57 protein-coding genes (2 of these 57 only partly in view) are annotated in these 56,291 nt (G+C 59.5%); 47 read left to right on the forward strand and 10 right to left on the reverse strand.

Features of this window, described 5'->3' with window-relative positions:
* The 3 genes in view from nagZ to C2846_RS02755 are tightly spaced (at most 8 nt apart) and all read left to right on the forward strand, a layout consistent with a single transcriptional unit that may run on beyond the window.
* Positions 1-655, forward strand: the 3' portion of a protein-coding gene (gene nagZ, locus C2846_RS02745; RefSeq protein ID WP_119700614.1) for a beta-N-acetylhexosaminidase. Its footprint begins 332 nt before the window's first position; only the last 655 of its 987 coding nucleotides appear in the window; the start codon falls outside the window, past its left edge; the stop codon is at positions 653-655.
* Between the two features lie 8 nt (positions 656-663).
* A complete protein-coding gene (locus C2846_RS02750; protein ID WP_080050468.1) occupies positions 664-1,806 on the forward strand; it encodes a mechanosensitive ion channel family protein in 1,143 nt (380 codons plus the stop codon).
* Positions 1,806-2,546, forward strand: a complete 741-nt coding sequence (locus tag C2846_RS02755; RefSeq protein ID WP_119700615.1) for an S-methyl-5'-thioinosine phosphorylase — start codon at positions 1,806-1,808, stop codon at positions 2,544-2,546. The genes C2846_RS02750 and C2846_RS02755 overlap by 1 nt, the downstream gene beginning before the upstream one ends.
* A 67-nt stretch (positions 2,547-2,613) precedes the next feature.
* Here C2846_RS02755 and C2846_RS02760 read toward each other — a convergent pair whose 3' ends face one another.
* Positions 2,614-3,171, reverse strand: coding sequence for a CsiV family protein (locus tag C2846_RS02760; protein ID WP_119700616.1), 558 nt, complete (start codon positions 3,169-3,171; stop codon positions 2,614-2,616).
* Positions 3,168-6,644, reverse strand: coding sequence for a transcription-repair coupling factor (mfd, locus tag C2846_RS02765; protein ID WP_119700689.1), 3,477 nt, complete (start codon positions 6,642-6,644; stop codon positions 3,168-3,170). Before mfd ends, C2846_RS02760 begins: the two co-directional genes overlap by 4 nt.
* Before the next feature lie 160 nt (positions 6,645-6,804).
* On the opposite strand from mfd, the gene C2846_RS02770 reads away from it, so the two are divergent.
* The 10 genes from C2846_RS02770 (at position 6,805) to sthA (ending at position 17,143) form a co-directional block, all read left to right on the forward strand.
* Positions 6,805-8,244 (forward strand): glyceraldehyde-3-phosphate dehydrogenase, encoded by a 1,440-nt coding sequence (locus tag C2846_RS02770; RefSeq protein WP_080050471.1) that lies wholly within the window; start codon positions 6,805-6,807, stop codon positions 8,242-8,244.
* Positions 8,245-8,563: 319 nt separating this feature from the next.
* Positions 8,564-9,901, forward strand: coding sequence for a Na(+)-translocating NADH-quinone reductase subunit A (locus C2846_RS02775; RefSeq protein ID WP_119700617.1), 1,338 nt, complete (start codon positions 8,564-8,566; stop codon positions 9,899-9,901).
* A 3-nt stretch (positions 9,902-9,904) separates the two neighbouring features.
* A complete protein-coding gene (locus tag C2846_RS02780) occupies positions 9,905-11,119 on the forward strand; it encodes an NADH:ubiquinone reductase (Na(+)-transporting) subunit B (protein WP_080050473.1) in 1,215 nt (404 codons plus the stop codon).
* Positions 11,109-11,885 carry a Na(+)-translocating NADH-quinone reductase subunit C gene (locus C2846_RS02785; protein ID WP_080050474.1) on the forward strand — a complete coding sequence of 259 codons (777 nt, stop codon included), beginning with the start codon at positions 11,109-11,111 and terminating at the stop codon, positions 11,883-11,885. The genes C2846_RS02780 and C2846_RS02785 overlap by 11 nt, the downstream gene beginning before the upstream one ends.
* A gap of 2 nt (positions 11,886-11,887) precedes the next feature.
* A complete protein-coding gene (locus C2846_RS02790) occupies positions 11,888-12,559 on the forward strand; it encodes an NADH:ubiquinone reductase (Na(+)-transporting) subunit D (RefSeq protein ID WP_080050475.1) in 672 nt (223 codons plus the stop codon).
* A gap of 6 nt (positions 12,560-12,565) precedes the next feature.
* A complete protein-coding gene (nqrE, locus tag C2846_RS02795; protein WP_080051730.1) occupies positions 12,566-13,174 on the forward strand; it encodes an NADH:ubiquinone reductase (Na(+)-transporting) subunit E in 609 nt (202 codons plus the stop codon).
* An 18-nt stretch (positions 13,175-13,192) separates the two neighbouring features.
* A complete protein-coding gene (gene nqrF, locus C2846_RS02800; protein WP_080050476.1) occupies positions 13,193-14,416 on the forward strand; it encodes an NADH:ubiquinone reductase (Na(+)-transporting) subunit F in 1,224 nt (407 codons plus the stop codon).
* Positions 14,417-14,418: 2 nt separating this feature from the next.
* A complete protein-coding gene (locus C2846_RS02805; protein ID WP_080050477.1) occupies positions 14,419-15,441 on the forward strand; it encodes an FAD:protein FMN transferase in 1,023 nt (340 codons plus the stop codon).
* A 3-nt stretch (positions 15,442-15,444) separates the two neighbouring features.
* Positions 15,445-15,690 (forward strand): (Na+)-NQR maturation NqrM, encoded by a 246-nt coding sequence (gene nqrM, locus C2846_RS02810; RefSeq protein ID WP_080050478.1) that lies wholly within the window; start codon positions 15,445-15,447, stop codon positions 15,688-15,690.
* A gap of 55 nt (positions 15,691-15,745) precedes the next feature.
* Complete coding sequence (gene sthA / locus C2846_RS02815; RefSeq protein ID WP_080050479.1) at positions 15,746-17,143, forward strand: Si-specific NAD(P)(+) transhydrogenase; 1,398 nt, start codon at positions 15,746-15,748, stop codon at positions 17,141-17,143.
* Between the two features lie 33 nt (positions 17,144-17,176).
* Here the strand turns inward: sthA and C2846_RS02820 are convergent, their stop codons facing one another.
* Genes C2846_RS02820 through C2846_RS02830 form a run of 3 tightly spaced genes read right to left on the reverse strand, consistent with a single transcriptional unit; the run spans position 17,177 to position 18,791 of the window.
* Positions 17,177-17,905, reverse strand: a complete 729-nt coding sequence (locus C2846_RS02820) for a glycerophosphodiester phosphodiesterase (RefSeq protein ID WP_080050480.1) — start codon at positions 17,903-17,905, stop codon at positions 17,177-17,179.
* Between the two features lie 5 nt (positions 17,906-17,910).
* Entirely contained in the window at positions 17,911-18,207 is a 297-nt protein-coding gene (locus tag C2846_RS02825) for a phosphodiesterase (RefSeq protein WP_231705518.1), read from the reverse strand.
* Positions 18,204-18,791: a PilZ domain-containing protein gene (locus C2846_RS02830; protein ID WP_080050481.1), complete on the reverse strand. Its 588-nt coding sequence runs from the start codon at positions 18,789-18,791 to the stop codon at positions 18,204-18,206. The genes C2846_RS02825 and C2846_RS02830 overlap by 4 nt, the downstream gene beginning before the upstream one ends.
* A gap of 92 nt (positions 18,792-18,883) precedes the next feature.
* On the opposite strand from C2846_RS02830, the gene C2846_RS02835 reads away from it, so the two are divergent.
* Positions 18,884-20,128, forward strand: coding sequence for a lipoprotein-releasing ABC transporter permease subunit (locus C2846_RS02835; RefSeq protein WP_119700618.1), 1,245 nt, complete (start codon positions 18,884-18,886; stop codon positions 20,126-20,128).
* Positions 20,121-20,807: a lipoprotein-releasing ABC transporter ATP-binding protein LolD gene (lolD, locus tag C2846_RS02840; protein ID WP_119700619.1), complete on the forward strand. Its 687-nt coding sequence runs from the start codon at positions 20,121-20,123 to the stop codon at positions 20,805-20,807. Before C2846_RS02835 ends, lolD begins: the two co-directional genes overlap by 8 nt.
* A gap of 32 nt (positions 20,808-20,839) precedes the next feature.
* On the opposite strand, the gene C2846_RS02845 is transcribed toward lolD, so the two are convergent.
* Positions 20,840-21,364 (reverse strand): DUF2062 domain-containing protein, encoded by a 525-nt coding sequence (locus C2846_RS02845; protein WP_080050484.1) that lies wholly within the window; start codon positions 21,362-21,364, stop codon positions 20,840-20,842.
* 96 nt (positions 21,365-21,460) lie between these two features.
* On the opposite strand from C2846_RS02845, the gene C2846_RS02850 reads away from it, so the two are divergent.
* From C2846_RS02850 to murB, 8 genes are read left to right on the forward strand one after another with little or no spacing between them, the layout of a single operon-like run.
* A complete protein-coding gene (locus C2846_RS02850) occupies positions 21,461-23,710 on the forward strand; it encodes a DNA internalization-related competence protein ComEC/Rec2 (protein ID WP_080050485.1) in 2,250 nt (749 codons plus the stop codon).
* 57 nt (positions 23,711-23,767) lie between these two features.
* Entirely contained in the window at positions 23,768-24,439 is a 672-nt protein-coding gene (locus C2846_RS02855; protein ID WP_080050486.1) for a MotA/TolQ/ExbB proton channel family protein, read from the forward strand.
* 3 nt (positions 24,440-24,442) lie between these two features.
* Positions 24,443-24,874, forward strand: coding sequence for an ExbD/TolR family protein (locus tag C2846_RS02860; RefSeq protein WP_080050487.1), 432 nt, complete (start codon positions 24,443-24,445; stop codon positions 24,872-24,874).
* A gap of 23 nt (positions 24,875-24,897) precedes the next feature.
* On the forward strand, positions 24,898-25,887 hold the full coding sequence (lpxK, locus tag C2846_RS02865; RefSeq protein WP_119700620.1) for a tetraacyldisaccharide 4'-kinase: 990 nt from the start codon (positions 24,898-24,900) through the stop codon (positions 25,885-25,887).
* A gap of 29 nt (positions 25,888-25,916) precedes the next feature.
* Positions 25,917-26,102, forward strand: a complete 186-nt coding sequence (locus C2846_RS02870; RefSeq protein WP_080050489.1) for a Trm112 family protein — start codon at positions 25,917-25,919, stop codon at positions 26,100-26,102.
* 3 nt (positions 26,103-26,105) lie between these two features.
* A complete protein-coding gene (kdsB, locus tag C2846_RS02875; RefSeq protein ID WP_080050490.1) occupies positions 26,106-26,864 on the forward strand; it encodes a 3-deoxy-manno-octulosonate cytidylyltransferase in 759 nt (252 codons plus the stop codon).
* Complete coding sequence (locus C2846_RS02880; protein WP_119700621.1) at positions 26,861-27,328, forward strand: low molecular weight protein-tyrosine-phosphatase; 468 nt, start codon at positions 26,861-26,863, stop codon at positions 27,326-27,328. Before kdsB ends, C2846_RS02880 begins: the two co-directional genes overlap by 4 nt.
* Positions 27,325-28,347, forward strand: a complete 1,023-nt coding sequence (murB, locus tag C2846_RS02885) for a UDP-N-acetylmuramate dehydrogenase (RefSeq protein WP_080050492.1) — start codon at positions 27,325-27,327, stop codon at positions 28,345-28,347. The genes C2846_RS02880 and murB overlap by 4 nt, the downstream gene beginning before the upstream one ends.
* Positions 28,348-28,440: 93 nt before the next feature.
* On the opposite strand, the gene rne is transcribed toward murB, so the two are convergent.
* A complete protein-coding gene (gene rne, locus C2846_RS02890) occupies positions 28,441-31,563 on the reverse strand; it encodes a ribonuclease E (RefSeq protein WP_205890082.1) in 3,123 nt (1,040 codons plus the stop codon).
* A gap of 526 nt (positions 31,564-32,089) precedes the next feature.
* Between rne and rluC the strand changes: the two genes are divergently transcribed.
* Genes rluC through sppA form a run of 3 tightly spaced genes read left to right on the forward strand, consistent with a single transcriptional unit; the run spans position 32,090 to position 34,729 of the window.
* Positions 32,090-33,049, forward strand: coding sequence for a 23S rRNA pseudouridine(955/2504/2580) synthase RluC (gene rluC / locus C2846_RS02895; protein ID WP_080050494.1), 960 nt, complete (start codon positions 32,090-32,092; stop codon positions 33,047-33,049).
* Entirely contained in the window at positions 33,042-33,728 is a 687-nt protein-coding gene (locus C2846_RS02900) for an HAD-IA family hydrolase (RefSeq protein ID WP_119700623.1), read from the forward strand. Before rluC ends, C2846_RS02900 begins: the two co-directional genes overlap by 8 nt.
* A 29-nt stretch (positions 33,729-33,757) precedes the next feature.
* Positions 33,758-34,729: a signal peptide peptidase SppA gene (gene sppA / locus C2846_RS02905; protein WP_080051732.1), complete on the forward strand. Its 972-nt coding sequence runs from the start codon at positions 33,758-33,760 to the stop codon at positions 34,727-34,729.
* Between the two features lie 181 nt (positions 34,730-34,910).
* On the opposite strand, the gene C2846_RS02910 is transcribed toward sppA, so the two are convergent.
* Positions 34,911-35,489 (reverse strand): Maf family protein, encoded by a 579-nt coding sequence (locus C2846_RS02910; RefSeq protein ID WP_119700624.1) that lies wholly within the window; start codon positions 35,487-35,489, stop codon positions 34,911-34,913.
* A gap of 113 nt (positions 35,490-35,602) precedes the next feature.
* Here C2846_RS02910 and C2846_RS02915 point away from each other — a divergent pair, with 113 nt between their 5' ends.
* From C2846_RS02915 to C2846_RS02975, 13 genes are all read left to right on the forward strand, one after another.
* Positions 35,603-36,124 carry a YceD family protein gene (locus C2846_RS02915; protein WP_080050497.1) on the forward strand — a complete coding sequence of 174 codons (522 nt, stop codon included), beginning with the start codon at positions 35,603-35,605 and terminating at the stop codon, positions 36,122-36,124.
* Positions 36,125-36,144: 20 nt separating this feature from the next.
* Complete coding sequence (gene rpmF, locus C2846_RS02920; protein WP_080050498.1) at positions 36,145-36,327, forward strand: 50S ribosomal protein L32; 183 nt, start codon at positions 36,145-36,147, stop codon at positions 36,325-36,327.
* 6 nt (positions 36,328-36,333) lie between these two features.
* Complete coding sequence (gene plsX / locus C2846_RS02925; RefSeq protein WP_276310917.1) at positions 36,334-37,341, forward strand: phosphate acyltransferase PlsX; 1,008 nt, start codon at positions 36,334-36,336, stop codon at positions 37,339-37,341.
* 96 nt (positions 37,342-37,437) lie between these two features.
* A complete protein-coding gene (gene fabD, locus C2846_RS02930) occupies positions 37,438-38,385 on the forward strand; it encodes an ACP S-malonyltransferase (protein ID WP_080050500.1) in 948 nt (315 codons plus the stop codon).
* Positions 38,386-38,387: 2 nt separating this feature from the next.
* A complete protein-coding gene (gene fabG / locus C2846_RS02935; RefSeq protein ID WP_080050501.1) occupies positions 38,388-39,131 on the forward strand; it encodes a 3-oxoacyl-ACP reductase FabG in 744 nt (247 codons plus the stop codon).
* Positions 39,132-39,315: 184 nt separating this feature from the next.
* Positions 39,316-39,552: an acyl carrier protein gene (gene acpP / locus C2846_RS02940; RefSeq protein WP_044499790.1), complete on the forward strand. Its 237-nt coding sequence runs from the start codon at positions 39,316-39,318 to the stop codon at positions 39,550-39,552.
* 195 nt (positions 39,553-39,747) lie between these two features.
* Positions 39,748-40,986, forward strand: a complete 1,239-nt coding sequence (gene fabF / locus C2846_RS02945; protein ID WP_080050502.1) for a beta-ketoacyl-ACP synthase II — start codon at positions 39,748-39,750, stop codon at positions 40,984-40,986.
* Positions 40,987-40,997: 11 nt separating this feature from the next.
* The gene (gene pabC / locus C2846_RS02950) at positions 40,998-41,828 is read left to right on the forward strand and encodes an aminodeoxychorismate lyase (protein ID WP_231705519.1); all 831 of its coding nucleotides are present in this window, start codon (positions 40,998-41,000) and stop codon (positions 41,826-41,828) included.
* Entirely contained in the window at positions 41,825-42,901 is a 1,077-nt protein-coding gene (gene mltG, locus C2846_RS02955; RefSeq protein ID WP_080050503.1) for an endolytic transglycosylase MltG, read from the forward strand. Before pabC ends, mltG begins: the two co-directional genes overlap by 4 nt.
* Positions 42,898-43,530, forward strand: coding sequence for a dTMP kinase (tmk, locus tag C2846_RS02960; protein WP_080050504.1), 633 nt, complete (start codon positions 42,898-42,900; stop codon positions 43,528-43,530). The genes mltG and tmk overlap by 4 nt, the downstream gene beginning before the upstream one ends.
* A complete protein-coding gene (locus C2846_RS02965; protein ID WP_080050505.1) occupies positions 43,523-44,518 on the forward strand; it encodes a DNA polymerase III subunit delta' in 996 nt (331 codons plus the stop codon). The genes tmk and C2846_RS02965 overlap by 8 nt, the downstream gene beginning before the upstream one ends.
* A gap of 45 nt (positions 44,519-44,563) precedes the next feature.
* Positions 44,564-44,920: a PilZ domain-containing protein gene (locus C2846_RS02970; RefSeq protein ID WP_080050506.1), complete on the forward strand. Its 357-nt coding sequence runs from the start codon at positions 44,564-44,566 to the stop codon at positions 44,918-44,920.
* A 179-nt stretch (positions 44,921-45,099) separates the two neighbouring features.
* Complete coding sequence (locus C2846_RS02975; RefSeq protein ID WP_119700626.1) at positions 45,100-45,876, forward strand: TatD family hydrolase; 777 nt, start codon at positions 45,100-45,102, stop codon at positions 45,874-45,876.
* Between the two features lie 259 nt (positions 45,877-46,135).
* Here C2846_RS02975 and C2846_RS02980 read toward each other — a convergent pair whose 3' ends face one another.
* Positions 46,136-47,287, reverse strand: coding sequence for an aminotransferase class V-fold PLP-dependent enzyme (locus tag C2846_RS02980; RefSeq protein ID WP_119700627.1), 1,152 nt, complete (start codon positions 47,285-47,287; stop codon positions 46,136-46,138).
* Positions 47,288-47,381: 94 nt separating this feature from the next.
* Between C2846_RS02980 and C2846_RS02985 the strand changes: the two genes are divergently transcribed.
* The 6 genes from C2846_RS02985 (at position 47,382) to C2846_RS03010 (ending at position 53,300) form a co-directional block, all read left to right on the forward strand.
* Entirely contained in the window at positions 47,382-48,440 is a 1,059-nt protein-coding gene (locus tag C2846_RS02985; RefSeq protein WP_080050509.1) for an extracellular solute-binding protein, read from the forward strand.
* A gap of 68 nt (positions 48,441-48,508) precedes the next feature.
* On the forward strand, positions 48,509-49,624 hold the full coding sequence (locus C2846_RS02990; protein WP_119700628.1) for an ABC transporter ATP-binding protein: 1,116 nt from the start codon (positions 48,509-48,511) through the stop codon (positions 49,622-49,624).
* Between the two features lie 2 nt (positions 49,625-49,626).
* A complete protein-coding gene (locus C2846_RS02995; RefSeq protein WP_119700629.1) occupies positions 49,627-50,484 on the forward strand; it encodes an ABC transporter permease in 858 nt (285 codons plus the stop codon).
* Positions 50,485-50,487: 3 nt separating this feature from the next.
* Positions 50,488-51,336, forward strand: coding sequence for an ABC transporter permease (locus C2846_RS03000; RefSeq protein ID WP_080050512.1), 849 nt, complete (start codon positions 50,488-50,490; stop codon positions 51,334-51,336).
* Between the two features lie 239 nt (positions 51,337-51,575).
* On the forward strand, positions 51,576-52,229 hold the full coding sequence (locus tag C2846_RS03005; protein ID WP_080050513.1) for a TetR/AcrR family transcriptional regulator: 654 nt from the start codon (positions 51,576-51,578) through the stop codon (positions 52,227-52,229).
* Between the two features lie 57 nt (positions 52,230-52,286).
* Positions 52,287-53,300 (forward strand): amidohydrolase family protein, encoded by a 1,014-nt coding sequence (locus tag C2846_RS03010; protein WP_080050514.1) that lies wholly within the window; start codon positions 52,287-52,289, stop codon positions 53,298-53,300.
* 41 nt (positions 53,301-53,341) lie between these two features.
* Here C2846_RS03010 and C2846_RS03015 read toward each other — a convergent pair whose 3' ends face one another.
* Positions 53,342-55,009, reverse strand: a complete 1,668-nt coding sequence (locus C2846_RS03015) for a carboxylesterase/lipase family protein (RefSeq protein ID WP_119700630.1) — start codon at positions 55,007-55,009, stop codon at positions 53,342-53,344.
* A 214-nt stretch (positions 55,010-55,223) separates the two neighbouring features.
* On the opposite strand from C2846_RS03015, the gene C2846_RS03020 reads away from it, so the two are divergent.
* Together C2846_RS03020 and C2846_RS03025 are read left to right on the forward strand one after the other, a co-directional pair.
* Positions 55,224-56,120, forward strand: coding sequence for a radical SAM protein (locus tag C2846_RS03020; protein ID WP_119700631.1), 897 nt, complete (start codon positions 55,224-55,226; stop codon positions 56,118-56,120).
* A gap of 16 nt (positions 56,121-56,136) precedes the next feature.
* Positions 56,137-56,291: the start of a DUF4823 domain-containing protein gene (locus C2846_RS03025; protein WP_080050517.1), read on the forward strand. The gene runs 442 nt beyond the window's last position; the window shows 155 of its 597 coding nt (coding positions 1-155); the start codon lies at positions 56,137-56,139; its stop codon lies off the right edge, out of view.

Consider the following 56,291-nt stretch of genomic DNA (forward strand, 5'->3'; position numbering starts at 1 on the left):
CGCGCCGGTGCTGGATCTGGACTATGGTCGCAGCCAGGTCATTGGTGATAGGGCTCTGGGCCGTGATCCTGATCAGGTCAGCCAGTTGGGTCGGGCCTACATCGAGGGCTTGCAGGCCGCGGGTATGGCTGCTACTGGCAAGCATTTTCCCGGTCACGGCTGGGCTGAGGCCGACTCGCATTTTGCCTTGCCGGTTGATGAGCGTAGCGAAGCCGAGATCCGCACCACGGATCTCAAGCCGTTCGCGGCACTGGCGCCGTTGCTCGACGGCATTATGCCCGCGCATGTGGTGTATCCGGCCGTCGATGAGTTGCCGGCGGGGTTTTCCAGACGCTGGTTGCAGCAGATCCTGCGTGCCGAGCTGGGCTTTGATGGGGTGATCTTCAGCGACGATCTGACCATGGCCGGTGCTCACGCCGTGGGTGGCATGCCGGAGCGGGTCGATGCCGCTCTGCATTCGGGCTGCGACATGCTGCTGGTATGCAATGACCGGGCGGCGGCTGAGCAGGCGCTGGTGCACTGTCAGCAGCGCGGGATCAGCGAGCCGCTACGCCTGGCCAGGATGTTGGCCCGCTCGCGCCCGGGGCTGGATTACAAGGCATTGCCGAACTGGTCGCAGGCAGTGCATGACTTGAAGCAATGGGAGTTGGTGTAACTGTGGATATGGATGAACTGTTGGAAAGCTTGCCGCTCGAGTCTCTGCCGTTGGGCGGAGAACTTTGGATATACAAGGTTTTCGCGATTATTTTCATTTCATTGGTCGCAGCCTATCTGGGCAAGCTGCTGCTGGACCGGGTTGAGCAGCGGGCGCTGAAAACCTCCACGGTTTGGGATGATGCGCTGGTGATAGCTGCGCGTCGGCCGTTATGGGTGATGATCTGGAGTATGGGCCTGTTATGGGCTTCCCAGGTGACCGCCGCACAGATGGATGACGGGTTGGCTGAGGTGCTGGATAAGCTCCAGTCGGTACTATTGATTGTGCTCCTGGCCTGGTTCCTGATTCGCCTGGCGCTGGAAGTGGAAAAACGCCTGGTTGACCCAAATTGCCGGGAAAAGCCGATCGACAAGACCACGGTCAACGCAATCGGCAAGCTGCTTAGAATTTCGGTGGTGATCACCTCGTCACTGGTGATTCTGCAATCTATGGGCTACAGCGTGTCCGGGGTATTGGCCTTTGGTGGTATTGGCGGTCTGGCGGTGGGTTTTGCTGCCAAGGATCTGCTGGCCAACTTCTTCGGCGGCCTGATGGTCTATCTGGATAGGCCTTTTTCGGTGGGGGAGTGGGTTCGTTCGCCGGAGAAGGAAATCGAAGGTACGGTTGAGCATATTGGTTGGCGTCTGACCCGCATCCGTACTTTCGACAAGCGACCAATTTATGTTCCCAATGCGGTGTTTACCAATATTGTGCTGCAGAATCCGTCGCGCATGAGTCATCGGCGAATCTATGAGCATATTGGTATTCGCTACGACGATATCAGTCGAATGGAGCCAATCGTCAAGGCGGTTCGGGAGATGCTCAAAGAACACCCGGAAATCGCCCAGGACCAGACTCAGATGGTCTACTTTGACCGTTGCGCGCCATCGTCGGTGGATTTCTTCATCTACTGCTTCACCACCCCGGTATGGGCCGAGTTCCACCGAATCAAGGAGGATGTGTTGCTGAAGATTCTGGCTATCATCGATGAGCACGAGGCCCAGGTGGCATTCCCGACCTCGACTTTGCATGTGCCGGAAGGTTTGCGGCTGCGCTCGGGTGAGGTGGAACACAGTCCCGAGTCGCGTCCAGTTACGCCGGAACACGCCTGATGGGCTGTCTGGCGATCATCGGTGGCACCGGGCTGACGCGGCTGCCAGAGTTGCAGGTAACGGGCCGAGAATCGCTGGAGACGCCGTTTGGTTCACCTTCGGCGGAGTTTGTGCGGGGCCTGTTGGCCGGGCGTGAGGTGTTGTTTCTGGCCCGTCATGGTGATCCGCACCGGATTCCGCCTCATCGGGTCAACTACCGCGCCAATCTCTGGGCCTTGCGCGAGGCTGGGGCGACGGCGGTGGTGGCGGTCAATGCGGTGGGCGGCATTGATGCAGTGATGCCGCCGGGGCACTTCTGTGTGCCCGATGATGTAATCGATTACACCTGGGGGCGGGCCTCGACCTTTTTCGAGGACGATCTGGAGCAGGTCACTCACATAGACTTTACCCAGCCCTACGACGAGTCGTTGCGCCAGAAGTTGCTGGCAGTCCTGGTGGCACAGGGTTATGCCCACAGTTCTAATGGGATCTATGGCGCGGCTCAGGGACCGCGTCTGGAGAGCGCGGCCGAGATTCGACGGATGGAGCGTGATGGCTGTGCGATTGTCGGTATGACCGGGATGCCTGAAGCTGCGCTGGCTCGTGAGCTGGAACTTCCCTACGCCTGCCTGGCCCTGGTGGTCAATCCAGCGGCGGGCAAGGCCCAGGGGCCAATCCGCATGGAGGATATCGAGGCGGTGATGGCTGCGGGGATGGCGCGGGTTGGGGCGGTGTTGGCTGGAGTGATCGGCACGCTTTAAGGTACCTGAACGGGGAGAGCCGCTGCGACACCCTCTGACTCGGGCGTCGAGCGGCCGACTGGCTGGCTTATAGGCGTGACACCCGTATCAGCATGCCCATGCCCTGATGGTCCAGGTAGTGGACTTCGTCCACGCGCAGGCGACGATTCTGGCGCAGGTGCTCACTGACGGCCTGGCCCTGCACATTGTGGTTGAGCCAGAAGCTTACATCGGCCTCCAGGGCCCGTTCCTGACTCAGGCGGACCAGGCCCTGCACTGGATAAATCCCCTGGGCGTTTTCCGTGCCGCTGGTCACGGCCACACGCAAGCTATCGTCGGCAGGCTGTTCCCAGGCCTTGTGCAGTCTGACCCGGTAACCCTGATCGTTCAGCCGGCGTGCCTCTGTGCCAAGCCGGTAGCGGGTCTGGTCGATATTGCGTACATCGCTGCGGGCGGTGCTGTCGAGCAGCACTGCGCGCTCAGCCCAGTCCGATCCGGGGCCCTGACCCGCTGCCAGTTGGCCGGAGGCCTGGCTGAATACCACCACTTCAACCTGATAGATCTGCTCGCTTTGGGCCTGGGCCAGGCCGGCCCAGCCGAGGGCCAGGATCAGCAACAGGGTGAAGATGCGCAGGGGGTGATTCATGGGCGTTTTCCTTTGCCGGTTGTTTCTGTGGGTTGTTGCAGGCGATCAATCAGGGCTTCAAGCGTGTTCAGACGCAGCTCGGCATTGCCCATGGGGGCATTGAAGCGGAATATGGTAGCGCCTTCAAGCCGGTAGCGTTGTGGGCTGTCCTGAATCAGTCGTACCAGCGTCAGTGGGTCGACTGCGGTGTTGGTGCCGAATTCCAGGCGACCATGTTCGGGGCCAACATCGACCTTGACCACGCCCAGTGGTTCGCAGCGCAGTTTCAGCGAGGTTACCCGGAACAGAGTCTTGACTGGTTCGGGCAGCAGGCCGAAGCGGTCGATCATTTCCACCTGCAGGTCTTTGAGTTGCTCATCGTCGCCGGCGTTGGCGATGCGCTTGTAGAGAATTAGTCGCGCATGTACGTCGGGCAGGTAGTCGTCAGGAATCAACGCAGGTAGACGCAGGTTGATGTCAGGTCCGCCGGACAACGGCTGTTCCAGCTCTGGCTGCTTGCCCTGCTGGATGGCTTTGACCGCGCGCTCGAGCATTTCCATGTACAAGGTGAAGCCAACGGCTTGAATCTGGCCGCTCTGGCCATCGCCCAGCAGTTCGCCAGCGCCGCGGATTTCCAGATCGTGGGTGGCCAGGGTGAAACCCGCGCCCAAGTCCTGGGCAGCGGCAATGGCCTCCAGGCGTTTTTCCGCATCGCTGGTGACTTTTTTGCCATGTGGGGTCAGCAGGTAGGCGTAGGCCTGGTGGTGACTGCGCCCGACCCGGCCGCGTAGCTGATGCAACTGGGCCAGGCCGAATTTGTCGGCGCGTTCGATAATGATGGTGTTGGCGCTGGGTACGTCGATCCCTGTTTCAATGATGGTCGAGGTCACCAGAACGTTGAAGCGGCGATGATAGAAGTCGCGCATGACCTGTTCCAGCGCGCGTTCGGGCATCTGGCCATGACTGATGCCGATCCTGGCTTCGGGTACCAGTTCGGCCAGATCGGCAGCACACTTCTCGATGGTTTCCACCTCGTTGTGCAGGAAGTACACCTGGCCGCCGCGCAGCAGTTCGCGCAGAATCGCCTCCTTGACCACTGCCGGCTGTTGCTGCATGACGAAGGTCTTTACCGACAGCCGGCGGGCCGGCGGGGTGGCGATGATCGACAGGTCGCGCATGCCGGACATTGCCATGTTCAGGGTTCGCGGAATTGGCGTGGCGGTCAGGGTAAGTACGTCGACCTCGCTTCGCAGCGCCTTGAGGCGTTCCTTCTGGCGCACGCCAAAGCGGTGTTCTTCATCGATGATTACCAGGCCAAGATCCTTGAACTGAATGTCGTCCTGCAGCAGCTTGTGGGTGCCGATGATGATGTCGACTTTGCCTTCGCCCAGCTCGCTGATGGCGCTCTTGACCTCTTTGCCCGATTTGAACCGGGACATGACTTCGACCTTGACCGGCCAGTCGGCAAAGCGGTCACGGAAGCTGTTGTAGTGCTGCTGAGCCAGCAGGGTAGTGGGTACCAGTACCGCTACCTGCTTGCCGCTGTGGACGGCGATGAACGCGGCGCGCATGGCGACTTCGGTCTTGCCGAAGCCGACATCGCCGCAGACCAGGCGATCCATGGGTTTGTTGCTAAGCATGTCGTTGATGACCGCCTCGATCGCAGCCTGCTGGTCGGCGGTCTCCTCGAACGGAAAGGCTTCGGCGAAGGCCTGATAATCACGCTCGGGATGGGCGAAGCTGAAGCCCTTGCGTGCGGCACGGCGGGCGTAGACGTCGAGCAGTTCGGCGGCTACGTCGCGGACCTGCTCGGCAGCCTTGCGCTTGGCTTTCTGCCACTGTTCGGAGCCAAGCCGGTGCAGTGGCGCGCTGTCGTCCTCGGCACCGCTGTAGCGGGCGATCAGGTGCAGGTTGGAGACCGGAACGTAGAGCTTGGCCTCGTCGGCGTATTCGAGCATCAGGAACTCGGCCTGCTGATCGTCGATTTCCAGGTTGGTCAGTCCGCGATAGCGTCCAACGCCATGGTCGATATGCACCACCGGGGCGCCTTCGCGCAGTTCGGTGAGGTTGCGGATGACTGCATCGCCCAGGTCGGTCGCCTTGCCGCGCCGACGGCGCTGCATGACCCGCTGGCCAAACAGCTGGCTTTCAGCGATCAGCGCTACTGGCGGGTGTTCGCAGATCAGGCCCTGGTCAATCGGCGCGATCAGCAGGCCAAGGCGGCTGTCACTGGCAAGAAAGGCTGGCCAGTCTTCGAACGCCTCCGGGCTCAGTTCGGCCGGCTTGAACAGGTCGAGCAACGCCTCCCGGCGCCCAGCGGTTTCGGCGATGAAGGCGATCCGTCCGGGAAACCGGTCGATGAAACCGAGCAGCGCCTCGAGCGGCTGTTCACGCTTGTTATCGACCGTCAGCTCGGGGGGCTGGGGGCAGGCAAAGATACTGTGACCGACGGCGGCCGGTTGCTGGCTCTGATGGCAGATGACCCGAGGGTACTGCTTGATCTTGGCGAAGCACTCTTCAACGGCGAGAAACAGGGCGTTGGGCGGCAACAGGGGCCGGGTCGGGTCGATGCGCTGGTCTTCATAGCGGCTGCGCACGTCCTGCCAGAAATGCTCAGCGGCTGCTTCGATCTCCGGCAGGCTGAAAAGCTGGGTGTTGGCCGGAAGGTAGTCGAACAGGGTGCCCAGCTCGTCAAAGAACAGCGGCAGGTAATACTCAATGCCTGGTGGTACCAGACCTTCGCTCAGGTCCTGATAAATCGGACAGCGCCGGTAGTCGACATCGAAGCGCTCGCGGAAACGGGCGCGAAAGCCGGTCAGGGCTGACTTGTCGAGCGGGAATTCCTTGGCCGGCAACAGGTGAATACGTTCGACCTTGTCGATCGAGCGTTGGGTTTCCGGGTCGAAGGTGCGCAGGGTTTCGATATCGTCATCGAACAGGTCGATCCGGTAGGGTAGTCGACTACCCATCGGGTAGAGATCGAGCAGGGCGCCGCGGACGGCGTAGTCGCCATGTTCATAAACAGTGTCGACGCAGCGGTAGCCGGCGGCGTCCAGATCCAGGCGCATGGCTTCCATGTCCAGCCGCTGACCAACTTCGAGCATCAGTACCGAGCCGGCCAGAAAGCCGCGCGGGGCAATGCGCTGTAGCAGAGTGGTCATGGGGACGACCAGAATGCCCTGTTTGACCTGGGGTAACTGGTGCAAGGCCCTCAGGCGCTGGGAGATGATGTCCTGGTGTGGTGAGAAACGGTCGTAGGCCAGGGTTTCCCAGTCCGGAAAACTGAGTACTGGCAGTGCCGGGGCAAAGAATCTCAGTTCTCGCTCCAGCCGGTCAGCTTCGGCGCTGTCCTTGGTGATGACCAGGCTCAGGCCCGAGTGGGTGCTGGCGGCTTCGGCGATAGCCAACGCCTGGGCGGCGCCCTGGAGCCCGCTCCAAAGGCTGCGGGTCTGGCTGAGCTCGGGAAGAGTGAGGATCGTCGGTGTGGACGGCATGCCGGTCAGGTCCATTGCGAAAAGCCGCTAGTTTAACTCCGTGTGCCGCTGTTGTGTTCAATCGCGTTTACGCACTTGCCGGGCTTGGTGATTGCCTCCTTGGGCGGTAAAACGCATAATATCGCCCCCTCAGTTTCTTAACGACTTGGAAGGTACAGCCGTGACTCAAGCCCAATTCGAGCAGTGTCTGGACAAATGGACAGAGCGTGAAGCCACCGCCGAGGCGATGATTCCCCTGATCGGGCGTCTCTACCGTGAACACAATGTGGTCACTTCCATCTACGGTCGCGGCCTGGTTAACCGTTCGGTGATCAGTATCCTCAAGTCGCACCGTTTCGCCCGTCAGATCGACGATGCCGAGCTGTCGGTGCGGGACAGCTACAAGATCATCCAGAAGTTGCTGGAACTGGATCTGGGCCCAGCCTCCATCGATCTGGCCCGCCTGATCGACAAGTTCAACAAGTCCGGTAGCGGTGATCTGGATGCCTTCCTGCGTCAGGAACTGGCCAGCGTCATTGGCCACAAGGGCGAGAAGCGTCAAGGCCGTGACGTGGTGCTGTATGGCTTCGGTCGCATCGGCCGCTTGCTGGCCCGGATTCTGGTCGAAAAGACCGGTGCTGGTGATGGCCTGCGCCTGCGCGCCATCGTCGTGCGCAAGGGTGCCGAGAACGATCTGGCCAAGCGCGCCAGCCTGCTGCGTCGTGATTCGGTGCATGGTTCGTTCCAGGGCACTATCACCATCGATGAAGAAAACAACACCATTACTGCCAACGGTGTGCAGATCCAGGTGATTTACGCCAAGGATCCGTCGGCAGTCGACTACAGCCAGTACGGCATTGAAGACGCTATCGTCGTCGATAATACCGGTGTCTGGCGCGACGAGGCCGGTCTGTCCCAGCACCTGGAGTGCAAGGGTGCCAGTCAGGTGGTGCTGACTGCGCCGGGCAAGGGCAACATCAAGAACATCGTGCACGGCATCAACCATGCTGCGGTAACCCCGGATGACAAGATCATTTCTGCCGCTTCCTGTACAACCAACGCCATTGTGCCGGTGCTCAAGGCCATCAATGACAAGTTCGGTATCGTCAATGGCCACGTTGAGACTGTTCACTCGTACACCAACGACCAAAACCTGATCGACAACTTCCACAAGGGCAATCGCCGTGGTCGTAGTGCTGCGTTGAACATGGTGATCACCGAGACCGGTGCCGCCAAGGCCGTGGCCAAGGCGCTGCCGGAGTTGACTGGAAAGCTGTCTGGTAACGCCATTCGGGTACCAACCCCGAACGTGTCGATGGCGATCCTGAATCTGAATCTGGAAAAGTCGACCAATCGCGACGAAGTCAACGAGTACCTGCGCCACATGGCTCTGCACTCGGACCTGCACAAGCAGATTGACTTCACCAACTCGCAGGAAGTGGTCTCGACTGACTTTGTAGGTTCGCGTCACGCGGGTGTGGTGGACGCCGAAGCGACCATCTGCAACGACAACCGGGTAATTCTCTACGTCTGGTACGACAACGAGTTTGGTTACAGCTGTCAGGTGGTGCGTATCCTGGAAGATATGGCCCATGTCAACCCGCCGGCTTTTCCGGCCTGAGGTTGATGTGTAATGCAAGAAAGGCGCTTCGGCGCCTTTTTTGTTGCTCGTCAGGGCGTATGCGGGCGTAGGGCGGTGTCGAGGACCTGCGGCTATTTGTCAAATTGATTTCGTAAACTAAAAAACCTGAAAAAACCAATGGCTTGAGTAGCCATTGAGGGGCATGGTCTTTATACTTAGCGGGATTTTTTCCGGGGGTTTGTGGTCGCCTAGCCCTGATTCCGCCTCTGATGCCCTGTTCCGCATGTCGGAGGCCTGAGGATTTGTCTGGCTGGCTGCCCGCCCCTTAAAGATTCCAACCAGTGATTAGGCTATTCGTATGATAAAAATCAAACGGGGCTTGGATCTGCCAATCACCGGCTCACCCGAGCAGCGTATCGAGGATGCCCGTCCCGTACGCAGCGTAGCCGTTGTCGGTTTTGATTACCACGGTATGAAACCGACCATGGAAGTGCGCGAAGGTGACCGGGTCAAATTGGGTCAGATTCTGTTCAGCGACAAGAAAACGCCCGGCGTGATCTATACCGCGCCTGCCAGTGGTGTTGTCAGTGCCATCAATCGAGGCGAGAAGCGCGTCCTGCAGTCGGTAGTCATCGATATCGATGGCGACGAGCAGGTGACCTTCGATGCCCATGACGCTGGCAAGCTGGACACCCTGGATCCGCAGCAGGTGCGTGATCAACTGATCAACTCCGGTCTGTGGACTGCTCTGCGCACGCGGCCCTATAGTAAGGTGCCGGCTGTTGACAGCAAGCCCAGCTCAATCTTCGTAACCGCAATCGATACCCATCCGCTGGCGGCTGATCCGGCTGTGGTCATCAAAGCCCATGCGGCCGACTTTGAAAACGGTCTCAAGGTTCTGGCCCGTCTCGGCAAGATCTGGCTGTGCAAGGCCGAAGGCGTCAGCCTGCCGGGCGAGGGCGTGGCCGGTGTCAGCACTGAGAGCTTTGCTGGTCCGCACCCTGCTGGCCTGTCCGGCACCCATATCCATCACCTGGATCCGGTCAATGACCACAAGCAGGTCTGGCAGGTATTCCCGCAGGACGTGATTGCTATCGGCAAGCTGTTTACCGAAGGCAAGATCTGGACCGAGCGCGTTGTCGCACTGGCCGGCCCGCAAGTCGACAATCCGCGCCTGCTCAAGACTCGTCTGGGCGCCAATCTGGAAGAGCTGACCGCTGGTGAACTCAAACCAGGCAACAACCGGATTATCTCCGGTTCGGTGTTCGGTGGTCGCAATGCCCGTGGTCCGGTCGGCTATCTGGGTCGTTACCATCAACTGGTGTCGGTACTGCGTGAAGGCAGTGAGCGGGAAATGATGCATTACCTGCGCGCTGGGGTTAACAAGCACTCGGTGCTGAACATCTTCGTTTCCAAACTGAATCCGGCCAAGCTGTTCGACTTCAGCACTTCGACCAACGGTAGCCCGCGGGCCATGGTGCCGGTCGGGAACTATGAAGAAGTGATGCCGCTGGACATCCTGCCGACCCAATTGCTGCGCTATCTGATCGTCGGTGATACCGACATGGCGCAAAAACTGGGCTGCCTGGAGCTGGACGAGGAAGATCTGGCTCTGTGCACCTACGTGTGCGCCGGCAAGTATGAATACGGCCCGATCCTGCGGGACAACTTGACCCGCATCGAGAAGGAGGGTTAAACCATGGGTCTGCGTTCATTTCTGGACAAGATCGAACACAACTTCGAAAAGGGCGGCAAGCACGAGAAGTGGTATGCCCTGTACGAAGCCATTGATACCTTCTTTTACCGCCCCGGCAGTGTGACCAAAACCACCGCCCACGTGCGTGATGGTATCGACCTCAAGCGGATGATGATCACCGTTTGGCTATGCACTTTCCCGGTGATGTTCTACGGCATGTACAACATCGGTTATCAGGCCAACAGCATTCTTGCTGCCAGCCCGGAACTGATGGCTGCCCAGGACAACTGGCGGATCGCCCTGATCTCGCTGTTTGCCGGTTTCAATCCAGCCAGCCTCTGGGACAACTTCGTTCACGGCGCTGCCTACTTCCTGCCCATTTACCTGGTGACCTTCCTGGTCGGTGGTTTCTGGGAAGTGCTGTTCGCCTCGATCCGCAAGCATGAAGTCAATGAAGGTTTCTTCGTGACCTCAGTGCTGTTCGCCCTGATCATGCCGCCAGATATCCCGCTGTGGCAGGTTGCGCTGGGCATCAGCTTCGGTGTGGTGATCGGCAAGGAAGTGTTCGGTGGTACTGGCAAGAACTTCCTTAACCCGGCACTGACCGGCCGAGCCTTCCTGTTCTTCGCCTATCCGGCGGAAATCTCCGGTGACGCGGTTTGGACCACGGTTGACGGCTACTCCGGCGCTACCGCGCTGAGCCTGGGCGCCGAAGGTGGCGTACAGGGCATCCTGGCCCAGGGCATCACCTGGTGGGACGCCTTCTTTGGCAATATGCAGGGTTCGATCGGTGAAGTGTCGACGCTGGCTATCTTCCTCGGCGGCGCGATTCTGCTGCTGACCAAGATCGCCAGCTGGCGCATCGTAGCTGGTGTGATGATCGGCATGATCGGTATGAGCTTGCTGTTCAACACCATTGGTTCAACCAGCAACCCGATGTTCGCCATGCCCTGGTACTGGCACCTGGTGATCGGTGGCTTCGCTTTCGGCATGATCTTCATGGCGACCGACCCGGTGTCCGCCTCAATGACCAATACCGGCAAGTGGATCTTCGGTGCCTTGATTGGTGTCATGGTTATCCTGATCCGGGTGGTGAACCCGGCGTTCCCTGAGGGCATGATGCTGGCGATTCTGTTTGCCAACCTGTTCGCGCCCCTGATCGACCACTTCGTGGTTCAGGCCAATATCAAGCGGAGGCTCGCACGTCATGTCAGCTAAGAAAGAAACCGTAGGGCGGACGATTACTGTCGCTCTGTTGGTCTGTCTGGTGTGTTCGGTGGTGGTGTCCACCGCAGCGGTATCGCTGAAACCGATCCAGATCACCAACCAGTTGCTCGACAAGCAACGTAACATCCTGTCGATCGCTGGTCTGCTGGAGCCGGGTGTGCCGGTTCAGGAGCAGTTCCAGAAGATCACCCCGCGTCTGGTCGACCTGCGTACCGGCAAGTTCAGCGATGAGCTGGACCCGTTGAGCTACGATCAGGCTCGTGCTGCCAAGGAGCCGGCATTGTCCAGCCGTCTGGACAGTTCGGACGATATTGCAGCTATCCGTCGCCGTGAGCACTTCGCTACCGTTTATATGGTGGAGAACGAAGACGGGATCGAAACTCTGATCCTGCCGATTCACGGCGCTGGTCTGTGGTCGACCCTGTATGGCTTCGTGGCCCTGGAAGGCGACCTCAACACTGTTGTGGGTCTGGGTTTTTATCAACACGCCGAGACCCCTGGTCTGGGTGGTGAGGTTGATAACCCGAACTGGAAGCAGCAGTGGACCGGTAAGCTGATCTACAACGATGACGGCAGCGTGGCTGTACAGGTGCTTAAAGGCAGCGTCGACAGCAACAGTCCGCGTATCCAGCACCAGGTCGATGGTCTGGCCGGTGCGACTCTGACCAGTCGTGGTGTGGAAAACCTGGTCCGTTTCTGGATGGGCGAAAATGGTTTCCGTCCGTTCCTGGATAACCTGCGCGCAGGGGAGGCTTAATCATGGCTAAGGCAAGCGCCAAGCAGGTGCTCTTCGAGCCCATTTTTAGTAACAACCCGATCGCTCTGCAGGTACTGGGGATTTGTTCGGCCCTGGCAGTGACCACCAGCCTGAGTGTAACTCTGGTCATGTGTGTGGCTCTGACTTCGGTCTGTGCACTGTCCAACCTGTTCATTTCGGTAATTCGTAACCAGATTCCCAGTGCGATTCGTATGATCGTGCAGATGGTGATCATCGCCTCTCTGGTAATTCTGGTTGACCAGACCCTCAAGGCTTTCGCCTATGACGCCAGCAAGCAGTTGTCGGTGTTCGTCGGTCTGATTATCACCAACTGTATCGTGATGGGGCGTGCTGAGGCCTTCGCCATGCAGAACCCGCCGGCCATGAGTTTCCTTGATGGTATCGGTAACGGTCTGGGCTACAGCTTCATCCTGATCGTGGTTGCGGTCATCCGTGAACTGTTCGGTGCCGGCTCGCTGCTGGGCTTCGAGATCCTGCCGCTGGTCAATGCCGGTGGTTGGTATCAGCCCAACGGTATGCTGCTGTTGCCGCCGTCGGCGTTCTTCATCATCGGCCTGATCATCTGGGCCCTGCGTACCTGGGACAAAGGCCAGGTCGAGGCTGTCGAGTTCAAGATGGCCCCTCAGACCCGTGCCGCCAAGGAGGCCATGTAAATCATGATCGAGCATTACATTAGCCTGCTGGTCAGAGCCATTTTCGTTGAGAACATGGCGCTGGCATTCTTCCTCGGGATGTGTACCTTCCTGGCCATTTCCAAGAAGGTGCAAACCGCCCTGGGTCTGGGTATTGCGGTGGTTGTGGTATTGACCATCACCGTACCTGCCAACAACCTGATCTACACCTATCTGCTGCGTGATGGCGCACTGGCCTGGGCCGGTATGCCGAATGTCGACCTGAGTTTCCTCGGTCTGCTGAGCTATATCGGCGTTATCGCCGCCATGGTTCAGATCCTCGAGATGCTGCTCGACAAATATGTTCCGGCGCTCTACAACGCGCTGGGCGTGTTCCTGCCGCTGATTACCGTGAACTGTGCGATTTTGGGTGCTTCGCTGTTCATGGTTGAGCGTGATTACGCACTGGGTGAAAGTGTCGTGTACGGCTTTGGGGCTGGTACTGGCTGGGCGCTGGCAATTGTCGCGCTGGCTGGTATCCGTGAAAAACTCAAGTACAGCGACGTTCCGGACGGTCTGCGCGGACTGGGCATCACCTTCATCATTGTCGGTCTGATGTCTCTGGGCTTCATGTCCTTCTCCGGCGTACAACTGTAATAAGGAGCTGAACCCGTCATGAACATCGAAATCATCCTCGGCGTCGGGATGTTCACCGCGGTCGTTTTGACGCTGGTGGCCGTGATCCTGATCGCCCGTTCGAAACTGGTCAGCAGCGGTGACATCTCTATCGAGATCAACGGCGAGCGGACCATTACCGTGCCGGCTGGCGGCAAGCTGCTCAACACGCTGTCCGACAACGGCATTTTCCTGTCGTCGGCCTGTGGTGGCGGCGGTACCTGCGCCCAGTGCAAGTGCATCGTTGAAGCGGGCGGTGGCGAAATGCTGCCGACCGAAGAGACTCACTTCACCAAGCGTGAAGCGAAGGAAGGCTGGCGCCTGTCCTGTCAGACCCCGGTCAAGCAGGACATGAAGATCGAAGTGCCGGAAGAAGTGTTCGGCGTGAAGAAGTGGGAGTGTACTGTCGAGTCCAACCCCAACGTCGCGACCTTCATCAAGGAACTGACCCTGAAACTGCCGGAAGGCGAGAACGTTGACTTCCGTGCCGGTGGTTACGTACAGCTTGAATGCCCGCCGCACACCGTGCATTACAAGGACTTCGACATTCAGCCTGAATACCGTGGCGACTGGGACAAATTCGATCAATGGAAGTATGTTTCCAAGGTCGACGAAACGGTCATCCGCGCCTATTCGATGGCTAACTACCCGGAAGAGAAGGGCGTGGTCAAGTTCAACATCCGTGTGGCCTCGCCGCCGCCCGGTCGTGATGACTTGCCGCCCGGCAAGATGTCTTCCTGGGTATTTTCTCTCAAGCCCGGTGACAAGGTAACCGTGTATGGCCCGTTTGGTGAGTTCTTCGCCAAGGAAACCGATGCCGAGATGGTCTTTGTCGGTGGTGGTGCCGGTATGGCGCCAATGCGCTCGCACATCTTCGACCAGCTCAAGCGTCTGCACTCCACGCGCAAGATCAGCTTCTGGTACGGCGCGCGTTCGCTGCGCGAGGCTTTCTACGTCGAAGAGTTCGATCAACTGGCTGCTGAGAACGAGAACTTCGAGTGGCATCTGGCACTGTCGGATCCGCTGCCCGAAGATAACTGGGAAGGCCCCACCGGCTTTATCCACAACGTTCTGTTCGAGAACTACCTGAAGGAGCATCCGGCGCCTGAGGACTGCGAGTTCTACATGTGCGGGCCGCCGATGATGAACGCTTCGGTGATCAAGATGCTGCAAGACCTGGGTGTGGAGCCCGAGAATATCCTGCTCGACGACTTCGGCGGATAAACATGCTGCATCGTGTTACCCAGCCCGTTATAGCTGTCGCCCTGGCGGCAGCCGTAACGGGCTGTTTCAATTCTGTAGAGCCGGTTTCTGAAGTTCAGGGCGCTACTATGGGGAGCAGCTACTCGATCAAGTGGGTGGCGCAAGAGGACTCCCTGGGGGCAGTGGCCCTGCATGCCGAGATCGAGGCCATGCTGGCCGAGTTCGACGCTGAGGTGTCGACCTGGCGTCCCGATTCTGATTTGGCGCTTTTCAACGCTGCGGCTGTCGGCAGTTGCCGGGATATGCCTGATTCGGTACTGGATCTAGTGCGGCTGGCTCAGGAGCTCAATCGTGAGAGCGGCGGTGCCTTTGATCTGACTGTTGGTCCCTTGCTGCGGCTGTGGGGGTTCCACGGTGGCGATGGGCGCCAAGTGATTCCTGCCGAGCAGGAAGTTGAACGTACACTACAGCGGGTAGGTCAGCGGCACCTGCGGATTGAGGGTCGTCAGCTGTGCAAGGATGCTGACGTTGAGGTGGATGTCAGCAGCATCGCAGCCGGTTACATGGTTGATCGTGTGGTGGAATACCTGCACAGTCTGGGAATCACCAGCTACATGGTTGAAATCACCGGTGAGCTCAAGGCGGCCGGTCTGAAGCCAGGCAACCGGCCTTGGCGGATCGCGGTCGAGGAGCCGCGTGACGACAACCGGGTAACCCACAAGGTGATCGCTCTGGATGGTCACGGCGTATCCACCTCAGGAGATTATCGCAATTATTTCGAGTACGAGGGGCAGCGCTACTCGCATACCTTCGATCCGGTCAGTGGCCGCCCGGTCATGCATGCCCTGGCCTCGGTCACGGTGCTGGACCCGTCCACGGCACGGGCTGACGGGCTGTCGACCATTCTGTTGGTCAAGGGGCCGGAGGCCGGATGGGTGTATGCTGTAGAGCATGACATAGCAGCTTTGTTCGTAATTCGTTCCGGGAAGGGCTTCGTATCCCGCAGCACTCCCCGATTCAAGGTCCTCAAAAGGGGCAAGGAGTAACTCATGGTTTGGGTTTTGGCTTTTCTGTTGATGTCGCTGATCGTCGCCGGCATGGCTGTCGGGGTGATGATGGGGCGCAAGCCAATTGCCGGTTCCTGTGGTGGTATCGGTGCGACTGGCGTGGATAAGGTCTGTGGCATCTGTGGTGGTGACACGACCAAGTGTGAAGAGGCTAGTGCCAGAGCCGGTGTGCCCCAGGTGCCCAGCAAGGGTGCAGATCTTGCGCGTGACGCGACCAAGGTCGACTAGTCAGGCAATCGGTGAGCTGTCAGCATTTTCCCGTTAGCACAAGGAACACATTTGAATGGCCGTATACAACTATGACGTAGTGGTGTTGGGCTCTGGCCCAGCGGGTGAGGGGGCTGCGATGAATGCAGCCAAACATGGCCGCAAGGTGGCGGTGGTTGAAGAGCGCAATGTGGTGGGCGGCAACTGCACTCACCTCGGCACTATCCCCTCCAAGGCGCTGCGTTATTCGGTCAAGCAGATTATTCAGTTCAACACCAACCCGATGTTCCGCCAGATTGGTGACCCGCGTTGGTTCTCGTTCCCTGACGTATTGCGCAGCGCCGAAAAAGTGATGAGCAAGCAGGTGGCTTCACGTACCAGCTACTATGCGCGCAATCGGGTCGATGTGTTTTTCGGCAAGGGCAGTTTCGCCGATGAGCACACCATCGAGCTGGTCAATAGCTCCGGGGTAGTGGACAAGCTGGTGGCCAAGGAAGTAATCATCGCTACCGGTTCGCGGCCGTACCGTCCGGCGGATGTCAACTTCAGCCACCCGCGCATCTACGACAGTGACACCATTCTCAAGCTCAATCACACGCCGCGCACCCTGATTATCTATGGCGCCGGGGTGATCGGCTGCGAGTATGCATCGATTTTTTGCGGTCTTGGGGTGAAGGTCGATCTGATCGACAATCGCGACCGTTTGCTCAGCTTCCTCGATGATGAAATCTCCGATGCGCTCAGTTATCACCTGCGCAACAACAGTGTGCTGATACGCCACAACGAGGAGTATGACAAGATCGAGGGGCTGGAAAATCGTGGGGTGATTCTGCATCTCAAGTCCGGCAAGAAGCTCAAAGCTGACGCCTTGCTCTGGTGCAATGGCCGTACCGGCAACACCGATGGTCTGGGGCTGGAGAACGTCGGGCTGCATCCCAACGGCCGGGGTCAGCTTGAGGTCGATCAGAACTACCGGACCTCGGTGCCGAACATCTACGCGGTGGGTGATGTGATCGGTTGGCCGAGTCTGGCCAGTGCGGCTTTCGATCAGGGCCGTTCGGCGGCTGGCAATATCGTCAGCAACGATGCCTGGCGGTTTGTCGATGATGTGCCGACCGGTATCTATACCATTCCCGAGATCAGTTCGGTCGGCAAGACCGAGCGTGAACTGACTGAGGCCAAAGTGCCCTATGAGGTCGGTCAGGCGTTCTTCAAGAGTATTGCCAGGGCGCAGATCAGTGGTGAGCCGGTAGGGCTGCTGAAGATCCTGTTTCACCGTGAAACCCTGGAAGTGCTGGGTATTCATTGCTTTGGCGACCAGGCCGCCGAGATCGTACATATCGGTCAGGCGATTATGAACCAGAAGGGTGAGGCCAATACCATTCAGTATTTCGTCAACACCACCTTCAACTACCCGACCATGGCCGAGGCCTACCGGGTTGCTGCGCTGGATGGCCTGAACCGGCTGTTCTGAACCAGCAGGTTGCCCCGGCCGCTTGGCCGGGGCTCAGCCGCTGTTGCCGAGTAGCCGGACAGCCTGGCTGGGTACATCGGTAATGATGCTATCCACCCCCATCTGCGCCAGGCGCTGCATTAAATCCAGATCATTGACTGTCCATACTGAGACGTGCAGGCCGCTGGCCTGAGCTCGAGCCAGCAACGCCGGGCTGCATAGCGTCCAGTTCAATACCAGCATCTGGCAGCCGTAACGTAAAGCACTCTTGACCGGGTCCAGCAGGCCATACTCCTCAACCAGTCCGGTTGGCAATGGGCAGCCGCTGTCATGGGCGTAACGCAGCAGGATGCGGCTGCTGGAGGTGATGGTGACCTTGTTGTGCAGCTCAAAGCGTTCGACCAGCCGCAGGATTGCATCAATCACCAGCCGTGACTGGCTTTGCGAGCCGCTCTTGACCTCAAGCTGATAGTGCTCGAACTCCGGGCAGCTCTCGAACAGTTGTTCCAGACTGGGGATCAGGCAGGGCTCCGGCCAGTCGGGCAGGGCATGACGGGCGTCGAGGCGGGTCAGGTGTGTAGCCGGGTGTTGAGCAACCTTACCACCCAGGCCAGTGGTGCGCCTGAGCGTGGGGTCATGAATGACGATCAGTTGCTGGTCGGCCGACAGGTGCAGGTCTAGTTCAACCCGGGTGACTCCGGCCTCAAGAGCCTTGCGAAAACTTGGCAGGGTGTTCTCTGGAGCCTCGGCACGGGCGCCCCGGTGGCCATAGATGAGCGGCATTGACGTTACTGTATCCGAGGTTGGTGCTGACGCACGCTATGAATGACCTTGTCGTGTTCGAAGTAGACGCTGAAACCGGGATAGTCCCAACGGCTGATCGGTGGCTGGCCGACGGCCGGGTGACGGGTGGTGGGCTGTCCATGGCGCTGAACTACCTGGGCGCTGCTGGTGCCGTTGTTCGGTAGTTGGTTGGCGCTGGTGCCTGCCTGCTGGCCGACCGGTACGGTTAGCGTGTCGGCCAGGCTCCAGGCGGCACCGCACAGCAGGGTGACGGCCAGGCTCAGGCTGGTGAGTTTTTTCATGTTGGCGTCCTTTCTTCGGTTTTTGCAGCTCGTATGTCCTGGGCCTGCTTTTGCAGAATATGCCGGGCCAGTAGCTGGCGCTGAGCATCGGACAATTGCTCGAAGCTTACCCCGATTGTCCATTTGCCGGTAGCAAATGGGTCACAATGCACAACTTTGGCTGGCACGATAAGGCCGAGCGGAGTAGGGAGCAGTACCATACGGATGGCGAGCCAACTGCCGGGTGTAAGGGGCTCGGAGGCGGGGAAGGACATCCCGCCTTCGCTGATAGTGACGTCGACACAGGCGCCCAGATCTTCAGACAATTGGGTAGCAAGGGCTTTGCCGACCAGATCGATGCGCTTGTTGATTATCTTCAGGTAGTTGGCCAGGGCCCGGTCGCGCTCGGCGATCTGACGCAACAGATGCTGGGACTCGTAGTCGAGCATGTGCAGGTCTCCCAGCAGTCCGAACAGGGGGGATTGTCGGGTGAAATCGGACAGGTCCCCCTCGGGGCCATCGATCAGCCGATAGTCCAGCGCCAGATTGTCCTGGATACGGAAATATTCGCGCATGTCGTTGTCAACGTCGTTATGGGTTTGCATGGCTGTTCCCGTTTACCGCAACGCAATTCAGTGTAACATGGCAGCCCAAACCGACACTCAACTGGGTCCATCCTTCAGGTAACTGGTATTCCATGTTCAGACCCCTGCCGTTTTTTATCGGATTGCGCTACACCCGCGCCAAACGTCGTAACCACTTCATTTCGTTCATCTCGCTGATTTCCATGCTCGGCCTGACCCTGGGGGTCATGGTCATGATTCTGGTGTTGTCAGTCATGAACGGTTTTGATCGTGAGTTGCGTACCAGAATTCTCGGCATGGTGCCGCATGCCACCATCAATGGTTACCAGCCGATCGACGATTGGCAAAGTCTGGCTGGAGTGCTGACCGCCCATCCCAGAGTGGAGGCGGCGGCGCCGTTCATTCAGCTCCAGGGGATGTTGACCCATAACGGAAGTGTAGCTCCGGTTCTGGTTAATGGCATTGTGCCCGAGGCCGAGGCTGGCGTCTCGATCATCGATCAGCACCTCGAGGCTGGCAGCCTGGATTCTTTGGTTGATGGCCAGTTCGGTATCATCATCGGTGAACTGACGGCCAAGCGCTTCGGAGTTGAGCCGGGTGACAAGCTGACCTTCGTCTTACCGGAGGCCTCGATGACGCCAGCCGGTGTGTTTCCGCGGCTCAAGCGTTTTGAGGTTGTGGGGGTGTTCAAGGTCGGGGCCGAACTGGACGGCTCGCTGGCGTTGATTCACGCCGCCGATGCTGCGCGTCTGTCACGCTGGCAGCCAGGGCAGGTTCAGGGGCTGCGGATCAAGCTGGATGATCTGTTCCAGGCGCCGCAGGTAGCCTGGGAGCTGGTGACCCGGTTGCCGGGCCAATACTATGCCCAGGACTGGACCCGCAGCCACGGCAACCTGTTCGCGGCTATCCGCATGGAAAAGACCATGGTCGGCTTGCTGCTATTGCTGATCGTGGCGGTGGCAGCCTTCAACATCATTTCCACTCTGGTGATGGTGGTCACCGACAAAAAGGCCGATATCGCGATCTTGCGCACTCTGGGCAGTTCGCCACGCACGATCATGGGCATTTTCATGGTCCAGGGCTCGGTTATCGGTGTGGTCGGGACTCTGGCCGGCTGCGTGCTTGGTGTGCTGGCGGCGCTCAATGTCTCCGATCTGGTGGCCGGACTGGAACGTTTGCTGGGGATTCAATTCCTCAGTTCCGATGTGTATTTCATCAACTACCTGCCATCCGAGTTGCTTTGGGGCGATGTGCTGCTGATCTGCTCGGCGGGTCTGGGTCTGAGCTTCCTGGCCACCCTGTATCCGGCCTGGCGGGCATCACGGACCGAACCGGCGGAGGCTTTGCGTTATGACTGAAGTGGTTCTCGAATGCCGGCGGATCTGCAAGGAGTACGCGGTGGGGCCGCAGAGCCTACAGGTGCTGAAAAACGTCAACCTGCGGCTGGAGGCCGGCGAGCGGGTGGCAATCGTTGGCAGTTCCGGCTCGGGCAAGACCACCTTGCTCAACCTGCTCGGCGGGCTGGATACCCCGAGCGAAGGTGAAGTCTGGTTGGCTGGCAAGCAGATTTCTGCGCTGCGCGAGTCGGAGCGTGGGCGTCTGCGCAACAGTGATCTGGGCTTTGTTTACCAGTTTCACCATCTGTTGCCGGAGTTCACTGCGCTGGAGAATGTCTGTATGCCGCTGCTGATTGGTCGCACACCGATTGCCGAGGCGCGCGAGCGGGCGATGAACATGCTGGAGCGGGTGGGCTTGAAGCCGCGGGCTGGCCACAAGCCAGCGGAATTATCCGGCGGCGAACGTCAGCGGGTGGCAATTGCCCGGGCGCTGATCAATCAGCCGGCTTGTGTGCTGCTCGATGAGCCGACCGGCAATCTCGATCAGCATACTGCCCGAAGTGTTCAGCAACTTATGCTGGAGTTGAGCCAGAGCCTGAAAACCACCTTCCTGGTGGTGACCCACGATTTGCACCTGGCAGCCCAGATGGATCGGGTGCTGACTCTGACCGAAGGTCATCTCGAACAGCATCAGTTCTGAAGCAGATCTGATTCTCACCTATCGCCGTCGGTTCAGGATTGCCGACGGCGTCGCAGTTTGCGCTGCTCCCAGTTGCGCGAGACCCAAAAGCGCCAATACAACATGGTGGCGCTGTAGCCAATCAATGCCAGCACCGCACCCATCAGGACCGAGCCGACCAGTAGCGGTTGCCAGATGTGCTGGATTTCCGCGCTGATCCAGGTCAGTGACAGCTCCATTGGGATAGTGCGCTCCGGGGTGCCGAGCAGCAGGGTGCCAATCTTGTACTGAATGAAGAATAGCGGCGGCATGGTCACCGGGTTGGACAACCAGACCAGACCGACGGAGATTGGCAGGTTGGCGCGGCAGGGAATAGCGATGATTGCCGATACCAGCATCTGCATCGGGATCGGCAGCATGCAAACGAACAGACCAATGGCCATGGCGCGAGCCACACTGTGACGGTTGAGGTGCCACAGGTTTGGATCGTGCAGAATGGTGCCGAGAAAACGCAGGGATTTACTGCGCTTGATCCGCTCCGGACTGGGCATGTAGCGTTTGAGAATCTGGCGCGGCATCAGCGAATGGTCGGCGGGTTGAACGTGGACCAATTATGCATGGAATGCCAGGCATGGACTACTGCCTGGCAGCGACGGTAATGAACAGGATGTTACATGAAACTGGCTTTTCTGCTGCCGGCTTGGTTGACAGGTCTGTTGCTGCCACTATTGCTACCAGGGTTGCCGGAGCTCTTTTGGCTTGTTGTGCTGCTGATCGTGGCTGGGTTGCTGACCTTGAGTGCCAAGGCCCGGCCGCTGGCGGTGCTGTTGCTGGCCATGTGCTGGGCACTTTGGATTCATCATCAGCAATTAGGCGAGCGTCTGGCACCCGACCTGGAAGGGCAAAGGCTATTGGTCGAAGGTCGAGTCCATGGCTTGCCGGAGCCCACGACCAATGGTTGGCGTTTTCAACTGCGTGACGCCCGGCTGGTTGATAGCGGGCAGGGATTGCCCCTGCTGCGTGCCCACTGGTTTGCAGGTCCACCCTTGGCCCATGGTGAGCTTTGGCGTTTTGAGATGACCTTACGGCGTCCTGCCGGCATGTCCAATCCGGGGACCTTCGATTACGAAGCCTGGCTCTATGCCCAGGGCATTGGCGGTCTGGCCAGCGTGCGTAGCGGGGAGTTGCTGGTAGCACCTGATTCGCTGGATCTGCATGGGCTGCGCACGCATTGGCGTGACCGACTGGCACAGCAGCTACAAGCCCGCGATGCCGACACCCGGCTGCTGGCATTGTTGGTTGGGGATCGTAGCGTGCTCAGCAACGCCGATTGGCAGGTGCTGCAGGCTACCGGGACCAGCCACTTGATGGTGATTTCCGGTTTGCATGTCGGCATGCTGGCGGCCGCGGCCTTTGCTCTGATAGGTCTTGTTTTTCGTCCTGGCTGGCTACCTTGGCGCTGGCCCAGTCTATGGCTGGCGGCGCCGCTGGCTATGCTGGTTGCGGCCTTGTACGCGGCCTTGGCTGGTTTTGCCGTGCCAACTCAGCGGGCAATGCTGATGGTTGTGCTAGTGCTGTTGATGCGCCTGGTCTATCGTCAGCCAGGCCCCTGGCAGGTGTGGTGGCTGGCCCTGGCGGCGGTATTGACGTTGGATCCGGCGGCTCCGTTGCGGGCTGGCTTCTGGTTGTCGTTCATGGCGGTGGGGTTGTTGCTGCTGGGGCTGGGTGGGCGTCTGCTGATCAAGGGCTGGTGGTGGCGTTGGGGGCGCTCGCAATGGGTGATCTTCATCGGCTTATGGCCCTGGTTGTTGTTGTGGAGCATGCCGGGGAGTCTGTCCGCACCGCTGGTCAACCTGTGGGCGATTCCCTGGGTCAGCATGCTGGTGGTGCCGCCGGGTATGCTCGGGGCTCTGTTGGTGCTGCTGGGTGGACCTGACTGGTTGCTGGTGCTGGCAGCCTGGAGTCTGGAGGCCCTGTTCTTCTGCCTGGGCTGGGTAGCCCAGTGGCAGAGTCCGGTTAATCTTGGGTTCCCCGGCTGGTTGAACTGGTCCATTGGGCTGCTGGCCTGTCTGTTGTTGGTCAGTCCGCTGGCGCCGTTGTTGCGAATTCCTGCGCTTGTTTGTTTGTCGGCACTGGTCTGGCCGGCGACTCCGAGACCTGCTGAAGGCCAGTTGTGGGTTACGGTGCTGGATGTAGGGCAGGGGTTGTCGGTGCTGCTGCAGACCCGCGAGCATGCGTTGCTCTATGATGCCGGAGCACGCTTGCCCAGTGGTTTTGATCTGGGCGAGGCAGTGGTACATCCAGCGTTGAGCCGGTTCGGGTTGCGCCGGCTGGATACCCTGTTGCTCAGCCATGCCGACAGCGATCATGCTGGTGGGGCGTTGGCTGTAACCCGCCGTATGCAGGTTGATCGGGTTCTGGCTGGCGAGCATGAACGGTTGCCGGCGGAACTGGATGCTTCAGCCTGTCAGCCGGGTGAGCGTTGGGAGTGGAATGGCGTGCCGTTCGAGGTGCTCTATAGCGCGCCGCCGCCAGCACCGCCCAACGAGCGCTCCTGTGTGCTACGCGCCGGGCCGGTTGGTCGGGGCGTGGTGTTGCCGGGCGACCTGGGTATCCGTGGCGAGTACCAGATGCTGGGGCGGCCGTTGGCGGCCGAGTTGTTGTTGGCACCGCATCACGGCAGTCGCAGCTCGTCATCCTATGCACTGATTCGGGCTGTGGCACCGCGTTGGGTGGTGTTCAGTGCCGGGCGCAATAATCGCTACAATCATCCGCATCCTCAGGTTGTGGCACGTTACCAAGAATTGCAGGTCGAACCGGTTTATACTGCCGGCTCCGGCGCTGTACGCTTCGCCATGGACGAGCATGGTACCGAGTTGATCTGGCGTTGGCGTGAGCACGCCCGGCGTTTTTGGCATGAATGACTACAGTCGCCGATAGCGGCAGTTGAGTAATTAAATTGATTGGGGGAGGGAACGCGCGTGTGGGAATTGATCAGTGCGGGTGGCTGGCTGATGCTGCCGATTCTGTTGTGTTCGGTCATCGCTGTGGCCATTGTCATCGAGCGCGCCTGGACTCTGCGTAGCACACGTATCGCTCCTCCCAATCTGCTTGGCCAGGTCTGGCGCTGGATCAAGGACGGCCAACTCGATGCCATGAAGCTCAAGAGTCTGCGCGCCGATTCACCGCTGGGCGAAATTCTCGCCGCTGGTCTGGCGAACTCCCGGCATGGCCGGGAGATCATGAAGGAATGCATTCAGGAAGCGGCCGGCAAGGTCATCCATGAGCTTGAGCGTTATCTCAACACCCTGGGCACCATTGCGGCAATCACCCCGCTGCTGGGATTGCTGGGTACGGTGATCGGCATGATCGATGTATTCAGCGCGATCATGATCCAGGGCACCGGCAATACCGGAGTGCTGGCTGGCGGTATTTCCAAGGCGCTGATCACTACGGCGGCTGGCTTGACCGTGGCGATTCCGGCGTTGTTCTTCCATCGTTTCTTTGTCCGCAAGGTCGACGAACTGGTGGTCGCTATGGAGCAGGAGGCGACCAAGCTGGTTGAGGTGGTGCAGGGTAATCGTGACGTCGAGCTCAATGGCGGTGCCCAGGAGGCAGCAGCGCCTCGGGCCAAAGCCCGCAAGGGAGCATGAGCCGTGCAATTTCGTCGTCAACGCCCAGAAGAGGTTGGGGTCAACCTCACGCCGCTGATCGATGTGGTGTTTTTGCTGCTGATCTTTTTTATGGTTACGACCACCTTCACCCGGGAAACCCAGCTCAAGGTGGATCTGCCACAGGCGGCTTCCGGTGAGCCGGTGGAGCAGGATCTGCAGGTGATTGAGCTGACCATCTCGGCTGCTGGTGAGGTGGCGGTCAATGAGCAGGTGCTGGCCAACCCCAGTCTGGACAATCTCAAGCGGGCATTGCAGCGTGAGTCGGCCGGCAACACCGAGCTGCCGCTGGTAATCACCGCCGATGGTCAGGCGCCGCATCAGGCAGTGGTGACTGCGATGGATGCCGCCGGTCAGCTCGGATTCAGTCGGCTGCGCCTGACAACCAGTGAAATGCAGTCTGACGGCCAGCCGTGAAGCGTCGCTCGCTGGAAGCTGTGATGCTGGGCGCCTGGTATGGCCGGGCGCCCTGGCTGCGACTGCTGCGCCCATTGTCCTGGCTTTACACGCAGGTTGCCCGGCGTCGCCGGCAGCGCTTTCTCGACGAAAGTGGCGCTAGCTGGCAGCCGCCGGTGCCGCTGTTGGTGGTCGGTAACATTACCCTGGGCGGCACCGGCAAAACGCCAATGACCCTATGGCTGATCGAATGGCTGGCCGCGCGTGGGATCCGCGCCGGAGTGGTCAGCCGTGGTTATGGGGCCAAACCGCCGAGTCTGCCCTGGCGAGTCCGCACCGATAGCGACGATGCTTCCATTGCCGGGGACGAGCCGCTGCTGCTGGCCCGACGCAGCGGAGTGCCGGTGGTGATCGATCCGGATCGGGTCAGGGCTGTTCAGCACCTGCTGGAGCACGAGCCGGTGGACCTGATCATCAGTGACGATGGGTTGCAGCATTACCGTCTGGGTCGTCATCTTGAACTGGTCATGCTGGATCAGGCGCGGGGGGTGGGCAATGGCCGCTGCCTGCCGGAAGGTCCCTTGCGCGAGCCGCCAGAGCGGTTGGCCGCAGTGGATTTCATTGTGCGCAATGGCGCCACTGAAGACAGCCCTGACGGTTACGCCATGCAGCTGGTGCCGGGCGAACTGATCAATCTGCGCACCGGCCAGCGTTGTCCGGCGACTCAGTGGCAGGGGCCGCGTCAGGTTGTCGGGCTTGCCGGAATCGGCAATCCCGAACGTTTCTTCCGCACGTTGGAAAGCTTATCCTTTGAGGTTGAGCGGCAGCCGTTTGCCGATCACGCACAGTACACTGCCTCGGTGTTGAGCGCCTTGAGTGCCGGCCGGCCGTTGATCATGACCGAAAAGGACGCAGTCAAGTGCGCTGCCTTTGCCGAAGAGCAGTGGTGGTATCTGAGTGTCGATGCGCGTCCCAGCGAGGCCTTTCGTCAGGCGCTGGAAAGTCGGCTGGCGACCCTGCTGCCTGTGCGATAATTCACGTTTTCTCTCTCAGGAGTCTCATGATGGACCCCAAGTTGCTGGATATTCTCGCCTGCCCGCTGTGCAAGGGCCCTCTGGTGCAGAACCGCGATAAAACCGAACTCTGGTGCCGGGCTGATGGCCTGGCCTTCCCGATCCGTGATGGGATCCCGGTCATGCTCGAAAGCGAAGCCCGGCCGCTGGATGCTGACGAACGTCTGGACGGTTGAAGCATGTATCACGTCATTATTCCAGCCCGTTACGCCTCGACCCGCCTGCCAGGCAAGCCACTGCAACTGATCGCCGGCAAGCCGATGATCCAGCATGTCTGGGAGCAGGCCCGGCGCAGTGCTGCGGCAACCGTCACCGTAGCGACCGATGATCCGCGGATTGTCGAAGCCTGTAAGGGCTTTGGTGCCGACGTGGTACTGACCCGTGATGATCATCCCTCAGGTACCGATCGCCTCCAGGAAGTGGTCAGCCTGCTTGGTTTTGACGATGCTACCTGCGTGGTTAATGTGCAAGGTGACGAGCCGCTGATTCCACCGGCGTTGATCGACCAGGTAGCGGCCAATCTGCTGGCCAATCCGAGCGCCAGTATTGCCACGCTGTCCGAACCGCTGAATGATCCGGCTGCACTGTTCAATCCCAACGTGGTCAAACTGGTGACCGATCATCAGGGGTTCGCCCTGTATTTCAGCCGTGCGCCGATGCCCTGGTGTCGTGATGCTTTCGCCGAGTCGCGTGATGTGTTGCCGTCAGAGGTGCCGTTCCATCGGCATATCGGCATGTATGCCTACAAGGTCGGCTTTCTACATGACTACGTTGGCTGGCCGGCCAGTCCACTGGAGACTGCTGAGTCGCTCGAGCAGTTGCGGGCTTTATGGTTTGGCTGCCGGATTCACGTTGCCGAGGCCTGTGTGGCGCCGCCGGCAGGTGTGGATACTCCCGAGGATCTGGCCAGGGTGCGGGCCCTGTTGGAGAACCCATGACCAGAGTGTTGTTCGTCTGTCTGGGCAATATCTGCCGCTCGCCCAGCGCTCAGGGTGTGTTCGAGCGGCGTCTGCGTGATCGCGGCCTGGCTGAGCGTTTTGAGGTGGACTCGGCCGGGACTGGCGATTGGCACGTGGGCAATCCACCGGATCGACGCGCAATCGCCGCTGCCCGCAAGCGTGGCTACGAGATTGCTGGATTGCGGGCCCGCCAGGTATCGGTAGCCGACTTTCAGCGTTTTGATCTGATCCTGGCCATGGATCAGAGTAATTTGAGCAACCTCCGGCGCCTGGTGCCGGCTGGTGCCCGGGCGCGCACCGAGTTGTTCATGCATTTTGCTCCGGGGCTGCCGATCGAAGTGCCTGATCCCTATTACGGCGGTGATGACGGCTTCGAGCAGGTACTGGATATGCTTGAGCAGGCTGCCGACGGCTTGATCGAGCACTGTCTGGAGCAGGCATGATCCAGCTGCAAACTAACGTCGACCTGCAGCCGTATAACAGTTTCGCGATTGCCGAGTGTGCCGAACGCCTGGTCTGGGTCGAGCGTGATGCCGAGCTGATCGAGGCTCTGGACTTGGCGGCAGAGCATGGCTGGCCAGTTACCCTGCTGGGCGGTGGCAGTAATCTGGTGCTGGCAGGGCCCGTGCCTGGGTTGGTGATCGGTATGCGTAGCCGTGGCCGTCGGCTGTTGTCGCGGGCTGACGGTTTTGCCGTAATCGAGGCCGAAGCCGGTGAGAACTGGCATGCGTTGGTCAACTGGAGTCTGGATCTGGGGCTTAGCGGCCTGGAGAATCTGGCCCTGATCCCGGGGACAGTCGGGGCCGCGCCGGTGCAGAACATTGGTGCCTATGGTGTCGAACTGTGTGAGCGGTTTGACAGTCTGGAAGCCTGGGACCGTCAGCAGCGACGTTATTGCCGACTGGATGCCCGGCAGTGCCGGTTCGCTTACCGTGACAGCCTGTTCAAGCAAGAACCCGGACGTTATGTGATTTTGCGGGTCAGATTGCGACTGCCGACCCAGCCAGACTTGCGTATCGATTATGCCCCGTTGGCGGCAGCCTGGACTGCAACTGGGCTGAGCCGTCCGGACTCACGGGTGGTGGCTGAGCTGGTGTGTGCTATTCGGCGCAGCAAACTGCCAGACCCTGCGGTGTTGGGCAATGCCGGCAGCTTTTTCAAGAACCCTCTGGTCGAAGCAGAACAGGCCCAGGCGTTGTTGCTACGCTTTCCTGGCATGCCGCATTACCCGCAAGCCGATGGTCGCTGCAAGCTGGCTGCAGGCTGGCTGATTGATCGGGCCGGCTGGAAAGGGCGGCGCCAGGGCGCGGTGGGGGTGCATGCGGAGCAGGCGCTGGTACTGGTCAATCACGGTGGCGCCCGTGGGGCAGAGGTGCTGGCTCTGGCTGAGGCGATTCAGGCGGATATCCAGCAGCAGTTTGGGGTTCGGCTGGAGATGGAGCCACAGCGTCTGGGTGATTGAGGTCGGCCAGCCGAGGCTGGAGCCGATAGGCTTTAACCAGACTGCATAAAAAAGGGGATGCCACTGGCATCCCCTTTTTATTGCTCCAGACCATTAGCGCTGGGTAGTGTCCTCGCGCTCGGTCACGGTTTCTTCGGTCTGCTCTTCAGCGGAGTCGTCAGCCTTTTTACGGGCCTCGGTATCCTGCTCCTCTTCGCTCGACTCAGCTTCATCGGCTTCGGCGTGCTCAATCGGCAGGGCCGCTTGCTCAGGTGTGGAGGCCTGAGGGCGTTGCTCAGTCTGAGCAGCTTCAGGCTCGACCTCAGGCTCGACTACCGGCTCTACCGCTGGCGCTTCTGCTACGGTCGGAGTGGCTGCCTGTGGCTCGGACTGAGCCTCGGCGGCGGTTTCAGTGGCCTGAGCCGGTTCGGCAGCCTGCTGCTCGGCCAGACGCTTGGCCTCTAGCTGGCGGCGGCGAATTTCGCGCGGGTCGTTGTAGGCCCGGCCGCTTTCGGTCAAAGCCGGAATCGGCTTGGCTTGCTCGGCTTCGGCATCAGCCTGTTCCGCTACCGGCTCGCTGACAGCTTCCGCGGCAGCCTGGGGCTCGGCGGTTGCTTGTACGGCTTGCTCGGTTTTCTCGGTTTCGGCAACTTCAGCAATGGTCTGCGCCTGGGCCGCTGGCTCTTGCGCTTTGGGTTGCTGAACCTGCTCGGCCTGTGGCTCAGCGATGCTTTCTTCAGCAGCTTCCACAACTTCGGCGACTTCGTTCGGGCTGTCCGGCTGGGCCTGGGTAAAGGCTTCAACAGCTTGCTCGATCGATTGTTCCAGTTCGTCAGCGGCCTGCTTCAGGGTTTCCTCAACCGGTGCACTGACTTCGCTGGCCTCGGCAACGGCGGCCGTAGCGGCCACGGCTACAGCGGCGGCTGCGACCTGGTTTTGCTGCTGGTTGTCGCTGTTTGCGCTGCCATCGCCTGCGGTTTGGGTCTCAGTCTGAGTGGCGTCGCTCTGAGCGGTTTCGTCAGTACGGCGGCGGTTGTTGCGGCGACGCTGGCTGTTGCGTGAGCGGCGCTTGGGACGCTCGCTGTCGGCCTCTTCGCCAGCGGGCTGAGCACCGCTTTCCAGTACTTCGGTCAGTTCTTCGCTCTCAACCACCTCAGGCTTTTCTTCGCGGCGCGGTTGGCGACGCTCGGCCTGCGACTGCTGATTGAGGTTGCTGTCTTCTTCGCGGCTCGGACGGGCTTCGCTGTCCTGGTTGCGACGACGACGGCGACCGCCTTCAGAGCGAGTCTCGGTGCTGGCTGGCTGGCTTTCGGTCTGGCGTTGTTCGGGACGGCTGCTCGGCTTGTCGCTACGTTCAGTCCGTTCAGTCCGCTCGGTACGTTCACCGCGTTCTGCACGCTCACCGCGATCCCGTTCACCGCGACGACGGTTGCGACCGCCACGACGCTCGTCGTTACGGTTGCTGTCGCGTTGCGGACGGCGCTCGGCGGGCTTTTCGCTGACCGGCTGCTCTTCACGGGCCTGCTTCTCTTCAGTCGCGAACAGGCTGACCAGCGACTTGATCAGACCCTTGAACAGACTGGGCTGATTTTCGTGGATGACCTGGCTCGGCGTGGGAGTGACCGGCGCAGGGGCAGGGCGGGTCGGAGCGATGCTCTTGACGGCTGCTTCCTGGCGAACGACTGCACGGGTCTGGCTGACCGGCGCTGGCTCTTCATGTTCGACTTCGGCGCTGATGGTATAGCTGGTCTCGCCGCTGAGTACTGATTCGTGGTCGTCGCGCAGGCGCTGGACATCGAAATGCGGGGTTTCCATGTGCTCGTTGGGCAGAACCAAAATGCGCACGCGGGTGCGGATTTCGGTCTTGGCCAGTACGTCACGCTTCTCGTTGAGCAGGAAGGTGGCTACCGCGATCGGCACATGGGCGCGGACTTCGGCGGTGCGATCCTTGAGTGCTTCTTCCTCGATCAGACGCAGGACCGACAGCGACAGCGACTCAACATCGCGGATGGTGCCGCGACCGTTACAGCGTGGGCAGACGATGCCGCTGGTTTCGCCCAGTGACGGACGCAGGCGCTGACGCGACATTTCCAGCAGGCCGAACCGGGAGATGCGTCCAACCTGAACGCGGGCGCGGTCAGCTTCCAAGCTTTCACGCATGCGTTCTTCAACGGCGCGCTGGTTCTTGGCTGGGGTCATGTCGATAAAATCGATCACGATCAGGCCGCCGATATCACGCAGACGCAGTTGGCGGGCGATTTCCTCGGCCGCTTCCAAGTTGGTCTGCAGTGCGGTTTCTTCGATGTCGCCGCCCTTGGTGGCTCGCGCCGAGTTGATGTCGATCGACACCAGAGCTTCGGTGTGGTCGATCACGATGGAGCCACCGGAAGGCAGTTTCACTTCGCGTTCGAAGGCGGTTTCGATCTGGCTTTCGATCTGGAACCGATTGAACAGCGGTACGCTGTCTTCGTACAGCTTGACCTTGCTGGCGTACTGCGGCATGACCTGGCTGATGAAGTTCAGGGCATCGTCCTTGACCTTCTCGTTGTCGATCAGCACTTCACCGATGTCCTGGCGCAGGTAATCGCGGATGGCGCGAATGATAACGTTGCTTTCCTGGTAGATCAGGAAGGGGGCAGTGCGCTCGGCTGAGGCGCCCTTGATGGCTTCCCACAGCTGCAGCAGGTAATCCAGATCCCATTGCAGTTCTTCGGCGCTGCGGCCCAGGCCGGCGGTGCGCACGATCATACCCATGTCGGCCGGTACGTTGAGACTGTTCAGAGCTTCACGGAGTTCGTTGCGCTCTTCGCCTTCAATGCGGCGGGAAATGCCGCCGGCGCGGGGGTTGTTGGGCATCAGAACCAGGTAGCGACCAGCCAGACTGATAAAGGTGGTCAGTGCCGCGCCCTTGTTGCCGCGCTCTTCCTTGTCGACCTGGACAATGACTTCCTGGCCTTCCTTGAGCACATCCTTGATATTGATGCGGCCCTCGGGCTGTTTGGAGAAATATTCGCGGGAGATTTCCTTGAGGGGGAGAAAGCCGTGACGCTCGGAGCCGAAGTCGACGAAGGCGGCTTCGAGGCTGGGTTCGACCCGGGTAATACGGCCTTTATAGATGTTGGCCTTTTTCTGCTCGCGGGCTCCGGACTCAATATCCAGATCATACAGGCGCTGGCCGTCAACCAAGGCGACGCGCAACTCTTCGGGCTGAGTTGCGTTGATCAGCATTCTTTTCATGAAGTACCGTTGTGTTCCAGTGCTACCCGGATTCACGAATACGGCACCTACGACTCTTCCGTTAGGTGTCAGGTGTGTTTCTGCTTGGGCCAACCTTGCCCTTGTTCAGAATTCTCATCGCTGCCTTGCAGCCACGGATCAATCTGTTTCTGGCGAGTACAGAAAACGTCTTGATGGAGGAATCAGCCGGACTGGGGACGGGGACACTGTTCAAGGCGTGTCTACGCGCGTCACATGATCCTGAAGCTGTACATCTCCACCTGTGCACTTACCCATCTGAATCGGGTGCCGCTCATCGTAATGCGGGGAGCGGGTTAATATTCTGTCGGCTGTGCCGACAGTCTGTCGATCGCAGGGCTCGGGGGCTATGTCTGTGGCCGGCGGAGCCTCTGCAACGGTGTTTCTGGGGATTCTTTCAAGACCTTGTGGGTGTCTGCTGTCCCCGGCCGCACATCGCGCAGCTCGCCGGAATATATCAGTATTTTTTAAGTGCTTCAATTGAATGAAAAAACGGTATGATGCGCGGATGAAAACCAGCACTCCTGAAACTCCCAATGCCGTCCAGTTCGATCTGATCAATGAGGACCTGGCTGGCCAGCGTATCGATAACTACCTGCGTACCCGTCTCAAGGGTGCACCCAAGACCCTGGTTTACCGTATCTTGCGCAAGGGCGAGGTGCGGGTGAACAAGGGGCGGGTCAAGCCTGATTACCGGCTCCAGGCTGGCGACAGCATCCGGATTCCGCCGGTGCGGCTGGCCGAGCCGGATGAGCCGGTACTGGTCGGGCAGGGCATCCTGCAGGCGTTGGAAAGCAACATTTTGTATGAAGACAAGGCGCTGATCGTGGTCAACAAACCGGCCGGTCTGGCTGTGCACGGTGGCAGCGGACTGAGCTTCGGGGTGATTGAGGCGATGCGTCAGTTGCGCCCGGACTGCCCGCAGATTGAGTTGGTGCATCGGCTGGATCGCGATACCTCAGGCTGTCTGATGATTGCCAAGAAGCGCAGCATGCTGCGCCACCTGCATGCGGCGCTGCGTGGTGATGGTGTAGACAAGTGTTATCAGGCGCTGGTGCGCGGGCGCTGGCCAGCCTCGACCAAGCGTGTGCATGCGCCGTTGCAGAAGAACAATCTGCGCTCCGGTGAGCGGATGGTTGAGGTTAATGTCGAGGGTAAGGAATCTCTGACCGAGTTCAAGGTGCTGCGGCGCTTTGGTGAACTGGCGACCCTGGTCGAGGCGCGTCCGATTACCGGGCGCACTCATCAGATTCGAGTGCATGCCAAGCATGCCGGTCACCCGATCGCAGGCGACCCCAAGTATGGTGATGATGAATTCAGTCTGAAAATTCGCGAGCTGGGTGGCAAGCGGCTGTTCCTGCATGCCGCCTCGCTGAGCGTCGAATTGCCTGACGGGCAACAGCTCAATGTGCGAGCTGAGCCAGGGGATATGTGGGAACGTACCTTGGAGCGGTTGGCCAATGCGTGAGCTGGATACCCTGATTTTTGACTGGGATGGCACGCTGGCCAATTCTATTGAGCGTATTGTGACTGCCATGCAGGTCGCGGCGGCTGAGTTGAAACTGCCGGCCCTTGATGGCGAGCAGGTGCGCGGGATTATCGGGCTGGGATTGCCTGAAGCGATAGCCGTGCTGTATCCGGGGCTGGTTGGTGAGCCGCAGGCGCAAGAGCTGGCGCGCGGCTACAGTGCCCATTATCGGCGCCTCGATAGTACGCCTTCTCCGTTGTTTGATGGGGTGCTGGATGTGCTGGAGCGGTTTCGTCGCGAAGGCTTCCAGTTGGCAGTGGCTACCGGTAAGGGGCGGGCGGGGCTGGAACGAATCCTGGCTGCCCATGGTCTGAGCCATTACTTCGATGCAACCCGTTGTGCCGACGAGACGGCAAGCAAGCCGGATCCGCGCATGTTGCATGAAATTCTGCAGGCATGCGACTCCGTGGCGGGGCGGGCGCTGATGGTCGGTGATAGCGAATTCGATATCCAAATGGCGCATAATGCAGGTATGACGGCCGTGGCGGTCAGTTACGGCGCGCAAAGCCGCGAGCAGTTGGCGCTGAGTCGGCCGACACACTGTATCGATAGATTTGACGAGCTATACGGTTGGGTTCTTGCTCAGCGTGAGACCCTGATATCCAACGAGGTAAACTGATGCAATCCGATCGCTGGACGGAAGGCCCGATGGTCACTCGGGATGAGGCGGACAAGGCCAAGGAAGACAAGAAGGCCTGGGAGCTGTTGGAAAAGGCCGTGCTGGCCTCGGTGCAAGAGCAGCGCCGGGCTCGGCGTTGGGGTATTGTGTTCAAGACCTTGACCTTCGTTTATCTGTTTGGCGTGGCGTTGCTGTTCTCGCCAATGATCGGCGTTGAAGGGCGCAAGGCCTTGAATGTGCCGCATACGGCGGTGATTGAGGTGCGAGGCATGATTGCCGACCGTCAGGAGGCCAGTGCCGACAACCTGGTCACCAGTCTGCGTCGCGCCTTTGAGGACGAAAATACCCGCGGTATTGTTCTGCGTATCAACAGTCCGGGCGGTAGTCCGGTTCAGGCGGGCTATGTCTATGATGAGATCAAGCGCCTGCGTGCACTGAATCCGGCGGTGCCGGTTTATGCGGTGATTACCGATCTCGGAGCATCTGGTGCTTATTATATAGCTGCAGCGGCTGATGCCATTTATGCCGACAAGGCCAGTCTGGTTGGGTCTATCGGGGTAACAGCGGCCGGTTTTGGTTTTGTCGAGGCGCTGGACAAGCTGGGGATTGAGCGGCGTAGCTATACCGCTGGTGAGCACAAGTCATTCCTGGACCCGTTCCAGCCTGAGAAGCCGGAAGAGCGGCAGTTCTGGCAGGGTGTTCTGCAGACCACGCATCAGCAGTTCATTGAGCAGGTCAAAGCGGGGCGCGGCGAGCGGCTCAAAGAGCATCCAGATCTGTTCAGTGGTCTGGTGTGGTCTGGTGAGCAGGCGCTGGAGCTGGGGCTTGTTGATGGTCTGGCCAGCACCTCAAGTGTGGCCCGTGATGTGGTAGGAGTCGAAAAGATTGAAGACTTCACTTACCGTGAATCACCATTCGAGCGCTTTACCAAGCGCCTGGGGACCAGTATCGGTAATGCGCTGGCCACTCAGCTAGGCTTGAGTGGTCCGGTGCTGCGCTAGGGAAGCACTGATTAAATCAGTTTCGGTGCTGGCCCAATTGTCGCTGACCTGTTCTGGACACGCTGTAAATACATCCCTGTACGCTCTTAGATGCCATCCCTGGCATCTAACGGTCCAGAACAGGTCAGCGCCAACCGGACTACTGAGCTTGCGTGCAATTAATCAGCGTGTCTCAAGGCGCTCAGGGAATCTGAATGCCGTGCTCGGCCAGTAGATCGCAGAGTCTGATCAGTGGCAGGCCGATCAGGCTGTTCGGGTCGTCGCCACGCAGAGCGCGAAACAGGCTGATGCCCAGTCCTTCGGATTTGAAGCTGCCGGCGCAGTCGTAGGGCTGCTCAGCCAGCAGGTAGCGCTCGATGGTGGCTTCGTCGAGCTGGCGGAATACCACCTCGAACGGCTCGACAATTGAGCGAGCTGTATCGCTGGCGCTGTCGAGCAGGCACAGCGATGTGAGAAAGCGAATGCTTTTGCCGCTACAGCGGCGCAGTTGCTCCAAGGCATTTGCGTGATTACCGGGCTTGCTGACCGGTTGGCCGTCAAGCAATAACACCTGGTCGGAGCCGATAATCAGATGTGTTGGATAGCGCTCACTCAAGGCCCTGGCCTTGGCTTCGGCCAGACGCAGGGTCAGTTGCTCGGGGGCTTCGCCCGGGAGTGGGGTTTCGTCGATGTCCGGGGCGGCCCACTCGAAGGGTAGGTTCAGGCGCTCGAGCAGCTGGCGGCGGTAAGGTGAGCTGGAGGCTAGTACCAGTGACGGCATGATGATTCCTTGGGGCGCAAAGGGCATCATTCTAACGCTGTTGACTGAAACTGGTAAAAATTGCGCCAAATAGTTTTGACAGCAGCCTGCATGGTGCCTAGAATTGCGCGCTTATGTCTGGACCCATACCCGCACACATCGAGCCTCGAAGGCTGGCAGATCGGGGCGTAGTGCTTAACGGCACGATTGCCGCCGCCAAGTTGCCGCGTCTGAGTGCTGAATTGAACGCTCCTGCCGGCGATGTTTTGGTTGAGCTGAAGTTCGCTCGGGACGAGCAGGGTGTTCGTACCCTGAACGGCCATTACCAGGTCGAGGTGGCGCTGATTTGTCAGCGCTGCCTGGAGCAGGTCGAGGTAATGCTTGATAGTCGGTGTGAGGTGGGGTTTGTCGACAGTGATGAGGCAGCGCGTAATCTGCCGCGTCACTATGAACCGGTTATTGTGGATGACGAGACGCTCGATCTGTATGGGCTGATCGAAGATGAGTTGCTGCTGGCCTTGCCTGCGGTACCCATGCATCCACTGGATAGCTGTCAGCACCCGCCGGGCTATCAGCCCGAAGAAGCGGGGCTGGAGGAGCAGGTTGAAAAGCCCAACCCCTTCAGCGTGCTGGCCAAGTTGAAACGCGATACCTGAGCTTATAGGAGCTTATAGTCATGGCTGTACAGCAGAACAAAAAGTCCCGTTCCGCACGTGGCATGCGTCGTTCGCACGACGCTCTCGAAGCCGCTGCCCTGTCTGTGGACAGTACCACTGGTGAAACTCATCTGCGTCACCACGTTTCTCCGGATGGCTTCTACCGTGGCCGTCAGGTAGTGAACAAGGGCAACGACGAATAAGTCGTTTTGTCCACGTCAGTCCGTCTTGCGATTGATGTGATGGGCGGGGATCACGGTCCCCGCTGCATTATCCCCGCCGTTGCCCGTAGTTTGGCCAAGTTGCCTGAACTACAGGTCATACTGGTCGGCTCGAAAGAGTCGCTGGTCGCCTTGTCTCATGAGTATCGGCTGCCTGCCGAACGCGTGAGTTTTCGCTATACCTCTGAACAGATCCTTGCCGATGATTCGCCGGCCAGCGTGTTGCGCCACAAGCGCGATGCATCCATGCGCGTGGCTATCGAACTGGTGCGCGACGGGCAGGCCGATGGTTGTCTGAGTGCCGGCAATACCGGCGCGCTGATGGTGTTGTCGCGGGCGCTGTTGGGGACGCTTGAAGGTATCGAGCGGCCGGCAATCATGGCCGCACTGCCGGTGGCGGGCAAACCTTGCTATCTGCTGGATCTGGGCGCCAATGTCGATTGCTCGGCCAGGCAGTTGTTCGAGTTCGCGATCATGGGATCCGAGGCGGTGGCTGAGTTGTCCGGCAATCCGCGGCCGCGAGTCGGTCTGCTCAATATCGGCCGTGAAGTCAACAAAGGCAGTGCGCGGGTGCGTGAGGTGTCCGAGCTTCTGCGTCAGTGTGAGCTGATCAACTATGTTGGCCATGTTGAGGGGGATGGGCTATTCCGTGATGAGGCAGACTTGGTCGTGTGCGACGGTTTCGTCGGCAATGTAGTGCTCAAGGCCAGTGAGGGTCTGGCGCACTACCTGCAGGCCCAGGTGCGCGATGTGCTGGCGGCTCATCCGCTTCTGGCCTGGCTGTCGCCGCTGCTTCGTCGGCTGCGCCGGCACGATCCAGATCTCTACAATGGCGCAAGTCTGTTGGGCTTGCGCGCAGTGGTGGTCAAGAGTCATGGGGGGGCTGGCGAGCGGGCTTTTGAAGCGGCGATTGTCCAGGCTGTGGCGGCGAGCAGGGCGCGACTGGCTGAGCGGATTGCCGAGCGGCTGGCGCAATCTGGCGTGCAGAGCCTGTGACTCTGTTCAAAGCTTCGTCATCAAACCAGCATATTGTTTGGCAGACCCTGTATAAGGCCGTTCAATAATGATTGATAACAACACGAGGAACCTTGCATGACTCAAACCCTCGCTTTCGTCTTTCCCGGTCAGGGCTCTCAGACGGTAGGCATGCTCGCCGAGCTGGCGCAGCAGCACGATGTCGTCGCACAGACCTTTGCCGAAGCCTCCGAGGCTCTGGGTTATGACCTGTGGCAACTTTGCCAGAATGGCCCGGAAGCTGACCTGAATCGTACTGATCGTACTCAGCCGGCGATCCTGACCGCTTCGGTTGCCCTCTGGCGGTTGTGGTGTGCGCAGACTGATGTGCGGCCGGCTTTCGTCGCTGGGCACAGTCTGGGTGAATACTCGGCACTGGTAGCTGCCGGCGTCATTGGCTTTGCTGAAGCGGTCAAGCTGGTCGAGCGCCGTGGTCAACTGATGCAGCAGGCTGTTCCCGAGGGGCAGGGCGCCATGGCGGCGATTCTGGGCCTGACTGATGAGCAGATCATTGGCCTGTGTGCAGAAGCAGCGCAGGGCGAAGTGGTCAGTGCGGTCAATTTCAATGCGCCAGGCCAGGTGGTGATTGCCGGCCAGGCCAGCGCGGTGCAACGCGCCGTTGAAGCCTGCAAGGCTGCTGGCGCCAAGCGGGCCTTGCCGCTGCCGGTCAGCGTACCTTCGCACTGTGCCTTGATGAAGCCGGCTGCCGAGCAGTTGGCCAGCGATTTTGTTGCCTTGAACTGGCAGGCGCCGAACATGACGCTGGTCCAGAATGTCAGCGCCCGTCCGGCCGACGGGCTGGACAGTCTGCGCAGTCAGTTGGTCGAGCAGCTGTATAGCCCGGTACGCTGGGTCGAGTCGGTCGAATTCATGGCCGCCCAAGGGGTTACCGATCTGATCGAATGTGGTCCCGGCAAGGTGCTCAGCGGGTTGAACAAACGCTGCGTCAAAGGGGTCAATACCCACAATCTGGACAGCGCCGACGGTTTGGCCGCGGCGATCAGTCACATTACTCAAGGAGCATGAGCATGAGTCTTGAAGGAAAGGTTGCGCTGGTCACTGGCGCCAGTCGCGGAATTGGTCAGGCTATTGCCCATGCTTTGGCTGCCCAGGGCGCGGTGGTTATCGGTACGGCCACCAGTGACAGCGGTGCCGAGGCAATCGCCGCCAAGCTGGCTGAGGCCGGCTACAAGGGTACTGGGCTGAAGCTGGATGTGCGTGATGCTGAATCGGTCGCTGCTGTGCTGGACAAGGTTACCAGTGAGTTCGGCGCGCCTGCGATTCTGGTCAATAATGCCGGTATCACCCAGGACAACCTGCTAATGCGGATGAAGGACCAGGAGTGGGATGATGTCATCAATACCAATCTCGGCTCGGTCTACCGTCTGTCCAAGGCTGTGCTGCGCGGCATGACCAAAGGCCGCTGGGGTCGTATCATCAACATCAGTTCGGTGGTTGGGGGTATGGGCAATGCCGGTCAGTCCAACTATGCTGCAGCCAAGGCTGGCATGGAAGGTTTCACCCGGGCGCTGGCACGTGAAGTCGGCTCGCGGGCGATCACGGTCAACTCGGTGGCACCTGGTTTCATCGATACCGACATGACTCGGGCGCTGACTGATAGCCAGCGTTCCGTGATGCTGGATCAGATTCCGCTGGGTCGCTTGGGTCAGGCGCAAGAGATCGCAGGTGTGGTGGCTTTCCTGGCCAGCGATGCAGCAGGCTATATTACCGGGGCGACTATCCCGGTGAATGGCGGAATGTTCATGAACTGAATGGATGGTCATGCCGCTGCTATACTGGCATGCTCTGATCCGTGGTTTTGTTTGGCTTGGTGAAGGCTGCAAGCCTTGACCTCTTTGAGATGGAAGTGATTTGCGCTTGAAAGATCGCAAATTGTTTCTATAAACTACCCGCAGTCCGGCTTCTCGGAACTGCAACTAGGAGTGAGAACAAGGTATGAGTACCATTGAAGAACGCGTCAAGAAAATCGTTGCCGAACAACTCGGCGTCAAAGAAGAGGAAGTAACCAACAGCGCTTCCTTCGTTGAAGATCTTGGCGCTGACTCCCTGGACACCGTGGAGCTGGTAATGGCTCTCGAGGAAGAATTCGAGACCGAGATTCCGGACGAAGAGGCCGAGAAGATCACCACCGTTCAGGAAGCCATCAACTACGTGAATGCTCATCAGAAGTAATCACGTAGCCTGCTGACAGGACGTACAAAGCCGCAGCTTCCTCTGGGACTGCGGCTTTTTTGTTGTCTGTAACCTGGCCGGTACGCGAAGGTCTCTCAGCCTTGCCGCCAGCCGCCTTTATGCGGACAATAGCCGCATTTCGGGCGAGGGACGACCACGTCCGCCGTTTTCACGAGTAGATTTAAGGAGTCTCCTGTGTCGCGCAGACGCGTGGTGGTAACCGGTTTGGGTATGTTGTCGCCTTTGGGCAATACAGTCGACGAGAGTTGGCAGGCTGCGGTGGCGGGCAAGAGCGGTATTGGCCCGATCGAGCATATGGACGTCAGTGCCTTTGGCACCCGTTTTGGTGGTTCGGTCCGTGAGTTCGATATCGAGCTCTACATGGCTGCCAAGGAAGCGCGCAAACTCGATCTGTTCATCCAGTATGGTGTCGCGGCCTGCATACAGGCCCTGCGTGACAGCGGCCTGGAAGTGACTGATGCCAACCGTGACCGCATCGGCGTGTCGATGGGCTCGGGTATTGGTGGTCTGACCAACATCGAAAAGAATCATGAGCTGCTGATGAACAGCGGGCCGCGCCGGATTTCCCCGTTCTTTGTACCGGGCTCGATCATCAACATGGTTTCCGGCTATCTGTCGATTCAGTACGGTCTGCAAGGGCCGAACTACGCCATTACCACCGCCTGTACCACTGGTACCCATAGCATCGGCATGGCAGCGCGCAATATTGCTTATGGCGAGGCGGATGTGATGGTCGCAGGTGGTTCGGAAATGGCGACCAGCGGTCTGGGCCTGGGTGGCTTCAGCGCCGCTCGTGCATTGTCCACGCGCAATGATGATCCGCAGGCTGCCAGCCGCCCCTGGGATCGCGATCGTGACGGTTTTGTCCTGTCTGACGGTGCCGGGGCCATGGTGCTGGAAGAGTATGAGCATGCCAAAGCGCGTGGAGCGACCATCTATGCCGAGCTGATTGGTTTCGGCATGAGCGGTGACGCCTATCACATGACTGCTCCGCCGGAGGATGGTCGCGGTGGTGCCCAGTGCATGCGCAATGCCCTGCGTGATGCCGGGATAGCTCCTGAGGCAGTGGGTTACATCAATGCCCACGGTACTTCGACCTCGGCTGGTGATCTGGCAGAAACCATGGCGGTCAAGGCGGTATTCGGTGAGCACGCCAGCCAACTGGCGATCAGTTCAACCAAGTCCATGACCGGTCATTTGCTCGGTGCCGCCGGCGCAGTCGAAGCGATCTTCAGTGTACTGGCGCTGCGTGATCAGGTCGCCCCACCGACTATCAACCTGGACAACCCGGACGAAGGCTGCGACCTCAACTACGTGGCGCATGAAGCCCAGCAGCGTGCCATCGATGTCGCTGTCTCTAACTCCTTCGGCTTTGGTGGTACCAATGGCAGCCTGGTATTTCGCCGCCTGTGACGGAGCCCGACGTGGCTGCGCCCACTGAGCCGCTGTGCCTGATCAACGGGCAGGTCGGCTCCGCGCTGCCCGTGGATGATCGCGGACTGGCTTATGGTGACGGCCTGTTCGAGACCATCAGGGTGCGCGCTGCCCAGCCCACATTGCTCGATTATCATTTGCGCCGTTTGCGCCGTGGTGCCGAGCAACTGCGGCTGGAGCTGGACTGGGCTGCGCTGCAGAGCGAATTGCTGCTGATGGCCTCACAGTCCGGGGTCGGCGTGATCAAGCTGATTGTGACCCGTGGCTCTGGCCAGCGCGGCTATTCAGTTGCAGGAGCCCAGCAGCCCTTGAGGATTGTCATGGGGTCGGCACTGCCCGAATACCCGCCTGACCGTCAGTCGCAGGGTGTGGAGCTGTTTTCCTGCCAGACTCGCTTGGCCAGCCAGCCGCTGCTGGCGGGGCTCAAGCACCTCAATCGCCTTGAGCAAGTACTGGCGCGCAGCGAGTGGCTGGATTCCCGTTATGCCGAAGGGCTGATGTGCGATCAGCATGACCGGATTATTGAGTGTACGATGAGCAATCTGTTTCTGCGTTGGCAGGGGCACTGGATTACTCCGGACTTGAGTGAATCGGGTGTGCGTGGGGTGATGCGCGATTATCTGATCGACAGACTGGCTGAAGAGGGCGATCCGGTCAGCATTGTCGCGGTGGATCAGCTCATGTTGCATGAATGCAGTGAGCTGTTTTGCTGCAACAGCCTGTATGGTGTCTGGCCGATTGTGGCCATGAATGGACTGCGCTGGCCGGTGGGGCAGGCCACTCTGGCGGCGCAACAAATTGCAAAGCAGGCTCTGTTGTGAAAGCTGTATTTAGGTTTTTATCCTTACTTGTTGTTTTTTCAGTACTTGTTTCCGGTTCTGTGGCGCTGTGGGGGTACTTTACCCTGCAGGCTGTGCTGAGTCAGCCGGTACGAATAGAGCAACCGGAAACGCTTGATGTGCCGCCAGGTACTACCCCGGCACGCTTGTTTGGCAGCCTTGAACAACGCGGCTGGATAGAGCGCGGCGCCTGGGTGCGCCGCTACTGGCAGTGGCGAATGCCTGGCAGCATTCTGCAAATCGGTGAATACGCGCTCGAGCCGGATCTGCAGGTACGCGACTTGCTCGGCATGCTGCAGCGTGGCGAGGTGCTCCAGCGCAGTGTGACGCTGGTTGAAGGGTGGAACTTCAGACAGTTCCGTGCCGCGCTGGCCCGTGCCGAACGCCTGGAGCAGACTTTGCCGGCAGAACTCACGGCGCAGCAGGTCATGGCGGAGCTGGGTTTGGGGGATGTACACCCCGAGGGGCAGTTCTTCCCGGATACCTACCTGTATACCCTGAATATGAGTGACCGTGACATCTTGCTGCGGGCTTATCAGCGGATGCAGACGGTGCTGGCTGAAGCCTGGGAGCAGCGGGCTGACAATCTCCCGATCAGCACCCCTTATGAGGCGCTGATTTTGGCCTCGATCATCGAAAAGGAAACCGGCGTGCCCTATGAGCGCGGCGAGATCGCTGGCGTCTTTGCCCGGCGTCTGCGGATCGGTATGCGGCTGCAAACCGATCCGACCGTGATCTACGGCATGGGCGAGGACTACAATGGACGGATTCGCCGGGCTGATCTGCGTCGGCCAACCCCCTATAACACCTACGTGATCAATGGCTTGCCGCCAACACCTATCGCCATGCCTGGACGCGAGGCGCTGGTGGCCGCGGTCAATCCCGAGCCCGGTACCAGTTTGTACTTCGTCGCACGTGGTGATGGCAGTCATGTGTTCTCCGATACCCTGCAGCAGCACAACCGGGCTGTACGCAAGTATCAGATCGAGCAACGCGCGGCCAATTACCGCTCCAGCCCGCCTCCAGCTCTCAGTCAACAGGAAACAGCTCCGTGAGCGGAATGTTCATCACCTTCGAGGGGCCGGAAGGCGCCGGCAAGTCGACCAATCTGCGATTGTTTGCCGAGGCTCTGCGCAAGGCTGGCTGTGAGCCATTGCTGACCCGTGAGCCAGGCGGTACGCCCATCGCCGAGCAGATTCGCGCTCTGCTGCTGAGCGAGCATGACGAGGTCATGGATGCCGATGCCGAACTGTTGCTGGTATTTGCTGCCCGGGCTCAGCACCTGAATAGCCTGATCCGCCCTGCACTGGCTGCCGGGAAGGTGGTGATCAGCGATCGTTTCACCGATGCTACCTACGCCTATCAGGGCGGTGGGCGGGGAATTCCCGACAGCCGGATCGCTGAACTGGAGAACTGGGTTCAAGGTTCGCTGCGCCCAGACCTGACGTTGGTATTCGATGTGCCGATCGACGTTGGCATGGCCCGCGCACGAGCGCGCAGTGAGCTGGATCGCTTTGAACAGGAGCAGCAGAGCTTTTTTGAGGCGGTACGCACCAGCTACCTGCGACGCGCAGCGGCTGATCCTCAGCGTTACCGGATCATCGATGCCAGTGGCTCGCTTGAACAGGTTGGAGCCGCGCTCCAGCCGGTGATCGACGAAGTTCTGGAGCGCTGGCATGGCTGAACTGGGTATGCAGCCATGCCCCTGGCATCTGCCAGCCTGGAGCGCCCTGGTGAACCAGCCTCGGCATGCGCACGCCTACCTGTTCAGTGGCTTACCGGGTATTGGCAAGCGCGACTTTGCCGCTGCCTTTGCCGCCTGGCTGCTGTGTGAGCAGCCACAGCAAGGCCAGGCCTGCGGCCAGTGTCGTAGTTGTCTGCTGCGCCAGGCCGGCAGCCATCCAGACATGTTGCTGCTGGAGCCGGAGGAGGAGGGCAAGGCGATCCGGGTCGACGCCGTTCGCCAGCTGGTCGGCTTCATTGCCCAGACAGCGCAGCAGGGTGGACGCAAGGTGATCATTCTGCAGCCGGCCGAAGCGATGAACCAGAACGCTGCCAATGCCCTGCTCAAGTCGCTGGAAGAGCCGACCCGCGATACTTACCTGTTGCTGGTCAGTGATCAGCCCAGCCGGTTGCTGCCGACTATTCGCAGTCGCTGTCTGGTGCAGGCGCTGCCAACCCCGAGCCGGGATCAGGCATTGCAGTGGCTGGCCGGACAATTGCCGGAATTGAGCGGCCAGCAGCATGATGCTTTGCTGCAAATGGCAGCTGGTGCGCCGCTGCGGGCACTGGCACTGCAGGGACTGGAAGCCGCTGTGCTGCGGGAAAAGGTCGTGGAAGGGGTCAAGGAACTGCTCAAAGGGCAGGTCTCGGCCAGCCAGCTCACTGATCGCTGGTCGTCGGTACCGCTAGAGTTGCTGGTAGATTGGTTCTGCAGTTGGACGCTGGATCTGCTCAAACTGCATACCCAGGCGCTGGATCAGCCCGAGAACAGCGATATGGACAAGGTTCTGGGTTATATGGCTCAGCGTATTCAGCCGCTGGCCCTGGGTCAGTGGCAGCAGTGGCTGCTGGAACATCGCGGCATGATCCTCGGTAAAGCTAACCTGAATCGTGCGCTGTTTATCGAAGCGATGCTGATACAGTGGAAACAATTGCTGGAAAGGCGTTAACCTGAGCAATATCGACATGCTTAAGCAGGGAAGGACCTGGTACTTATGAATAATCCGACCGCACCGGGACCCCGCAACGGTATTCTGTCCCTGACCATCAAGGACAAATCGGTGTTGTATGCGGCCTATATGCCTTTCGTCAAACATGGCGGTCTCTTCATTCCGACCAACAAGAGCTACCGGCTGGGCGATGAGGTGTTCATGTTGCTGAACCTGATGGAAGAGCCGGAAAAGATACCGGTGGCTGGCAAGGTGATCTGGGTTACTCCGAAAGGTGCCCAGGGTAACCGTGCCGCCGGCATTGGCGTGCAGTTCAGCGACCAGGACAACACTGCCCGCAGCAAGATCGAGACCTATCTGGCGGGTGCGCTAAAGTCCGACCGTCCAACGCATACGATGTAAAGAAACCAGAAGCCAGCGAACTGCTGAAACGTTCTTTCCCGCTATTGCGAGGTGGCAGTCCATATCCGGATTGCACTTGGCAGAGCGGTATGGATTGCCGCGTCGTTACACTCCTCGCAATGACGAGCTTGTCAGCGTTCCAAAGCTAGGATTAAAGGCTGCAAGCCAGAGATTTTTTCATGCTTATCGACTCCCACTGCCACCTTGACCGTCTGGATCTGACAGCCCACAACGGTTCGCTGGATGCGGCCCTGGATGCTGCCCGAGCCCGCGGTATCGGCAAATTTCTGTGTATTGGTGTCGATGCCGCCAATGCCCCTACCGTCAAGGCGTTGGCCGAGCGCTATGCCGATGTGTATTGCAGTGTGGGTATCCACCCGCTGGATCTCAGCCGTTCCGAGCCTACTGATCTCCAGTGGCTGATCCAGGCGCTGGCGCATCCCCGGGTGGTGGCCATTGGCGAGACCGGACTGGATTACCACTACGAGCCGGAGCTGGCAGCCCAGCAGCAGGCTTCATTTCGTTGCCACCTTCAGGCTGCCCAGCAGACCGGCAAGCCCGTGATCATTCATACCCGTGAAGCCCGAGCCGATACCCTGGCGCTGTTGCGCGAAGCCGATCTGCCTCAGGCCGGCGTGTTGCATTGCTTTACCGAGGATTGGGACATGGCCAAAGCTGCACTGGATATGGGCTATTACATTTCCCTGTCCGGGATCGTGACTTTCCGCAACGCCGAGGCCCTGCGTGACGTTGCCCGCCAGGTACCGGCCGACCGCCTGCTGGTGGAGACCGATTCGCCCTACCTGGCACCGGTTCCGCATCGGGGCAAGCCCAACGAGCCGCAGTATGTGCATGAGGTGGCCAGTTTCCTGGCTGAGCTGCGGGGTGAGTCCTTCGAGCAATTGGCCGAACAGACCACGGCCAATTTTCACCGGCTGTTTCCCCTGTCTGCCTGAGGCGCTACTCACAATCAGGTGTGTTTCAGGCAAAAAAAACCCGAATCCTGGGGGATGGATTCGGGTCAAGACCATTAGGAGTGATACACAGACGGGACACGCTGCCCGTCCAGACAGGCACGGCACTTGGGGGAGATGCCGCAGGCCTGATACGTTGAGTATTGATGATAATCCCCAGCTTTCCAGCGCCAATCGCGGGTTTTATAAACTGATTTGGAATACGTTCAACGGCAGCTTATCGTCAACCGTTGTTAGTCTTTCAGGCCTGGGTCAGGCGATAAGCCTCATCCAGACGCATCAGCGCCTGGTCCAAGACCCGCTGCGGAGTATAGAAATGTGGCGACCAGCGAATGCCTCCGCCGCGCTGGGCGCAGACGACGTCAGCCTTGCGTAATTGCTCAAAGACTGCAGCCTGGCTCCGCTCGTGCAACCTGAAGGTCACGATACCTGCTCGTCGTGCAGGCTCGCTGGGACTCAATAGTTCGATAAAGGGTCGTTGGCGCAGTTGCTCAAGCAGATACTCAATACGCTGTTCCAGCGCCAAGGCTACCTGCTCCATCCCTACATCCAGCAGCAACGACAGGCTGGCCGACAGGGCCTGCTGGGCCAGCATGTTCGGGCTACCGGGTTCAAAGCGCCGGGCGCTGCTCGCCGGTTGCCAGTCTTCACGGTCGTAGTCGCCAAGGGCTTCGACCATGTGCCAGCCGAACTGGGTCAAACGCAACTGCTCACGCGCCGGCGCCCGGCAATAGAACACGCCGAGGCCCTCCGGGCCAAGCAGCCACTTGTGTCCGTCGGCCATGGCGAAGTCGCAATCAATGGCCTGAACGTCGAAGGGCAGGGCGCCCAGTGACTGGATCGCATCGACGCAGAACAGCACACCGTGCTCCCGGCAGGCCCGGCCCAGGCGCTCAAGGTCAAGCCGTAACCCGCTGCCGTATTGCACCGAGCTGATGCTCAGCAGGCGGGTGTCGGGTCCCAGGGCTGAAATCAATGCAGCTTCGGGGTCAGGACTGTCCAGGCTCACCTGGTTCAGGCGCACACCCTGGGGCGCCAGGGCTTCCCAGACAATCCGGTTGGAAGGGAACTCCTGGTCGCTGATCACAATCTCGTCACCAGCCTGCCAGTCGAGTCCCATGGCGACGAAGGACAGGGCCTCAGAGGTGTTCTTGACCAGTGCGATGTCATCGACCGAGGCGGCGTTGAGCAGTGACTGCAATTGCCGGCGCAAATGTTTCTCTGCCTGCGACCAGCGTGGGTAGTCACGGGCGCCCTGAACCAGGTTCTCCCGGGCAAAGGCGCTGACAGCTTCGGCGGCGCGTTTGGGCCAGGGTGCCACAGCGGCGTGATTCAGGTAGCAGAGCTGGTTGAGTTGGGGGAATTCGGCATCCCAGAGGGGTTGGTGCAGCATTGAATGGCTCCGGGCAAAGTGCAGGACGGTAACTATACTGTCATGGGTTTGACCTAATTTGGTTGTATCACCTTAACAGAACAAGGATGCGTTTATGCCAATCAAGCAGCTTTTGTTACCTGCCGTGCTGGGATTGTGCCTGCCACTGGGCGCGATGGCCTCGGAGTTGCGGTTGTTGACCTGGGGTGGCTATGCCCCGGAAGACGTGGTCAGCGAGTTTGAGCGCGAGACCGGTATCAAGGTTCTGGTGACACTCTCCAATAATGAAGACATGATTTCCAAGTTGCGGGCCACCGGTGGCTCCGGCTTCGATCTGGCTCAGCCCAGTCAGGACCGGGTAACCAGCGCGCAACAGGAGTACCGCATCTATAAGCCGATGGACCTGTCGAAGATCGACACCAGTCTGTTCATCGAGTCCATGCTTGAGGCCACCAAAAGCAATACCGCCATTGCCGATGAAGTCTACGGCGTACCTCATGTCTGGGGCACCACCGGGCTGATCGTGCATGACAGCGTAGCTGATCAGGTCAAGGATTTCGCTGATCTGTGCAAGCCTGAGCTGGCTGGCCGGGTGTCCTATCGTTTGCGTCGGCCGATTCTGATCGGCATGGCCTTCTCTATGGGTGAGGACCCGTTCGCCGCCTATGCCGACATGCCGCGTTACGAGCAGATCATGCAAAAGGTTGAACAGCAGCTGGTCGCCTGCAAACCCAACGTCAAGGCTTACTGGAGTGGTGGTGATGAACTGATCAATCTGGTCGCTTCCGGCGAGGTGGTGGCAGCCAAGGGTTGGGATGCCGGCGGCTGGAAGCTGCAGGCAGAAAACCCGGCGATTCATTTTGTCGCGCCCAGCAGTGGCGCGCTGGGCTGGATCGATACCTTTGTGTTGCCGCGCCGGGGACGCAACGATGACGCCGCCTATCAATGGATCAACTTCGTGATGCGACCGGATATCGCAGCGCGGATCACCGAGTCGGCTGGCAATTTTACCGCCTCCAAGGGCTCCGAAGAGTTCGTCAACGAACAGCTCAAGGCCAGTTTCCAGGACAGCTTCGATCAACAGGCGCTGGATAACATCAAGTGGTATCCGCCAGTACCACCGGGGCTTGAGGCATTTGAAGGGCGTATTCTCGATCGGATTCAGGCGCACTGACCTGAGCATATGGCAGGTGCCGGCCTCAGGGCCGGCGCCTTGATTTCCATAGTGGGCCAGGGTAACTCATGACATCAGGCAATCAGCCCTTTGACCTCGAATGCCAGGAGGTCTGCAAACGGTTTGCCGGCCATCAGGCGGTGGACGGCGTTTCCTTTCAAATTCCTGCCGGTTCGTTTTTCTCGATACTCGGGCCTTCCGGCTGCGGCAAGACCACGCTGCTGCGCATGCTGGCCGGGTTTCTTGAACCCGATAGTGGCGACATCCGGATCAAGGGTCGTTCGATGCTGGGGATTGCGCCCAATCGGCGGCCGCTGAACATGGTGTTCCAGCACCTGGCGCTGTTCCCGATGATGAGCGTGGCTGACAACGTCGCCTATGGGCTCAAGCGCCGAGGGACTGGCCGTGAGGAAATTCGTCGCCGGGTGGCGGATGTGCTGGAGCGGGTCGGTCTGCCCGACAGCGGCGACAAGAAGCCCGAGCAATTGTCCGGCGGCCAGAAACAGCGGATTGCGATTGCCCGCTGTCTGGTGCTTGAGCCAGCAGTACTGTTGCTCGATGAGCCGCTCGGTGCACTGGATCTGAAACTGCGTGAACAGATGAAGGTGGAGCTCAAGCAATTGCAGCAAACCTTCGGCACCACCTTCATCTACATCACTCACGACCAGTCCGAGGCGCTGGTGATGTCGGATCAGGTGGCGGTGATGAACCAGGGCCGGTTCGAGCAAGTCGATAGCCCCCAGGGGCTGTACTACAACCCGCAAACGCCGTTTGTCGCGGGCTTCGTTGGCGACAGCAATCGCATGGCTGCACGTCTGCTTCAGGCCGGTCCGCATGCTGAGCTGGAGCTGGCTGGTGGGTTGCGGGTCAAGGCCCGGGCGGCCACTGCGCCGGTAGCGCCTGGTAGCCAGGCCAGTCTGTTCGTGCGCCCGGAAAGCATTGTCGCCTGCTTGCCGGACATGCCCTGTGAGCTGGATAACCGTCTGTCCGCGCGGGTGGAGACCCTGTTGTTCGATGGAGCCAACAGCCGGATCGAAGTCAGTGTGGCGACGGGTAGCCAACCCCTGAACCTGACCGTACGCTTACCTCAGACCCCGGCTTACGCCCGGCTGCGTCCAGGCGATTTGCTGACGTTGGGCTGGGCTGCCGATCAGGGGCTGTATTTCCCCGAGACCGGAGCCTGAACATGAGCAGCACCTGGCGTCTGGGAACGCTGCTGTTGATGCTGCCGCTGCTGTTGTGGCTATTGCTGTTGATCCTGCTGCCGCATCTGGACATGTTGACGGTGTCACTGCGTGAGCGGGTAGCGTTCGGTGAGTACCGTTTCAGCTGGATGCACTATCAGGCCTTCTTCAGCGAATCCTTGTACTGGCGCACCTTTCTGCGCACGGCGCTGATGTCGATTCTGGCCACCTTCCTGACCCTGGTGATCGCTTTGCCGGTTGCCTGGTATATCGCCAAGCTGGTACGTGGCCGTGCCCGTACCACGCTGTTTCTCGCCTGCCTGGTGCCGTTCTGGGTCAGCGAGCTGGTACGCACCTATGGCTGGATGATCCTGCTGCGTGAAAGCGGTGTGATCAGCGGCCTTTTGCAATGGCTGGGGTTGGCCAGTGGGCCGGTTGAAATGCTCTACAACGATGTGGCGATCATGGTTGGGCTGATCTATGCCTCGATGCTGTTTATGGTCGTGCCGCTGGTGACGACGCTGGACAGCCTCGATAACAGCCTGGTGGAGGCCGCCTATGACCTTGGCGGTAATCACCTGAGTGTCTGGCGCGACATCATCATTCCACACGCCATGCCCGGCATCGTCTCTGGCTGCATTGTGGTGTTCATGTTGACTCTGGGCAATTACCTGACGCCGGTACTGCTCGGCGGCAAGGACAGTCTGTGGTTCACCGAACAGATCTTCACTCAGTTCATCACCCGCTTCAACTGGGAGCAGGGCGCCGCTTTTGGCGTGCTGCTGCTGTTCTTGTCTTCGCTTATCGTCTGGCTTGGGCTCAAGCTCAGCGGCCAGTCGTTCAGTCAGACCATGAGGTGAAGCATGATTGCCTCCTTGCCCCTGAGCCGCCGGTTTCGCTGGATTTACGCAGCCTATGTCGTGGCTTTTTTCATCTATCTGGCCGCGCCTTTGCTGGTGGTGGCGGTGTTTGCCTTCAACGACAGCCGCTTTCCGGCCTTGCCCTGGCAAGGCTTTACTCTGGACTGGTTCTTGTCCGGCAGCGGTCGGATCGGCCTGTTCGATGACCGGCCGATTCTGCGCAGCATCGGCACCAGCGCCTGGGTAGCCAGTTGGGTGACGCTGGCGTCAATCAGTCTGGCCACGCTCAATGCCTTTCTGTTCGAGCGCCATCAGTTCCCGGGCAAAAACCTGCTGTTCATCCTGATGTTGTTGCCGCTGGTGATTCCCGGCGTGATTCTGGGCATCTCGATTCTGGTGTTTGCCAGCAGCATCGCCAACTACTTTGACTTCAACCATGATCTTGAACTGGACATGCTGCGCCCCGGGTTGTTGCTGGTGGTGCTGGGGCAATTTGCTTTTCTGACTACCATAGCCACCTTGGTGATTGCCGCCCGGCTACGGACCTTTGACCTGCAACTGGAAGAGGCTGCCCGTAATCTGGGGGCTACGCCGCTGGTGGCCGTATTGACCGTGACTCTGCCATTTTTGGCGCCGGCAATCATTGGTGCGGCGCTGGTGTGTTTTTTGATGTCGTTCGAGAACTTCAACACCACCTTGATGTTGGTCGGCTCCGATGCGCCGCTGACGATCACGTTGTTCAGTCGGCTGCGTGAGGGAGCAACCCCTGTCCTCAATGCCGTGTCCTTGCTGCTGATGTTGGGCTCGATGTTGCTGGCGCTGGTCAGCATCTGGGTTCAGCGCAGGCCTTAGGGAACCTCTGAAAAACTACCTGCGTTGGCAATACTGCGTTAAAAACAGCCTCAAAATGCTCATTTACATTAAGTAAACTCCGCTTTTTCGGCTGTTTTTGCCTTGTCTTGCCTGCCTCGCCTACGTTTTTCAGAGGTTCCTTAACAGACCCTATTGGTCATTTCTGTTACCAACAATGTGCAATCGGTCATTTAGTTGGCATAATGATGCACTTTGCCGTTATGGATTCAGGTACATCAATGCAGAAAGAATCACGCAAGGTGCGCGAATTTCGCCGCCGTGAACAGGAAATTCTCGACACCTCACTGCGTCTTTTCCTCGAACAGGGAGAGGATAGCGTCACCGTTGAGATGATCGCCGACGAAGTCGGTATCGGCAAAGGCACCATCTACAAGCACTTCAAGTCCAAGGCCGAGATTTATCTGCGCCTGATGCTGGACTATGAGCGTGACCTGGCCGAGCTGCTGCACTCCGATGCCTTTATCAAGGACAAGGCGGCGCTGCCGCGCGAATACTTCGCCTTCCGCATGAGCGATCCCGAGCGCTATCGGTTGTTTGACCGGCTGGAAGAAAAGGTGGTCAAGGCCAACCAGTTGCCGGAACTGGTCGAGCAGTTGCACCAGATCCGGGCCTCCAACTTCAATCACCTCAAAGGGGTGATCCAACTGCGCATTGATGAAGGTTCGCTGGAAGACGTACCGCCGTATTTCCACTATTGCGCTGCCTGGGCTCTGGTCCACGGCGCGATGGCCATGTATCACTCGCCATTCTGGCGTGAGGAGATCGGTGATCCGGAAGGCTACATGCAGTTTCTGATGGATGTCGGGGTGCGCATGGGCAACAAGTTCAAGCGCCGCAAGGAAGGCGAAGGCGGCGCTCCAGCAAAAGTCTGAACCCCGAGCAATACGGCGGGTCTATGGTGTGTCTGCTAGTGATAGAGGAGATATACCGTGGCCCGCTTTATCCTGTACGCACTCTGCGCATTGCTGGCGCTGCCGGCTCAGGCCAGAGACTACCGCTACAGTGACGCCCACCTGCACTATGTTGACTTCTTCCAGAAATCCGCCGGGATGGAACGCTTGCTCAAGGAAATGCAGGCCAGGCGGATCGATCATGTAATGCTGTCGGGCATCCCGGTAGCCAAGATGTGGCACGAGAATGAACCCAAGCGCCCGCGCTACTATGCCGGGGATGATGCTCCGGTCTATTGGTACAGCGCTACCGACTACCTGATCGCCGATGCGCTCAAGGGCCTGAGTGCCGAGCAGCGCCGACATTTCCATCCGTTCATCTCGGGCTTCAACCCCAGCGACAAAAATGCCGCTGCGCATATCCGTCGGCTGCTGGAGCGTGATCCTGGGTTGTGGCACGGGATCGGTGAAATCTTTACCCGTCATGACGACCTGACTGCATTGACCCATGGCGAGCCGCCACGGGCCAACAGCGCAGCCTTGAATCGGGTTTACCATCTGGCCGCCGAACATGATCTGCCGGTGATGGTACATAGCAACATTACTTCAAAACGTGAGCGCAACCCGCTGTATTTACAGGAAATAGAAGAGCCGCTTGGTGAGCACCCGGATGTCCGCTTCATCTGGGCGCATGCCGGTACCAGCATGGAGATTCATCGCCATCAGGAATATCTTGAGTTCCTGTTGCCGCAGCTTGAACGGCTGTTGTCGACCTACCAGAACCTGTATATCGACCTATCCTGGACCATGCTCGAGCCTTATCTGCTCGACGACCAGGGGGCGCCAGATCCAGACTGGGTGGCGTTGGTCGAGCGTTTTCCTGAACGTTTCATGATTGGTTCGGATGTGGTCGGGCGGTTCGGCAACCTGGGCAATCATCTTCAGGCTTTCGACCCTTTCCTGGATGCTTTGCCTGAATCGGTTGCGCACCAGGTGGCGCGGGATAATTTCGTGGCGATCCTGCCCGAAGCGGTGCGTCAGGAGCTGGACTGAGGCCAACGCCGGCAAATGCCGGCGTTGGTTTGGGTGGCGGGTTAACGCAGAGGCGGATTGGCCCAGTAACCACAGCGGTGATAGCCGAGGAAGGTCAGGGCGCTGGTGCTGGCCGGTTGTGGCGGATCAAGTACCAGGTATTGATTGTCGGCCGCTTGCGGCCAGGCAGGAGCGACCCCATCGCTGGTGTTGGGGTCACCGAACTTGGCGAACGATGTCCAGTAATCAACCATCAGGCCGGCCAGATTGTCGATCTCCTCATCAGTGCCGGTGTAACGCTCGCGCATCAGCTCTTGCGGGTAGAGCACATAAGGAATCTCGCCAGCATGGGTGGCACCCATGTCGAAACTCACCAGGGCCGGACTGACCAGCGTCCAGGGAGCGTTTTCATCACGGAACCAATACTTGAAGGTGTTCATACCCTGGGCGGCGAAGGTGCCGGCGTGCAGGCTGCTGTTGCAGGCGAACATGAAATCGGTCCAGATGGCGGACAGGGCGGTGGAGAGCGGAGCGCTTTCACTGGCATAGAACCCCAGATAATCGCTGGCGATCTGATCATCATCGTAGGGCACGCTGGCCTGGTATGGTGCAAAAAAGCTGGTTACCCGGCTACGGTATTCCGCTTCGCCCAGTGTTTCCAGCGACGCGCCGCCAAGCTCATCAAGGGCAATGAACAAGGTGCCTTCGTTCTGATTGCTGCCGATCATCATGTCCAGGTTGGTATTGAACTGGCCGGTTTGCAGCGCGGCCATGATCGACAGAGGCAGCAGATCGCTATCCGGGTCTACGCTCGGCATGCTTTGCGAACCCTGGGCAGCCAGCAGAGCTGGAACCGGCAAGGCGCGCAGGCAGTCAGCAGCGGTTGCCAGGTCGTCACAGCCCAGGGCATTGGCAATTTGCACACCGCCAAACTGGGCGGCTACCTTAGGTACCTGGAAGGGCGCGTAGGAGCCACTCTGTACGATGGCCTTGTGGAACAGTTCTTCGCTCTGCGCGCGCGGTGAAACCACATGACTCATGACGCTGTGGCCACCGGCCGATTCGCCGAAAATGGTCACGTTGTCCGGGTCGCCGCCAAAGGCCTGAATGTTCTGCTTGACCCAGCGCAGGGCTTGCTGCTGGTCCATCAGGCCGAAGTTGCCACCATCGGACTCCAGTGATGGGTGTGCCATGAAACCAAGATTGCCAAGCCGATAATTGAGGGTAACGACAACTACGTCCTGCTGGACCAGGCGGGTGGGGTCATACTCGCCGCCGCCATCGCCAAATACGAAGGCGCCACCATGGATCCAGACCATCACTGGCAGATCTTCAGCCTGGTCAGGGGTGTAAACATTCAGGAACAGGCAGTCTTCATCACCTTGCGGCTGTCCGGTCATCAGGCTGGTCTGCGGGCACATGGCGCCGAACTCTTCGCTCAGCTCCAGCACGGCATCACGCTGCGCGGCAGCCTGGGTTGGAGCCAGCCGCAGTTCGCCGACCGGTGCGGCGGCGTAGGGTATGCCACGAAATACCCGCATACCGTTGAGTGCGATGCCCTGAATGTCACCTTCACTGGTGCTGGCCAGCAACGGGTTGGCTTCCGGCTCTGTGGCTCTGGAGCTCGAGCTTGAACCTGAACTGGACAGGCAGCCACTTAGGCTGGCGGCGACGACCAGCGCTGAAAGGCTGGTCAGGATGAAGCCCGGGCGGGCGCGGTTTGTTGTCATTATTCTGGTTCCCCATGCGCATACGGTTGTAGTGAATCGCGCTTCCTGAGTCTTTATCTTTGTTTGGAAGGCTTGCGAGGCATAAATGCTAATTGCTTCACATGGCGCTGTCAGACCCGGAGATGGGTGATCCCATTTTGCTGCTACATCGTTTAGACTGGCGCGTTCGAATCCGAGCCGCTCTGGACTCAGGCGTTGTTTTCAGGAGTACTCCATGGCCGCACAGCCGTTTCCCGTCAGCTATATCGAACCGGTATTCAGACCGCCCAGCGAAGCCCACTCACTGATTCTGCCGGTCACCAATGGCTGTTCCTGGAACAAATGTACGTTCTGCGAAATGTACACCGCGCCGCAGAAGAAATTTCGGGCTCGTGATGAGGCTGAGGTACTGGAGGAAATTCAGCGCTGTGGTGAACAGTTGCTGGTGCAGCGGGTATTTCTGGCCGATGGCGACGCCATGGTGCTGCCTACCCATCGTCTGTTGCGCATCCTTGAAGCGATCCGCCAGCATATGCCCGAGGTCAACCGGGTAACCTCCTACTGCTTGCCGCGCAACCTCAAGCGCAAGTCTGTGGCTGAGCTGAGCGAGCTGCGCGAAGCCGGGTTGGCGATGCTGTATGTCGGGGCCGAGTCCGGCGATGATCAGGTACTGGAGCGGGTCAACAAAGGCGAAACCCGGGCTTCTACCAGCGAGGCGCTGATCAAGGCTGGCGAGGCTGGTATTCAGCGCTCGGTGATGATCCTCAACGGTTTGGGTGGGCAAAGCCTGAGCGACCAGCACGCCCGGCACTCGGCAGAACTGATGAATGAAACTCAGCCTGAATACCTGTCCACTCTGGTGGTCAGCTTCCCTCAGGGTATGGAACGCTTCAAGGAGCGTTATGCCGACTTCCAGCCGCTCGATCAGCAGGGACTGTTCCGCGAGATGCTGACCTTCCTGCAGACTCTGGAGCTGGACAGCACGGTGTTTCGCAGTGACCATGCTTCCAATTACCTGGTGCTCAAGGGTGTGCTTGGAGCTGACAAGGGGCGTATGCTTGAGCAGGTGCGCACCGCCCTGCAGCAGCCGGAGCGGGTGAAGTTGCGCCCTGAGTGGATGCGCGGGCTGTAGCGTCAAGGAGAGAGTTATGCGGTTGGGATGGCTTGTGGCGGTAGTGCTGGTGCTGGCTGGCTGTATGAAACCGTCCGATATGCAGCAGAGCGCTCGCTATTATCTGGGCGATGCCGGGTTGATGGATCATTACACGCTGACCCGCAGCGCAACCTGGACGCTGCAGTCAGA

The sequence above is a fragment of the Pseudomonas jilinensis genome (assembly GCF_003586265.1).
In the GTDB taxonomy this organism is placed as follows: Bacteria; Pseudomonadota; Gammaproteobacteria; order Pseudomonadales; family Pseudomonadaceae; genus Halopseudomonas; species Halopseudomonas phragmitis.

Coding starts and splice junctions, on each gene's coding strand:
- C2846_RS02750 (WP_080050468.1), top strand. CDS start 664: ATGGATGAACTGTTGGAAAGCTTGCCGCTCGAGTCTCTGCCGTTGGGC.
- C2846_RS02755 (WP_119700615.1), top strand. CDS start 1,806: ATGGGCTGTCTGGCGATCATCGGTGGCACCGGGCTGACGCGGCTGCCA.
- C2846_RS02760 (WP_119700616.1), bottom strand. CDS start 3,171: ATGAATCACCCCCTGCGCATCTTCACCCTGTTGCTGATCCTGGCCCTC.
- mfd (WP_119700689.1), bottom strand. CDS start 6,644: ATGCCGTCCACACCGACGATCCTCACTCTTCCCGAGCTCAGCCAGACC.
- C2846_RS02775 (WP_119700617.1), top strand. CDS start 8,564: ATGATAAAAATCAAACGGGGCTTGGATCTGCCAATCACCGGCTCACCC.
- C2846_RS02780 (WP_080050473.1), top strand. CDS start 9,905: ATGGGTCTGCGTTCATTTCTGGACAAGATCGAACACAACTTCGAAAAG.
- C2846_RS02785 (WP_080050474.1), top strand. CDS start 11,109: ATGTCAGCTAAGAAAGAAACCGTAGGGCGGACGATTACTGTCGCTCTG.
- C2846_RS02790 (WP_080050475.1), top strand. CDS start 11,888: ATGGCTAAGGCAAGCGCCAAGCAGGTGCTCTTCGAGCCCATTTTTAGT.
- nqrF (WP_080050476.1), top strand. CDS start 13,193: ATGAACATCGAAATCATCCTCGGCGTCGGGATGTTCACCGCGGTCGTT.
- C2846_RS02805 (WP_080050477.1), top strand. CDS start 14,419: ATGCTGCATCGTGTTACCCAGCCCGTTATAGCTGTCGCCCTGGCGGCA.
- nqrM (WP_080050478.1), top strand. CDS start 15,445: ATGGTTTGGGTTTTGGCTTTTCTGTTGATGTCGCTGATCGTCGCCGGC.
- sthA (WP_080050479.1), top strand. CDS start 15,746: ATGGCCGTATACAACTATGACGTAGTGGTGTTGGGCTCTGGCCCAGCG.
- C2846_RS02820 (WP_080050480.1), bottom strand. CDS start 17,905: ATGCCGCTCATCTATGGCCACCGGGGCGCCCGTGCCGAGGCTCCAGAG.
- C2846_RS02825 (WP_231705518.1), bottom strand. CDS start 18,207: ATGAAAAAACTCACCAGCCTGAGCCTGGCCGTCACCCTGCTGTGCGGT.
- C2846_RS02830 (WP_080050481.1), bottom strand. CDS start 18,791: ATGCAAACCCATAACGACGTTGACAACGACATGCGCGAATATTTCCGT.
- C2846_RS02835 (WP_119700618.1), top strand. CDS start 18,884: ATGTTCAGACCCCTGCCGTTTTTTATCGGATTGCGCTACACCCGCGCC.
- lolD (WP_119700619.1), top strand. CDS start 20,121: ATGACTGAAGTGGTTCTCGAATGCCGGCGGATCTGCAAGGAGTACGCG.
- C2846_RS02845 (WP_080050484.1), bottom strand. CDS start 21,364: ATGCCGCGCCAGATTCTCAAACGCTACATGCCCAGTCCGGAGCGGATC.
- C2846_RS02850 (WP_080050485.1), top strand. CDS start 21,461: ATGAAACTGGCTTTTCTGCTGCCGGCTTGGTTGACAGGTCTGTTGCTG.
- lpxK (WP_119700620.1), top strand. CDS start 24,898: ATGCTGGGCGCCTGGTATGGCCGGGCGCCCTGGCTGCGACTGCTGCGC.
- C2846_RS02870 (WP_080050489.1), top strand. CDS start 25,917: ATGGACCCCAAGTTGCTGGATATTCTCGCCTGCCCGCTGTGCAAGGGC.
- kdsB (WP_080050490.1), top strand. CDS start 26,106: ATGTATCACGTCATTATTCCAGCCCGTTACGCCTCGACCCGCCTGCCA.
- C2846_RS02880 (WP_119700621.1), top strand. CDS start 26,861: ATGACCAGAGTGTTGTTCGTCTGTCTGGGCAATATCTGCCGCTCGCCC.
- murB (WP_080050492.1), top strand. CDS start 27,325: ATGATCCAGCTGCAAACTAACGTCGACCTGCAGCCGTATAACAGTTTC.
- rne (WP_205890082.1), bottom strand. CDS start 31,563: ATGAAAAGAATGCTGATCAACGCAACTCAGCCCGAAGAGTTGCGCGTC.
- rluC (WP_080050494.1), top strand. CDS start 32,090: ATGAAAACCAGCACTCCTGAAACTCCCAATGCCGTCCAGTTCGATCTG.
- C2846_RS02900 (WP_119700623.1), top strand. CDS start 33,042: ATGCGTGAGCTGGATACCCTGATTTTTGACTGGGATGGCACGCTGGCC.
- sppA (WP_080051732.1), top strand. CDS start 33,758: ATGGTCACTCGGGATGAGGCGGACAAGGCCAAGGAAGACAAGAAGGCC.
- C2846_RS02910 (WP_119700624.1), bottom strand. CDS start 35,489: ATGCCGTCACTGGTACTAGCCTCCAGCTCACCTTACCGCCGCCAGCTG.
- C2846_RS02915 (WP_080050497.1), top strand. CDS start 35,603: ATGTCTGGACCCATACCCGCACACATCGAGCCTCGAAGGCTGGCAGAT.
- rpmF (WP_080050498.1), top strand. CDS start 36,145: ATGGCTGTACAGCAGAACAAAAAGTCCCGTTCCGCACGTGGCATGCGT.
- fabD (WP_080050500.1), top strand. CDS start 37,438: ATGACTCAAACCCTCGCTTTCGTCTTTCCCGGTCAGGGCTCTCAGACG.
- fabG (WP_080050501.1), top strand. CDS start 38,388: ATGAGTCTTGAAGGAAAGGTTGCGCTGGTCACTGGCGCCAGTCGCGGA.
- acpP (WP_044499790.1), top strand. CDS start 39,316: ATGAGTACCATTGAAGAACGCGTCAAGAAAATCGTTGCCGAACAACTC.
- C2846_RS02965 (WP_080050505.1), top strand. CDS start 43,523: ATGGCTGAACTGGGTATGCAGCCATGCCCCTGGCATCTGCCAGCCTGG.
- C2846_RS02970 (WP_080050506.1), top strand. CDS start 44,564: ATGAATAATCCGACCGCACCGGGACCCCGCAACGGTATTCTGTCCCTG.
- C2846_RS02975 (WP_119700626.1), top strand. CDS start 45,100: ATGCTTATCGACTCCCACTGCCACCTTGACCGTCTGGATCTGACAGCC.
- C2846_RS02980 (WP_119700627.1), bottom strand. CDS start 47,287: ATGCTGCACCAACCCCTCTGGGATGCCGAATTCCCCCAACTCAACCAG.
- C2846_RS02985 (WP_080050509.1), top strand. CDS start 47,382: ATGCCAATCAAGCAGCTTTTGTTACCTGCCGTGCTGGGATTGTGCCTG.
- C2846_RS02990 (WP_119700628.1), top strand. CDS start 48,509: ATGACATCAGGCAATCAGCCCTTTGACCTCGAATGCCAGGAGGTCTGC.
- C2846_RS02995 (WP_119700629.1), top strand. CDS start 49,627: ATGAGCAGCACCTGGCGTCTGGGAACGCTGCTGTTGATGCTGCCGCTG.
- C2846_RS03000 (WP_080050512.1), top strand. CDS start 50,488: ATGATTGCCTCCTTGCCCCTGAGCCGCCGGTTTCGCTGGATTTACGCA.
- C2846_RS03005 (WP_080050513.1), top strand. CDS start 51,576: ATGCAGAAAGAATCACGCAAGGTGCGCGAATTTCGCCGCCGTGAACAG.
- C2846_RS03015 (WP_119700630.1), bottom strand. CDS start 55,009: ATGACAACAAACCGCGCCCGCCCGGGCTTCATCCTGACCAGCCTTTCA.
- C2846_RS03020 (WP_119700631.1), top strand. CDS start 55,224: ATGGCCGCACAGCCGTTTCCCGTCAGCTATATCGAACCGGTATTCAGA.